Source organism: Micromonospora fulviviridis, assembly GCF_014648395.1.
GTDB classification, from domain to species: Bacteria; Actinomycetota; Actinomycetes; order Mycobacteriales; family Micromonosporaceae; genus Micromonospora; species Micromonospora fulviviridis.
In genome coordinates this window covers 186,082-232,096 of record NZ_BMRA01000008.1, presented here as the reverse complement: position 1 = coordinate 232,096, position 46,015 = coordinate 186,082, and the positions used below count along the sequence as shown (strand labels likewise).

Here is a 46,015-nt window from a genome sequence, read left to right as displayed (position 1 = left end):
CCAGGTCGGTGCCGCCGGCGGCGGCCAGCCGCGCCGCCGCCCGTACCGCGCTCGCCGCCTCCACCGCGGCCCGCACCCGCTCCACCGGTACGTCGCCGCCCACGAGCCGCCGCAGCCGCTGCCCGGCGCGGGCCCGCCGCCAGCGCCGCCACCAGCCGTCGCCCGCCGAGGTGGCGTCCGCCAGCGCCGACCGGACCGAGGTCAGGTCGGTGTCCGGGTCGAACAGGTGCGGGGCGTCCCGGCTCAGGGCGGGCAGCAGCGGCTGCCAGCCGGGCAGCGTGGCCGCCCGGCGTTCCTCGTCGAGAGCGGCGGCGACGCCGGCCGACACGGCCGCCACCCGGTCCCGGGCGGACGCCACGGCGGCCTCGTCGGCCCGCAGCGTGGCGTCGTCCGCCCCCGCCGCCGCGCCGCCGGCCAGGTCGGCGGCGATCGTCTCGCGGCGCTCCGCGTCGCCGAACAGCACCGGAGTCGGGCCGGGGTGCCGGCGCAGGAGCTCGCCCAGCACGTCCGCGGCGTGCACCGACTGGGTGGCCACCAGCACGGAGCCGCCCCGGTCCACGGTGTCCAGCGCGGCGGCGACCAGGGCGTGGCTCTTGCCGTTGCCGGGTGCGCCGGAGACGACCACGATTGGCTCGGTCCTGGTCCGCCGGACCACGTCGCGCTGGGCGGTGTTCAACGGCAGGGGCGACAGCACCTCCGCGTCGTCGGCCGGGACGTGCCCACCGTCGGCGGTCCGGTCGCCGTAGAGCCGGCTCAGCGCCGTGTCCGCCAGCCCGGGGCGGGCCGCCCAGCCGAGCAGGGTGTCGCGCAGCCGGCCGGCGAGCACGTCGCGGGTGGTGAAGAGCGCGGCGGCGGCGACCCCGGTGAGCGTGGCGTCGTCGATGCTGCGGGGCGGCCTCGCCAGCACCGCCTCCGGCTTCAGGCCGGCGGCCTCGGCTGCGGCGGTGATCCACGCCGTGGTGCCGGGTGCCCGGAGCCAGCCCGGCCCGGCGAGGCCCGGGGCGGCCTCCAGCCGGGCGGCGAGGTCCCGGTCCTCGATCAACGAGGTCAGCTCCAGGTCCCCGGCCGGCACGATCCGATAGCCGCGGCGGGTGCGGTCCAGGCGTGCCGGCTGGGCCAGCAGCGGCACGCGAACCCGCCGGCGGCCCCCGTCGAGGTCGGCCCCGCCGACGACGAAGGCCAGGCCCCGGCGCAGGATCCGCTCGTCGCGGTGCAGCGCGTCCAGGGCCGCCAGCCGGTCCAGCCGGGTGCCGCGCGGCCCCCGGTCGGGCTCGGGCAGCCAGATCAGCGGGCGGCCGGCGCCGGACACGTCGAAGGTCCGCTCGGCGCCGGCCGGGGCCAGCTCGGCGAGCGCGGTGAGGATCCTCGCCGCCTCCATCGCCCGCCGATTCTGCCGTACGCGCACGAGGGTGACCTGCCGCCCGTGGCATAACATCGATATCTGTGGTTCTCTGTCGAGTCGTACTCGACCACCACCGGCTGCGGCCACACCATGGTCATCGGGCACGGTGACGGCTGGCGCACCCCGCACCTGCACTACGAGCAGATCCACGACGGCAGCGTCGTCGTCTCGGTCGTCCACGGCGTCACCTGGTCCGACTACCTCAAGCGCAACCAGACCAGCACCAACAACTGCTGACCCGCTGGCTCAGGCGTCGGGCGGCCCCGGGTTGTCCGGGTCGCCCGAAGCCGGGGTGGGCCCGCCCGTGGACGCCGGTCGCTGCCCGGGCGCGGGACGCGGGGGAGGCGGTCCTGGCGGCGGCAGCAAGGGTTCGAGCGGGGTGAACTGCTCCACCGGGGAGCCCGGCCGGGGACCCCGCTGGCCCTGCTCGGCCGGACGTCGCCGCGCGCCGGCCACCCCGGACTCCCGCTGGTGAGTCGGGTGCTCCCCCCGGAGCGCGTCCGGCATGCCGTCCGCCGGCGCGGCGCCGTCCTCCGCCGCGTCCGCCGGGCGGCGCCCGCGCTGTTCCTCGGCGTACTCCGCGCGCCGGCGGTCGAGGTCACGCTTCCACTCCAGGGCGATGCGCTGGTCCCAGTACGGCTGGAGCAGCTTGCGGACCGGCTCGTCCAGGTACACGGCCACGTCCGGCTCACAGGTGAACGTGACCCCGCCGCGCTCGTAGGCCCAGGGAAGGGCGTCGTCGCCGGTCATCGCATCGTCCAGGGCGAGCGCGAACGCCCGGGGGCGATCCGGCGGGATCTCCGCGGCGCACCGGACCGCGATGCGCCGGAGCCGCTGCATTGCCTGGGGCTGGAACTGCTCGACGTACCAGCCGAAGAGTTCCGGCCGCGCCTCGTCGGAGGACCAGGTGAAGGTGGCGCGGACGACGAAGTGGTAGACCTGCCCCTGCGCCGGCACCAGCAGGGTCGGTGCCACCCGCCGGTCGACGATCGTCACCGGTGAGGACTCGGGCTCCGACCACCGCAACTGGTCCAGCACGGGCCGGGCGGCCGTCCACAACCGCTTCGCCCCGCGCCGCGTCGCCGCCCAGAGTTCCCGGCCACGGGTGAGCCACTGCTCCCACGGGTCCGGCGCCGGTACCCCGCCCCGGCGGCCCTCGACGCTCTGACCGCGGCCGGCGCCGGGGCTGCCGTCGTCCGTCTCGCCCGCGCGGGAGCCGCCGTCTTCGCCGGGCGTCCCGGTCATCACACCCCTCCCCGGTCGAGCAGCCGAGCATCGTACGGCCACGCCGGTACGGGGTCGGTGCAGCCGTTCGAGGGGTGTGCGGAGACGCCAGGCCGGCCCCCGCCGTCCCACGCTAACAAGCCGGCGCAGCGGTGCACGGCAGCCGCGCGGGCAAGCGCCATCGGCCCGGACCGGCGCGCGGTTGCTGGCCGCCATGATCGCTGACGGACCGGTGACAGGACACGCCGACGACACGGCACCCGACCCGCCAACGATCAGGGCGGCCCTAGCGCATGGCGGGGGCCGCGTGGGGGTTGTCCACAGTGCGAGGGCTCTGCACAGGTGGTGGTTGGGGTTGTTGGGGGAGACGGCCTTGGGGCGTCAGGGTCGGGGTGTGAATTCGGTGCTTCGGGAGCTGGTGGAGCGGGGCGGTGGGCTGGTGACCCGTGCGGTGGCCGAGCAGGTCGTGCCGGAGTGGACGCTGAGCCAGGCGTGCGGCAGTGGTGACCTGGTGCGGGTGCTGCCCGAGGTGTTCGTGGCGGCGCACCTGCTGAAGGGTCGACCGGAACCTCCCAACGGCCCCGCGACCATCGGCCGGCTCGACCCTGCCGTGGGCCTTCGCGCGGCCCACCTGTGGGCCGACGGGCGGGGCGTGCTCAGCCACCTCAGCGCGCTCGCGATCTGGGGAATACGCCGGCCGCGGGCCGGCGACCTGTTGCACCTGAGCGCCCCGGCCGGCGCGGGCATCCGCAGCCGGCCCGGGGTGGCGGTGCACCGGCGTCAGGGCCTCCTCCTCGAGCCGCCGCACGTGGTGGTCCGGCGGGGCCTCACCGTGACCCGGCTCGAACAGGCCCTCGTCGACTCCTGGCCGATGCTGCCGTCCGGCGAGCGGCGAGCACCGGTGATCAAGGCGGTCAACGACCGGCTCGCCACGGCCCAGCGGCTGGTGGAGGCCCTGGGGACCGTGCCCAAGCTGCCTGATCGGGGAGCGCTCCGCAAGCTGCTGGCGCGGCTCGGCGAGGCTGCCGCAGCCCGTTGGAGATCTGGGGACACGAGCACGTCTTCACCGGCCCGGCAATGCCGGCCTTCCGCCGCCAGGTGCGGGTACGCGTCGGGCGCCGCACCATGTACCTGGACCTGTTCGCCGAGCGGGAGCGCGTCAACATCGAACTCGACGGCGCCACCACGCACGGCGACCCGCGGCAGCGGGAGATCGACCTGCGTCGGGACGCGCTGCTGGCGACCGTGGGCATCCTGGTGGTCCGCTTCACCCACCGTCGCCTCGTTCACGACACCGACGAGGTGCGCCGGGAAACCCTGGCCATCCTCGCCCACCGGGCGGCCGCGATTGGCTGAGGGCGCAGCGTACGTGCGGCTCAAGCCCTAGCGATGCCACCGGCTGGGTCGGGAATTCCGCCCGGAGGCAAGCCCGTCCGTCAATTCGCGCCGCTTCTACCGGTTCGACGTCGCCCTTTCGGGGGTGGCCGAGAGGATCAAGGTCATGCACGCTTACCGGTGTGCGGACCTTCGTCGGAGTGACAGACGAGAAGTGGTACCGGTTTCTAGCCGCGCGGCCCACCCTGACGGAGGTCAACTTCTGGCGGCCCTCCGGCGGGGCCTTCCGCGCTCTTACACCTGGCGAACCCTTCTTCTTCAAGGCGCACCACCCACTCAACCAAATAGTCGGCGGGGGCTTCTTCAGCGGCTTCACACAGTTGCGCATCTCAGAAGCATGGGAGTTGTTCGGTGAGGCGAACGGTGTCGGCAGCCTGGACGAGATGCGCCAAAGCGTCGGCAGATACCGAAAGCAGCCGATCGGACTCGACGAAGACCCCGTCATCGGCTGTATTTTCGTCCGGGACAGTGTCTTCTTCCCCGATGGTTCGACTGCTGGCCCGCCTCCGGGTTTCGCGTCCAACGTGGTGCAGGGGAAGACGTACAACCTCGCTGATCCGTTGGTAGCCAGCTACTTCGATCTGTTGCTGCATCGACTGTTAGGCGTGACGGTCGAGCTGGATGACAGTGAGCCCTGGCACCGGCCCGGTCCGGTTTACGGCGACCCACGTCTGGTGCCTCAACGCCTCGGTCAGCAGTCCTTCAAGGCGGTGGTTCTCGGTGCCTACGGGCGACGGTGTGCAATCACCGGCAACAAGGTTCAGCCGGTGTTGCAAGCAGCTCACATTCGACCGCTCCCTCAGGGTGGGGAGCACCGGATTGACAACGGTCTGCTGCTGAAGTCGGACGTCCACATCCTGTTCGACAGGGGATACCTCGGAGTCGACCCGAAGTACCGGTTGATGGTGAGCCCTCGGCTGCGTAGCGAGTTCGGAAACGGTGACCAGTTCTATGCCAAGGCCGGCACCACCATTGCCGTGCCGGACCGGCGGAGCGACAGACCCAGCGCCGAGTACCTCGAGTGGCACCTGGACACGGTCTTCAAAGCCGCCTGACCCTGCAGAGCAGCGAGCCCACGCGTCTGCTCGTGCGTCGGCGGCAGGAAATATCATTCAGATACCTCCATCTGTGGATGTTCGGCCGGTGTTGACTGTCCTGTTGAGCTGGTCGGATGGCGGGACGGACATCGCCGTTCGACGACAGGAGGGACCGTGCGCACACCATCGCGTGCGACGACGGGGGCCACCGCGCTGCTACTCGCGGCCGGGCTGGTCCTGACCGCAGGAGCTGGCGGCCAGGCGGCACCCCGGAACGAGATTCCGACCCAGGCGCCGCCCGGCCACCTGCCGGGCGACAGCCACGACAGCAAGACCACAGACAACCGGAAGGGACGGGCCGCGCCGACCGACCGCCAGAAGGACCGGGCCGCCGCGCTCGGCGCCCGGGTCCGCTGGACCGACTTCGGTACGCCGGCCATGCTCACCGCGACGGGCCGGCCGCTCGCCACCGGCCTGCCCGCCGACCCGGCCGCCGCCGCGCGGGCGTACGTGGCCACGAACCGGGACGTGCTGGGGCTGACCGCCGAGGGCGCCGCCGCGCTGGAGCAGCTGACCGTGGCGCCGATGGGGGACGGCGCGACCGTGCTGTTCCGGCAGCGCTTCGGCGACCTGCCGGCCGCGGTCGACGGCATGCTGGCCGTCGGCGTCCGCGACGGGGTGGTCTGGCACGTCAGCTCGTCCCTGGCCCGCGACGGCGGGACGCCCGCCCCGGCCGCGATCAGCGCCGACCAGGCACGACGGGCCGCGGCGACCGACGCCGGTCTGACCGACCCGACCGTCCTGCGTACCTCGCTGGTGGCGGTGCCGACCGCGGACCGGGGGCCGCGGGCGGCGTACGAGGTGGTCCTCGGCGCGGACGTCACCGGGGCGGACCCGGCGGCCTTCGCCACCTACGTGGACGCCCGTGACGGCAGCGTGCTGGTCCGCGAGGACCTGGTCGACCACGACGTGGACAACCCGTCGTGGGAGGTCTTCCCGAATTCCCCGTCGGTCGACAAGTCCTCCACCGACACCCGGGTGCGCTGGTGCGCCGGACCGGCGGCAGGCTGCGACGAGGTGGTCGGCGTGCCCGGGCACCCTGCGTGGGACGTGGACCCGGCCACCGGGACGTCGACCACCACGACGAGGGGCAACAACGCCATCGCCGTGCAGAACTGGTTCAGCAACGACCCGTTCAGCGTGGGCACCGAGACGGCCACGCCGCGCCCCGATCGCAATTACGCGTATCCCTGGACCAACCAGTGGTACGAGCAGAAGTGCAGCCCGGACACCTTCACCTCGCCGCAGGCCAACGACATCGACGCGGCGCGGGCCAACCTGTTCGCCATGCACAACCGGATGCACGACTGGTCCTACCACCTGGGCTTCACCGAGGCGACCTGGAACATGCAGCGGGACAACCTCGGCCGCGGCGCGCTGGGCAACGACCCGGAGCAGGGCAACGCGCAGGCCGGCGGCGTCAGCGGCGGCCCGCCGACCTTCGCGGCCCGCAACAACGCCAACCAGATCACCCCGCCGGACGGCATCGCCCCGACCACCAACATGTACCTGTGGCAGCCGAGCGCGGGCTCGTTCTACGCGCCCTGCGTCGACGGCGACTTCGACATGTCGGTCATCGCCCACGAGTACGGCCACGCCGTCAGCGGCCGCATGATCGCCGGGCCGAACGCCGGGGTCAGCTCCCCGCAGGGGATGAGCGAGAGCTGGTCGGACCAGCTCGCCATGGAGTACCTGTACGAGCACGGGTACGCGGCGCCGGGCCGGAAGGGCTTCACCATCGGCGAGTACACCACCGGCGACCCGAACGCGGGCATCCGCAACTACAACATGAGCGACAGCCCGCTCAACTACAGCGCCATCGACTACGACTTCGTCGGCCTCCAGGTGCACGCCTCCGGTGAGGTCTGGAGCGCGACCAACGCCGACATCCGGGCGGCCATGATGGCCCGGTACGGCGCCGGCGACGCGGCCCTGCAGAAGTCCTGCGCCGACGGGGCGACGCCGGTGACCGCCTGCCCGGGCAACCGGCGCTGGATCCAGCTGGTCTTCGACTCGTTCCTGCTGATGGCGGTCAGCCAGGTCAGCATGGTCGACGCCCGGGACGCGATGCTCGCCGCGGACCGGATCCGCTTCGGCGGGGCCAACCAGGACCTGCTCTGGAACGCGTTCGCCGTCCGGGGCCTCGGTGAGACCGCGGCCAGCGTGGGCAACACCGACGTCAACCCGACGCCCGGCTTCACCTCCCCGCACGCGAACGAGGCGGTGCTGCGCTTCCGGCCGGTGGACGACGAGGTCGTGCCGGGGGCGCAACTGTTCGTGGGCCGCTACCAGGCGCGCGCAGTGCCGGTCGCGGACACCGACGCGGCCACCCCGCTGACCGACGAGGTGCGCCTCGTTCCGGGCACGTACGAGTTCGTGGTCCGGGCGCCGGGCTACGGGCACGTCCGGGTCGGCCCGGTGACCGTGAAGGCCGGCCAGGTCCGCGACCTGCCGGTCAGGCTGCGCCGCAACCTCGCCTCGACCGCCGCCGGCGCGACGGTCGGCGGGGACGGGGTCAACCTGGCGCGGGTCGCCGACGACGACGAGGCCACCAACTGGGCCTCGCTGGGCGCGCCGGTCGCCGGCCGGCAGGTCACCGTCGACCTGGCCGGCGGTACGCAGCAGGTCCGCCGGGTGCAGGTCAGCGCGATGCTGCGCCCGCCGGTGGCGGGCGACGCGGACGCCGGCACCCAGAGCCGGTTCTCCGCGCTGCGCCAGTTCCGGGTCCTCGCCTGCACGGCGGGGGACGGGGTGAGCTGTGCCGACGCGGCGGACTACCGGGTGGTCTACACCAGCCCGGCGGACGCCTTCCCGTCGGTGGCGCCCCGGCCCCGGGCCCCGGAGCTGATCGTCCGGTCCTTCGACATCCCGCGGACCGACGCGACCCACCTGCGGGTCGAGGTGCTGACCAACCAGTGCACCGGCGCGCCGGACTACGCCGGTGAGCAGGACGCCGACCCGCGGGCGGCGACCGACTGCGCCACCGCCAGCCCGCAGGCGCAGAACGTGCGGATCGCCGAGTTCCAGGCGTTCGCGCAGTAGGTGAGGTGGGTGCGGGCGGGGTGACGCCCGCCCGCACCCCTTGCCAGGCATCGTCAGGCATCACTGCATCTATCGGCGGGCGCCGCCCGGATCGGCTGCTGACCCGGCCGGGGTCGGGCTGCGCGGGTTGCCCCGCCACGGCCGATCATCGAGCGTTCACCCGGCATTCGGGGCACGGTCGCCGCGCGGGTCTGTACGCCGGGGAGGATCACCGCCAGACTGGGCGCGATCGGACAACGACACCGGTCGATGTTGTCGCCCAGTTCGGGGAGGATCCCTTGACCACGCTCGCGACCCCGCTCCGCTCCACCGGCGCCCGCGTACGCCGGGCCCTCGCTGCCTGCGCCCTGCTCACCGCCATTGTCGCCGCCGCGCTCGTCGGCCCGCCGGCGGTCTCCACCCGGCTCGCCGAGCCGGCCCAGGCCGCCGTCTACAGCTCCTGCACGATGACCCGCTGCGCGGACGCCCGCACCGCGCGCTCGGGCTGGTCCGCCAAGAGCTTCCCGACCAGCCGCGGCTGGTACTCCTGGAGCGGCGGCCTGTGCAACTTCGCCGGCGGCCGGTTCTACAACTACGAGGGGCAGCTCCCCACCAACGCCACCTACTACGAGTACGACGTCTACCCGCGCGCCTGCGGCGCCGCCCGGGACGCGTACCGGATCGTGGTCAACAAGAGCACCGGGGCGACCTGGTTCTCGCCCGACCACTACGCCAACTTCTACCGGCTCTGACAGGCGTCGGGGCGGGTCGGGCCGGCGGGCCCGACCCGCGTCGACCGGAAAGGATCGACCGATGGGCGCAGCGTCCCCGCACCCGCCGGCCTGGCTCGTCCTCGACGCCGGGCCGGAGCCCGAGCCGGCCGGGGTGCCGCTGGCCGGGACGGCCGGCCGGACCCGCGCCGGCCTGTACGAGGCGCTGGCCGACGCCCTGCCCCTGCCGGCGTGGTTCGGGCGCAACTGGGACGCCCTCGCCGACGTGCTGGCCGACCGGCTCGACGCCGGCCCGCTGACCCTCGTCGTCCGGGACGCGGCGGACCTGCTCGCCGACGAGCCGCCCGCCCAGCTCGGCACCCTGCTCGACGTGCTCGGCGGGGTGGCCGCCGGCGGACACCGGTCGCTGCGCGTGGTGCTGCGCGACCACCCCGACCGGCTGTCGGCGCTGCGGGACCGGATCACCGCCGCCCTGGGCGGCCGGGTCGGCGCCCCACCCGCGGACGCAGGCTGACCAGGCGGGCCGCGTCGGCGCCCGTCCCCGGGCGCGAGCTGGGCTGGCCGGTCAGTTCGGCTGGTCGAGGATCGCGCTGAACCGCTCCTCGGCCAGGTCGAGCTGGGCGAAGATGTGCCGCTTCACGGGCGCCGACAGCGGCGTGTCCGGCCGGGCGATGAGGTCACGGAAGACCGGCACCAGCGGCCGGTACTTGGCCGCCGAGCGGGCCACCTTCGGCCCGACCGTGTGGATCACACCCACCCCGTTGTCGGTGAAGTCCGACACCTTGATCACCCGGGCCCAGGGCTCCCGGTCGAGGCTCGCCGCCACGTGTTCCCGGTACTGGACGTGCCGGTCGCGCCCCGGGTCGTACGCCGGGTTGGTGACCGCCCCGACCAGCCGGGCAACCCGCGGACCGAACCGCGCGGCCAGCGCGGCCAGCGCCGCGGGTGTCGGGTCGTCGGAAGCGTCCGGGCCGGCCAGTTCCGCCGGGTGGTCCTCCACGGTGTCGTGCAGCAGGCCCGCCACGATCACGTCCACGTCCCGCACCTGATAGTGGTGCATCATCCGGATCGCCACCCGGAGCAGGTGGTTCAGGTACGGCTCGCGCACCCGCCGGTCCTCCCGGTGCAGCTCGGCGGCGAGGTCGAGGGCGGCGGTGAGCCGCTCCCGGGCGGGCTCGTCGAACGCCTCGACCTCCAGCCGGAAGCGGGCCAGCAGGCCCGGCTCGCCGTGGATCTCGGTGATCGCGTGCATCGGCATGGTCGCCAGGTACGCCGGGAACTCCATGCGTCCCTTATAGCTGATCTTCACCAGGGAGCGTGGCCCCCGGTCGGCCTCCCGACCGTATCCGGTCAGGTTCCGGTGAGCCGCTTGACCAGGCGGACCGTGGTGCCCTCCGGGGTGCCGGCGATGCTCACCTCGTCCATCACGCGGTCCATGATCGTCCGTCCCCGGCCCCGGTCGCCGGGGTCGCCGTCCGCGTCCGCCCGCCAGCCGCCGCTGTCGCGTACCTCGATCACCAGGTGGTCGTCGCGCAGTTCGGCGCGGAGCGTGGTGATCCCCTCGGGCGCGAAGCGGTAGCCGTGCTCGATGGCGTTGGCGCACGCCTCGCCGGTGGCGATCAGCACCGTCTCGATGTCGTAGTCGCCCACCCGGTGGGCGCGCAACCAGCCGCGCAGCCGCTCGCGGGTGGAGGCGAGCCGGCCCGGGTCGGCGGGCAGGTCGACGGTGAAGACCGGGGCCGTCCCGGCCGGGTCGTCGCCCGGCACCAGCCCGGCGGCTGTCCCACCCTCCACGTCCGGTCCCCCGTCCCGCGCACCTCCCGGGCCTGGGCGCCCGTCGTCACCGTCCCGTCCTGTCCGTCATTGTCCCCGGTCCGGGCCTGCGGTATTCCTCGACCCGGCGGTTGGTTTCGACCGGATGTCCGATCCCCCGGCCGGGCCCGGCGCCGGCGGCCCGCGAGTCACAATCGGCGGGTGGACCGGGTGCTGGACCTGTTGGTGGCGCTGCCGCCCGCGCTGGTGCTGGTGCTCGTGTTCCTGCTGCCGGCGCTGGAGGCGTCGACGTTTCTCGGGCTGCTCGTGCCGGGCGAGATCGCGGTGCTGGTCGGCGGGGTGCTGGCCCACGAGGGGCGGCTGCCGCTCTGGGCCGTGATCCTCGCGGCGGTCGCCGGCGCGGCCCTCGGCGACCAGGTCGGCTATCTGGTGGGCCGCCGGTACGGCCGGCGGCTGCTGGCCCGCACGCCCCGCCGGTTCGTCCGCTCCGGGGAGCTGTCGCGGGCGCTGGACCTGGTCCGCCGCCGGGGCGCCGGCGCGGTGGTGCTCGGCCGGTGGGCGGCCGCGCTGCGCGCCCTGGTGCCCGGGCTGGCCGGGATGAGCGGCCTCCCGCGCCGCGCGTTCACCGTGGCGAACCTGGCCGGGGGCGCGCTGTGGGCGGTGACCGTGGCACTGCTCGGCTACCTGGCCGGGGCGTCGTTCCGGCTGCTGGAGCGGCGGCTCGGCTGGGGCGGCGAGGCGCTGCTCGCCCTCGTGGTGCTGGTGGTGGCGGTGCGGGTGGTCCGGGCCCGGCGGGCCGCCCGCCGCGAACGGGCGCACGCCGCCGGACCCCGCTGACCGCGCCGGTGGTCCGAGCCGGCGGGAAGCGTGGTCGTGGGTCACATGGGGAAGACGGTCCAGAGCCAGTCGCGGAGCCCTGCCGTCCGATGCCGGCGGTGGTGGTTCGCCGGGCCGTTGCACAGTCCGGCGCGGTGCTGGTCCCGCTGCCGGTGCGGCGCGCTCATCGCGCCGAGGTGGTCACGCCCTCTCTTTTGATCATGGCTTCGATGGTCGCAGGGCCGCCGGCGAGCGGCAACGGGATTACCGGCCGGGCCGGCGCGAGGGCGGCGCCGTCCACCACGACGTCGTCGAAGACCGCGCTGGCGTACGCGGTGACCAGCACGATCCGGCCGGCCGCGTACGTGGTGTCGGTGCCGGCGGCGATCTGCGCGGCCGGCGCGGAGGCGGCGCCGGTGACCACGAGCGCGGCGGTGAGGAGCGCGGCGGCCGCTGCTGTTCTACGCATGACTCTTACCGTCCTGTCAGCTTTTGGTGGCCGATATCTGTGACGGTAAAGTCGTTGTTTTATATGAGTCAATGTGTATTGTGTGCAGGTTTGTTGCAGTAAAGAAATACGTGGTTAATTGCCCCGACCGGTGCCGGTCGGGAAGGCGGGCTTCTGTCCGGATCGCCCGGACCCGGCCCTGCCGGGGGTTTGCACTACCGTTGCGGCGCCTCCCCGTCGGGCAGCTCGATCCGGTACGGCGGCACCGCCCACGGCACCCCCGACTCCGACGGCAGCGCCCCGGACCCGGCGGCCCGGCGCAGCACCGCGTCGACGCCCCGGAGCACCCGTACCCGCTGTGGTCCGTCACCCTCGCCGCGCACCAGCGCGCCGCCGAGCAGGGTCGGCTTCGGCGCGTCCCGCAGCGCCGCCACGATCGCCGTGAACGGCGCGGTACGCGCCAGCGGCGCGATCAGCGGGGTGCCGGCCGCCCGGTGGTCGAGCAGGTTCTCCAGCAGCCCGCGCCGGCCGGGCACCGCGCGCAGAGCAGGGTCGCCGGGCAGCCGCAGCCGGTCGGTCGGGTACTCCAGCACGGCCCGGCCCCGGTTGCCGGTGACGTGCACCTCGCCGGCGATGTGCTCCTCGCCGGCCAGGGTGACCGCGGCCAGTACGGGCGGCCCGGTCCGCGGCGTCACCCGCAGCACGGCGGTGTCGTCCACCTCGATGGGCCGCACCCGGTAGCGCTCCACCTCGATCCGGGCCGGCCGGACCGGCGTGCCGCTCGCCGCCTCGGCGACGGCGAGGCACTGCATCACGGCGTGCGCCAGGGGGTTGGCCAGGGCCCCGTCGAGCGCGGGCCGACCGTCGACGCTCCGCCGGCCGGCCCAGGGGGAGCGGGCGTAGTAGGCGTCGGGTCGCTGCCAGGCCGCCACGGTGGCCACGGCCGCGATCGTGCCGAGCCGTCCGGCGGCCAGCGCGGCGGTCAGCTCGGCCAGGGCCGCCGAGCCGAGCGCCTGGAAGCCGACCTGCACGGCCCGGCCGGCGTCCGCCGCGGCCTCGGCGAGCCGCCGGTGTTCGGCCAGGTCGAGCACCGGTGGCTTCTCCAGCAGCAGGTCCGCCCCGGCCGCGAGGGCGTCGAGGGCGATCGGCAGGTGGGTGTGCGGCGGGGTGCAGACCACCACCACGTCGGGGCGTACGGCGGCGAGCATGGCCCGGTGGTCGGTGAAGGTCCGCGCCCCGGGCGGGACCGGGGCGGCCGGTTCGTCCTCCAACGGGCGGACGTCGACCAGGCCGACCAGGCGTACCCGGCCGGCGGCGTGCAGCGGGGCGATGGCCCGCCGGTGCCAGCGCCCGTGCCCGTTCGCGCCGACCAGCGCGACCGTGGGCGGGTGCGCCGGACCCGCCCCGGCCTCGCCGCGCCGCGCGCCGACCGGGCCGGTCACGCCGCACCGGCCAGGGTGGCCCGCACGCCGTGCCGCTCCAGGTCGGTCAGCCATCCGGTCACGTCGGCCCGGACCTCGTCGTCGGCGGCCAGGTCGGCGGGGAAGACCTCACGAAGGGCGAAGAGCGCGTCGACCACCCCGGCCGGGGTGCCCGGGGCGGTGGCGAGGGCGGCGCGGATCCGGTCGGCGAGCGGGTCGTCCAGCGGCAGCGGGCGGCCGTCGTCGGCGTGCCCGAGCAGGAAGCGCAGCCAGGCCGCGACGACCAGGGCGGCCCAGCGGGCCGGGCGGCCGGCGGCGCGCAGGTCGGCGACGGTGTGCAGCACCCGCTGCGGCAGCTTCTGCGAACCGTCCATGGCGATCTGGAGGGTGCGGTGCCGGATCGCCGGGTTGGCGAACCGGGCGAGCACCTCCTCCCCGTACGCGGGCACGGAGACGCCGGGCGGCGGGGTGAAGCTGGCCGCCACGTCCTCGGCGACCAGCCGGCGCAGCACGGCGTCCAGCCGCGGCAGCGCCAGGGTCTCGGCGACGGTCTCCGCGCCGGCCAGGGCCCCCAGGTACGCCGTGGCCGAGTGCACCCCGTTGAGGGTGCGCAGCTTCAGCCGCTCCCACGGGCCGGCGTCGCCGGTGAGCACCGCCCCGGCCTGCTCCCAGGCCGGCCGCCCGCCGGGGAAGTCGTCCTCGACCACCCACTGGGAGTACGGCTCGGCGGCCACCGCCGCCAGGTCGGTCACGCCGAGCACCCGCCGGGCCGTGGCCAGGGTGTCCGGGGTGGGGGCCGGCACGATCCGGTCGACCATGGTGCCCGGGAACGTCACCTGCCGCTCGATCCAGCCGGCCGGCCCGTCGGGCACCCGGGCCAGCGCGAGCGCCTGGGTCACCAGGCCCCGCAGCCGGCGGCCGTTGGCCGGCAGGTTGTCGCAGCTGACGAGCGCGACCGGGCCGGCGTCGGCGGCGGCCCGGGCGAGCAGCCCGCGGACCAGCAGCCCCGGCACGGTTCGCGGCGGCCGGTCGGTGGTGAGGTCGGCGACCAGGTCCGGGTCGGCGCGCAGCGCGCCGGTGACCGGGTCGAGCTGGTACGCCTTCTCGGTCACGGTCAGCGTCACCACCCGGATCGCCGGGTCGGCGAGCAGGCGCACCACGGCGGCCGGATCACCGGCCGCGTGGCGTACGCCGGCCAGGGCGCCGACCACCCGCGTGGCCGCGCCCTCGGCGGCCAGGGTGGTGACGCTGAACAGGGCGTCCTGCGCGGCGAGCGCGTCGACCACGGCGGTGCTGCGCGGGGCGACCCCGACGATGCCCCAGTCCCCGCCGGCCGCGCCGACCGCCGCCTCGGTGTGCACGGCCTGGTGGGCGCGGTGGAAGGCGCCGAGTCCGAGGTGCACGATGCCGGCCGGCACGGTGCCGGGGCGCAGCAGCGGCCGGCACTCGACGGGCAGCCGGCGCAGGGTGGCCAGCCCGAGCCGGTCGGCGCCGACGCTCATCGCCACGCCGGCCCGTCCGGGAAGCGGAACTCGGCGATGGACGCCGGCCGCATGGTGCTGCTGTAGCCGGGCGCCGTGGGCAGCAGGTAGCGCCCGCCGCGGGTGCGGACCGGGTCGACGAAGTGCTCGTGCAGGTGGTCGACGTACTCGACCATCCGGCCGTCGAGGCTGGCGCCGACCCGGAGGTAGTCGAAGATCGCCAGGTGCTGGACGTACTCGCAGAGGCCGACGCCGCCGGCGTGTGGGCAGACCGGCACGCCGAACTTGGCCGCCATGAGCAGCTCGGCGAGGACCTCGTCGACCCCGCCGACCCGGCAGGCGTCGACCTGCATGACGCCGATCGCCCCGGCCTGGAGGAGTTGCTTGAAGATCACCCGGTTGGCGGCCACCTCGCCGGTGGCGACCCGGCACCGCCCGCCGGTCAGCTCGGTGACCGCGCGGGCGATCCGGGCGTGGCCGAGCACGTCGTCGGCGTGCGTCGGCTCCTCGATCCAGTACGGGTCCACCTCGGCCAGCGCGGTCATCGCGGTGATCGCCTGGTCGACGTCCCAGACCTGGTTCGCGTCCATCATGAGCAGCGCGTCCGGGCCGATCTCGGCGCGGATGGCCCGGGCCCGGCGCAGGTCGTCGTCGAGCGGGCCGCCGACCTTCATCTTCATGGCCCGCCAGCCGTCGGCGTACGCGGCGCGGGTCAGCGCCCGCACCTTGTCGTCCGGGTAGCCGAGCCAGCCGACGGAGGTGGTGTACGAGGGGAAGCCGTCCCGCTCCAGCGTGGCGAGCCGGTCGGCGAGCCCGTCGCGTCCCTTGTCGAGGATGGCGGCGGCCTCGTCGGGGGTGAGCGCGTCGGTGATGTGGTGGAAGTCGACGGTGGCCACGAGGTCGTCGGTGGGCAGTTCGGCGAGGAACCGCCACATCGGCTTGCCGGCCAGCTTGGCGCGCAGGTCCCAGACGGCGTTGACCAGCGCGCCGGCCGCCATGTGGATGACGCCCTTCTCCGGGCCGAGCCAGCGCAGCTGCACGTCGGCGGTGAGCGAGCGCCAGAACGCCACCGGCTCGGCGGCGATCTCCGCGACGCTCCGGCCGCGTACGTGGTGGGCCAGGGCCCGCACGGCGGCGCAGGTGATCTCGTTGCCCCGGCCGTTGGTGAAGGTGAACCCGGCTCCGGTGGGACCGCCGTCGGTGGCCAGCTCCACGTAGGTGGCCGAGTAGTCGCCCCGGTTGATGGCGTCCGAACCGTCGCCGCTGGCCGCGGTGGGGAACCGGACGTCGTGCACGTGCACGTCGGTGATGGTCACGCTCACAGCTTCTCCCCGAACTTGAAGACCCGCTTGGGCAGTCGGTACGCCAGGTCGACGATGGTCTCGGCGGCCTCGTCCAGGGGCAGCCGGTGCTCGGCCACCAGGCGGGCCAGGTAGCCGGCGTCGACGCGGCGGGCCACGTCGTGGCGTACCGGGATGGAGCAGAACGCGCGGGTGTCGTCGACGAACCCGGCAGTGTTGTAGAAGCCTGCCGTCTCGGTGACCGCCTCCCGGAACCGGCGCAGCACCTCGGGCGAGTCGAGGAACCACCAGGGCGCGCCGAGGTGCAGGGCCGCGTACCCGCCGGCGAGCGGGGCGAGTTCCCGGGTGAAGGTGTCCTCGTCCAGGGTGTAGAGCACCACCCGTAGCCGCGGGTCGTTGCCGTACGCGTCGAGCAGCGGGGCCAGGCCGTGCACGTACTCGGTGGCCTGCGGCACGTCGCCGCCGACGTCCCGGCCGTGCCGGGCGTACAGCCAGCGGTTGTGGTTGCGCACGGCCCCCGGGTGCAGCTGCATGACGAGGCCGTCGTCGAGCGACATCCGGGCGAACTCCAGCAGCATGTGCGCCCGGAACGCCTCCGCGTCGGCGGCGTCGGCCCGCCCGCGCCGGCCCCGGTCGTAGAGCGCCGCCGCCTCCGCCGGGTCGAGAGCGAGGGTACGGGCGGTGGGGTGCCCGTGGTCCGTGGAGGTGGCGCCCGCCGCGATGAACGCCGCCCGGCGCCGCCGCAGCGCGGCCAGGTAGCCGGCGTACGTGCCGGTGTCCTCGCCGGAGACCTCGGCGAGCCGGTCCACGTTGGCCGACCAGTTGTCGAACTCCATGTCCACCACGTCGTCGGGGCGGAACGTGGTGACCACCCGGCCGCCCGGCCCGCCCCAGCCGTCGGCGGCGAGCTTGGCGTGCTGGCCGAGGTCGTCCAGCGGCGACTCGGTGGTGGCGAGCACCTCGATGCCGAAGCGCTCGAACAGCGCCCGGGGCCGGAACCCCGGTTCGGCGAGGCGCGCGGCCAGCTCGTCGTAGACCGCGTCGGCGGTGGCCGGGGAGAGCACGGTGGCCACCCCGAACACGTCGCGGAAGGTCTGCTCCAGCCAGAGCCGGGACGGGGTGCCGCGGAACAGGTGCCAGTGGGCGGCGAAGCGGCGCCAGATGGTGCGCCCGTCGGTCTCCACCGGGCTGCCGTCCACGCTGGGCACGCCGAGGTCGGCCGGCGGCACCCCCTGGCTGAGCAGCATCCGGGTGAGGTAGTGGTCGGGCACGATGAGCAGCCGGGCCGGATCGGGGAACGGGCGGTCCTCGGCCAGCAGGGCCGGGTCGACGTGCCCGTGCGGGGAGATGATCGGCTGCTCGGCCGCCAGGGCGTACAGCTCGCGGGCGAGGGCGCGCTGGCCGGGTTCGGCGGGCAGGAGCAGGTCGCTGCGGGAGACGGTCGGCACGGGGGCGTGACTCCTCGGTCAGGGGAGGGTGAGCAGGTCGGCGACGCGGACGGGGGCGCCGGTGTCCAGCGAGCGGTTGGCGGCCAGCCCGGTGACCAGGGCGAGCGCCCCGTCGTACGCGGTGGCCGCCCGACCGAGCGGGTCGGGCTCGCCGCCGAGCAGCACCCGGGTCATCCGGGCGTCCGCGCCGCCGTGGCCCTGCCGGGTCCAGCCGTCGACGGGTACGTCCACGGGCGGCGCCCAGAACGGCCGCAGGGTGAGCCGTGCCGCGCCGTGCTCGGCCGCCGCCTCGCCGCCGTGCAGGGCCGCGCCCTTGAGCGCGCCGGCCTCGGCGGGGGAGACGTGGTCGCTCTCGGTGACGTCGAGTTCGAGGCGGCCCCGGCTGCCGTTGACCATCACCCGGTAGCCCTCCCACGGGGCGTACGCGGTCAGGTGGTAGGTCATGGTCGCGCCGGTGGAGTAGCGGGCCAGCACGGCGAGGTCGTCCTCGATGGTGACGCCGGGGGCGAAGACGTTGCGGTCGCGCTGGTAGCCGTCCTCGGCCTCGGCGTCCAGGTAGAGCTCGCGCAGCCGGGGGTGCTCGGCCAGCCGCAGCGCGAACGGGTCGTCGGCGGCGGCGGGGGAGCCGTGCGCCCGGTCGTAGTCGCGGGCGTAGCCGTGCCGGCGGCCGGGCTCGCCGTAGAAGAACAGCCTGCCGGCCGCGTGCACCTCGACCGGGCGGGCGTCCAGCCACCAGTTGACCAGGTCGAAGTGGTGGCCGGCCTTGTGCACGAGCAGGCCGCCCGAGGTGGCCTTGTCCCGATGCCAGCGGCGGAAGTAGTCGGCGCCGTGGCGGACGTCGAGCAGCCACTCGAAGTGCACCGAGCCGATCTCGCCGACCGCCCCGTCGGCGAGCAGCCGGCGGACCTGTTCGTGCAGCGGGTTGTAGCGGTAGTTGAACGCGACGGTGACCCGGCGCCCGGTCTCGGCCACCGCGTCGAGGATCCGCCGGCAGCGGGGCGCGTCGACGGTCATCGGCTTCTCGGTGACCACGTCGCAGCCGGCCCGCAGGGCGGCCGTCACGTACTCGTCGTGGGTGAGGTCCACGCTGGTCACCAGCACCACGTCGACCCGCTCCTTGGCCAGCATGGCGGTGAAGTCGGCGGCCCGGTACGTGGGCACCGGGGGGTGGCCCAGCTCGGCCAGCCAGCGGTTGTGCGCGTCCATCCGCGCCTGGTTGACGTCGGCGAGGGCGACCAGTTCGGCGGTGTCGGCGTGGTCGAGGGCGAGCGCGCGGACGAACATCTCGGCCCTGGCCCCGGTGCCGACCAGGGCGTGCCGGACCCGTTCCCGGGCGGGTGGTGACATGGCGTCGGCCTCCCCGGAGAGCTGCAAAGGTTTGCAGTGAAGTAACCACGCCGGCCGAGACCGCGTCAACGATCGATGCCAAACCGGTTACCTATATCCGCTTCTGTGGCGCAAAGAATGGGTGATGGGAGCGGTACCGCAATCGATCCGCAACAGACTCCCGTTGACATGGGAGCAACCGTTTGCATTAATTGGCGGCACCCCCGTGACCGTCACCACATTGGACGAGGAGCCCGCCGTGCCAGCCACCATCCGGGACGTCGCGCGGGCCTCGGGCGTCCACATCTCCACCGTGTCCCGCACGTTCTCGGCCCCGCACCTGGTCAACCCGGAGACCCGGGTCCGGGTGCTGGCCTGCGCGGAGGACCTCGGCTACCGGCCGAACCGGGCCGCCCGCGCCCTCATCACGGGCCGTACGCACAACATCGGCCTGATCGTCGCCGACATCGCCAACCCGTTCTTCCCGCCCCTGATCAAGGCGGCCGAGGGGCAGGCGCGGCACCGCGACTACCACGTCTTCGTGGCCGACACCAACGAGGACCAGGCCGCCGAGGAGGAGCTGGTCCACGCCCTGGCAAAGCAGGTCGACGGGGTGCTGCTGTGCAGCCCCCGGATGAGCAACAGCCTCATCGAGCAGGTCAGCCGGGAGGTCCCGGTGGTGGTGATAAACCGTCAGGTCGCCGGCCTGCCCTGCGTGATGATGGACGTCGGCCAGGGTGCCCGGCTGGCCATCGAGCACCTGCTCGGCCTGGGCCACCGGCGGATCGCGCTGCTCGGCGGTCCGCGCGGCTCGTGGACGAACCGGGAGATCCGCCGGGCCGCCGTGGCCGCGGCCCGGGCCGGCGGCGCGGAGCTGACCGTCCTGGGCCCCAACCACCCCACCGAGACCGGTGGTGGCGCCGTGGCGGACCAGGTCCGCCGCAGCGGCGTCACCGCGGTGCTCGCCTACAACGACCTCATGGCGATCGGCCTCATCGAAGGGCTCGACGCGCTCGGGCTCCGGGTCCCGCAGGACGTGAGCGTCGTCGGCGTCGACGACATCGCGCTGAGCCGGCTGACCCGACCCAAGTTGACGACGGTGGCCACGCCGACCGCGGCCGCCGGCCGGACGGCCGTCGACATGCTGCTGCAACACGACTCCGACGCGCCCCGCGGCGCCCGGGGCCGGGGCGCATCGGCCGGCGACCATCGCACCACCGCACAGGTAATGCTCCAGACCGAACTGGTCGTCCGCGACTCGACCGGGCCCGTCCCACCGCCCGGCCGGGACGGCACCGGCGCCTGACGTGGTGGCCCGGGCCCGCATCGCCGTGCGGACCCGGGCGACCCGTGGACGGCCGCCGGTGACGTCGTCGCCTCCCACAGCCGAGGAGTGAGCGCAGATGCACCCCGCAACGTCCCCCACCGCCGGCGTGCCCGCCGGGCGGAATCACCGTACCCCCCTGACCCGACGTCGATTCGTGCGCGGCCTGGCCGCCGTCGCGCTGGCCGCGCCACTCGCCCTGGGCGCCGCCGCCTGCGGCGGCGACGAGGCCGGTGACGACGGCCCGGTCAAGCTCTCGGTCTTCTGGTGGGGCGGCGACGCCCGGGCCAAGCTCACCGAGGACGCCCTGGCCCTCTACACGAAGAAGCACCCCGAGGTGACCTTCGAGAAGACCTGGCAGGCCAACCAGGGCTACTTCGACAAGCTCGCCACGCTGACCGCCGGGGGCAACCCGCCCGACCTGTTCCAGATCGACGACAACTACCTCGCCGAGTACGCCGGCCGCAGCACCACCCTGGACCTGACCAGCTTCAAGGACTCCGGCAAGCTCGACGTGTCGAAGTTCCCCAAGAGCCTCTGGCAGTACGGCGTGGTCGACGGCAAGCTCGCGGGCGTGGCCGCCGGGGAGAACACCCAGGGACTGGTCTACAACAGGACGCTGCTGCAGAAGCACGGCCTGCCCGAGCCGACCACCGGGATGACCTGGGAGCAGCACATCGCCTGGGCCGAGCAGGTGGCGAAGAAGACGAAGGTGCCCGGCACCCAGGACCCGAGCGCCGACTACAAGGCGTTCTGGGTCTGGCTGCGCCAGCAGGGCAAGGACCTCTACAACGGCACGGAACTCGGGTTCACCGCCGACGACGTGACGAAGTGGTTCGAGCTGTGGAAGGGCGCCCGGGACCGGGGCGCCACCCCCACCCCGGACGTGATCCACGAGGGCAACGCCACCGACATCACCAAGCAGCTCGTGGTCACCGGCAAGGCGGCGACCTCCTGGGTCTGGGCCAACCAGATGCCGGACCTGAAGAAGAACACCAAGGACGAGCTGGGGGTGGTCGCGTACCCGGGCGACCCGAGCGCCCAGTGGGCCCGGGCCTCGATGTACTGGTCGGTGTTGAAGGGCAGCAAGCACAGGGACGTCGCCGTCGACGTGATCAACTTCCTGACCAACGACCCGGAAGCGGTCGCCCTGCTCGGCACCGACCGCGGCCTGCCGTCCAACCTCGACCTGCGCGCCAAGGTCAGCGAGACCGCCACCGACCCGGCCATGAAGCAGTCCATCCAGGTCGAGTCCGACCTCGCGCAGAAGTTCGGCGAGTCGCCGCAGGTGCCGATCAAGGGGCACAGCAAGGTGCGGTCCGAGCTGACCAAGGCCGCCGAGAACGCCCAGTACGGCCGGGCCACCCCCGCCCAGGCGGCCGAGCAGTTCCTGGCCGCCTGCAAGTCCGCGATCGGCTGACCGCGCCGACGGAAAGGAGCCGGCCCGTGGCCCTCACCACGGCGCCCGACCGGACCGGACGCGCCGGACCGGCCGGCCCCCGCCGCACGCGGCGCGGGGCCGGCCGGGCCCGGCTCGGCGAAGGTCTGGCGGGGTACGTCTTCCTCTCGCCCTGGCTCATCGGACTGATGGGCGTCACGGCGATCCCCATGCTGCTCTCGCTCTGGCTGAGCTTCACCGACTACGACATCCTCACCCCGCTGGCCGAGGTGCGCTGGGTGGGGCTGGCCAACTACGAGCGGATGTTCACCGGCGACCCGTCGTACTGGCACGCCGTGCGGGTGACCCTGACCTTCGCGCTGGTGGCCGTGCCCCTCAAGCTGGCCGCGGCGCTCGGCGTGGCGCTGCTGCTCAACCGGGCGTGGCGCGGCGTCGGGCTGTTCCGCGGCCTGTTCTACCTGCCGTCGCTGCTCGGCGGCAGCGTGGCGCTGGCCATCGTCTGGGTGAACATGTTCAACCGGGACGGCGCGTTCAACTCGTTCCTCGCCCTGTTCGGCATCGAGGGGCTGCCCTGGGTCAGCGACCCCGACTGGGCCCTCGAGACGCTCATGGTGCTGGCCGTCTGGCAGTTCGGCGCACCCATGGTGATCTTCCTGGCCGGGCTCAAGCAGGTCCCCGCCGAGCTGTACGAGGCGGCGGCCGTCGACGGCGCCGGCACCTGGCGGCGGTTCCGGGCGGTCACCCTGCCGATGCTCTCCCCGGTGATCTTCTTCAACCTGGTGCTGGAGACCATCCACGGCTTCCAGGGCTTCACCGCCGCCTTCGTGCTCAGCAACGGCACCGGCGGCCCGGTCGACTCCACCCTCATGTACACGCTCAAGCTCTACATCTCCGGCTTCACCGACCTGGAGATGGGCTACGCCTCCGCGATGGCCTGGGTGTTCCTGGTCGCCATCGCGCTCATCACGGCCGTCTTCTTCAGCACCGGCCGGTTCTGGGTGCACTACTCGGACGGGGAGGAGGACCGATGACGGGAGTCGCCCCCGCACGCCGGCAGGCCGTGCGCCTGCTGGTGCTGGTCGTGATCGTCGCGGTGGTGCTCTACCCGCTGGTCTGGATGGTCGGCACCTCGGTGAAGAGCCAGGCGGAGATCGTCAACAACGTCGGGCTGCTGCCCGAGCGGTTCACCCCGGGCAACTACGCCGACGGGTGGACCAACTTCGACGTCGGCTTCGGCCGGTTCTTCCTGAACAGCGCGATGGTCAGCCTGCTCACCGTGGTCGGCAACGCGCTGTCCTGCCTGCTCGCCGCGTACGCCCTGGGGCGGCTGCGGTTCCGGTTGCGCCGGGTCTGGTTCACCGTCATGATCGGCACCCTGCTGCTGCCCGGGCACGTGCTCATCGTGCCGCAGTACATCCTGTTCCGCAGCCTCGGCCTGGTCGGCGGCGACTGGCCGTACCTGCCGCTGCTCATCCCGCACTTCCTGGCCACCGAGGCGTTCTTCGTCTTCCTCATGGTGCAGTTCATGCGGGGCATCCCGCGCGAGCTGGACGAGGCCGCCAAGATCGACGGAGCGTCCCCGTACGGCGTCTTCCGGCACGTCATCCTGCCGCTGAGCCGCCCCGCGCTGGTCACCACCGCGATCTTCTCCTTCATCTGGACCTGGAACGACTTCTTCCGGCAGCTGGTCTTTCTGTCCAACCTGGACGACTACACGGTGCCCGTGGCGCTGACGCTGTTCATCGACTCCACCAGCCAGAGCGCCGTCGGCCCGATGTTCGCCATGTCGGTGCTGTCCCTGCTGCCGGTGTTCCTGTTCTTCCTCGCCTTCCAGCGGATGCTGGTCGAGGGCATCAACACCAGCGGGCTCAAGGGATGAGCGCCGAGCCGGCCCGCCGGGACTGGCGGGACACCGCGCGCGAGGCGAGCGACCTGGCACTGCTCGGCTTCGCCGTCGCCCTGGCCGCGCTGCCGCTGCTCACCCTGGCCCCGGCGGTCGCCACGGCCAGCGCCGCGCTGCACGACCGGGGCGTCACCGGCAGCTGGCCGGTGGCGCGGACCACGCTCGCCCGGTTCGGCCGGGCGCTCCCCGCCGGGCTGGCGGTCAGCGCCGTCGGGCTCGCCGTGGCCGGCGCGCTCGCCGCCGACCTGCTCGCCCTGGCCGGCGGCCGCGTCCCCGGCGGCGGGCCCGCCACGGCCCTCACCGCCGCGGTCACCGCCGCCCTGCTCGGGTACGCCGGCCTGGTCGCCGTCACCGTCGGACGCACCGGCGGCCGGGGCTGGCGGGCGGCGGCCCGGGGCGCGGCCGGCACCTGCGCGCAGCGGCCCGCCACCTGGGCCGCCGCCACCGGGGTGTGCTGCCTGGCCGGGCTGCTCGCCGTGCTGGTCACCCCGGTCGCCGTGCCGATCCTCGCCGGCTACACCCTGGCCGCCCTGCACGCGGTCGCCGCCCGCCGCGCGCTCACCCGCCCGGAGGCGCCGTGACCGCCGACAACCGCGCCGGCGCCGAGCCCGCCCCCGACGCCGCCGGGCACGCTGCCGACCACGACGAGCCGCGCCTGGTCGTGGCCGGCGTCGAGGTGGCCCGCTACGTGGTCCGGCCCGACCTGGATCCGCGTCACGGGCCGCGGCCGTACCTGCACCCGGTGCGGACCCTGGCCGGCACACCGGTCACCGACGCGCTGCCCGCCGACCACGTCTGGCACCTGGGCGCCTCCCTCGCGGTGCAGGACGTCGACGGCGCCAACCTCTGGGGCGGGCGCACCTACGTCCGGAACGCCGGCTACACCTGGCGGGACGACCACGGCGTCATCGCGCACACCGGCTGGCGGCACCGGGCCGCCGACCGGCTCGACCACGATCTGGAGTGGCGGGACCGGGCCGGCCGGCCGCTGCTGCGCGAACACCGCCGGCTCACCGCCACGCCGGCCGGCCCCGACGCCTGGTGGCTCGACGTCGACGCCACCCTCACCGCCGCCACCGGGCGGGACGTGCACCTGGGCAGCCCGGCCACCAACGGCCGCCCCGGCGGCGCCGGCTACGGCGGCTTCTTCTGGCGGGCCGTCGCGGCGGGGGAGCCCGAGGTGTTCACCGGGGACGCCGAGGGGGAGGAGGCGGTCAACGGCGCGACCGCGGAGTGGCTGGCGCTCACCGGCGTCGGGCCGGGCGGCGGGGCGTACACCCTGGTCTTCACCGGGCTCGGGCCCGGCGACCGGTGGTTCACGCGGACGGCCCTGTACCCGGGCGTCTGCGTCGCGTACGCCTTCGACCGGCCGGCCGTGGTCGCGGCCGGACACCCCCGGCGCAACCGGCACCGGGTGCTGGTCGCCGACGGCCGGCTGGACCGCGCGGAAGTGGCGGCCCGGCTCGCCCCGGCGGTGGCCGGGTGACCGGCCCGGAGGTGGCCTGCGTCGGCGAGACCATGGTGGTGCTCGCCCCGGCCGACCCGACCCCGCTGGAGCACGCCGACCGGCTCGCCGTCGGAGTCGGCGGCGCCGAGTCCAACGTGGCCATGGGGCTGGCCCGGCTCGGCCACCGGGCCGCCTGGGTGAGCCGGGTCGGCGACGACCCGTTCGGCCGCCGGGTGCTCCGCGAGGTCGCCGCCGCCGGGGTGGACACCAGCCTGGTCACCGTCGACCCGGCAGCGCCCACCGGCGTCTACGTCAAGGACCCCGGCCCGGACGGCACCCGGGTGCACTACCACCGGGCCGGCTCGGCCGCATCCCGGCTGACCGCCCGCGCCCTCGACGACCCGCGGCTGGCCGGGGTGCGGCTGCTGCACCTCACCGGGATCACCCCGGCGCTCTCCCGCGGTTGCCGCGACCTGGTGGCGCACGCGCTCACCGCCCGCCCGTTGCCCGCCGCCCGGATCAGCTTCGACGTCAACCACCGGCCCCGGCTCTGGCCGGCACGCCGGGCCGCCCCGGTGCTGCGCGACCTGGCCGACCGGGCCGACGTGGTGCTGGTCGGGCTGGACGAGGCGGCCGTCCTCTGGGGCGTCACCACGCCGGCCGCCGTCCGCGCGCTGCTGCCCGGGCCGGACCTCGTCGTGGTCAAGGACGGGCCGGTCGGCGCGACGGCGCTGCCGCGTACCGGGGCGGGGGCGTTCGTGCCGGCGCTGCCGGCGCGGGTGCGCGAGCCGGTCGGGGCGGGGGACGCCTTCGCCGCCGGCTTCCTGGCCGGGCTGCTGCGCGGCCTCGACCTGCCGGCCTGCCTACGGCTCGGGCATCTCACCGCGGTCCCGGCACTGGCCGCCGCCGGCGACACCGCGCCGCCGCCCGACCCGGCCTGGACGGCCTGGGCGCTGGCGCTGTCCGACGCGCAGTGGGCCACCCTCGTGCCCGGTTTGCGGTCGGGGCAGCCCGACGGCGCGCGCACGGTGCAGAATGCGGCCGGCAGTGGCCACGGTGGAGGGAGCACACGGTGAGCGGGCACGACTTCGCACAAATCTTCGGCCCCGCGCGGGTGATGGTGATCCTGCGCGACCTGCCGCCCGACGAGACCGTCCGGCTCGCCGAGCGCGCCTGGGACGTCGGCATCGACGTGGTGGAGGTGCCGATCCGCACCCCCGACGCGGTTCTCGCGCTGCGCGCCGCCGTGGACGCCGGCCGGCGGCGGGACCGCCTCGTGGGCGCCGGCACCGTCCGCACCCCCGCCCAGGTCCGGCAGGCCGCCGGCGCGGGAGCCGCGTTCACCGTCGCCCCCGGGCTGGACCTCGCGGTCGCCGACGCGGCGGTCAGCTACGGCATCCCGCACCTGCCCGGCGTGGCCACACCCACCGAGGCGCAGCGGGCCCTCGACCACGGCCTGGTCTGGTTGAAGGCGTTCCCGGCGGTCAGCCTCGGCCCGGCCTGGTTCCGGGCGGTCGCCGGGCCGCTGCCCGAGGCACGGTTCGTGGCCACCGGCGGGATCGACGCCGACAACGCGGGCGATTTCCTGGCCGCCGGGGCGCGGGTGGTGGCGGTCGGGTCGGCGCTGGCCGATCCCCGGCAGCTCCCGCGCCTCGCCGCCCTCGCCGCCGACCCGGGCTGACGCCGGTCGGGCGGGCCGGTCAGGCCGGGCGGGCCGGGTCGGCTCCGGCTGAGCCGGTCGGGCCCGGGCTGACGCCGGTCAGGCCGGGGCGGGGCCGAGGCTGTCCCGGCGGACCAGTTCGGCGGGGAGGCTCTCCACCCGGTCCCGTCCGGCGGCCGGCTCCAGCGCCAGGGTCATGGCCCGGGCGCCGAGTTCGGCCAGTGGCAGCCGGACCGTGGTCAGCGCCGGGGTCACGTCGGCGGCGATCGGCATGTCGTCGAAACCGACCACGGAGACCTGCGCCGGCACCCGTACCCCGCGGGCGCGCAGCAGGTTCAGCGCGCCGACGGCCATCGAGTCGTTCAGCGCCACGATCGCGGTCAGCCCCGGTGTGGCGTCGAGCAGTTCCGCCGCGGCCCGGGACCCGCCGTCGCGGGTGAAGTCCGCGTACCGGATCCGCGCCTCCGGCAGCGGCTCGCCCAGGCCGGCGCCGAGCCCGGCGATCCGGTCGCTGGTGGTGGTGAGGGAGCGCGGGCCGGCGAGCACGCCGACCGTCCGGTGCCCGAGCCGGCGCAGCTCCGCGCCGAGGAGGCGGGCGCCCTCCTCGTTGGCCGGCAGCACGGCGTCGCCCCGGTGCCGGTGCCGGCCGATCACCGCCACGCGCCCGCCGGTGGCCGCGTACGCGGCGAGCCGCTCGTCGAGCAGGGCGTTGACCGTGGGGTCGTGGTAGCCGGAGCCGGCCAGCACGATGGCGGCGACCTGCTGGGCGCGGAGCAGGTCGACGTACTCCACCTCCCGATCCGGGTCGCGGTAGCTGTTGCAGATGATGACCAGCCGACCCCGCTCGGTGGCGACCCGTTGCAACCCCCGGGTCACCTCGGCGAAGTACGGGTCGGAGACGTCGTGCACCAGCACGCCGACCACGCTGCGCTGCGGCCGGGCCAGGAGCTGGGCGTGCGCGTTCGGCACGTACCGCAGCTCGGCGACGGCCTTCAGGACCCGCTCGCGCAGCTCGTCGGCGACCGGCTTGCTGCTGCCGTTGATGACCCGCGACGCGGTCGCGGGGGAGACGCCCGCCCGACGGGCGACGTCGGCCAGCGTCGCCATGCGCACCCCCTCGCACACCCCGGTGGCCGAGAGGCTACCGCAGCGCCGCCGGGAAAGCCCTTGCCTGATCGGTGGAGGCGGCGCTCACCCGGAGCGGGGGGCGGGACGGGAGGTGGTCGCCGTGGTGCGGACGGCCTTGACGATGGCGGGGATGGAGCCGACCAGCAGGACCAGCGCCCAGATCAGCGCCACCACGGCGAAGACCACCGCGCCCAGGTCGTCGGTGATGCTGACCAGGATGCCCGGCACCAGCTGGTGCAGGAACTCCAGCACCACCGTGCACAGCAGGGTGGTCAGCGCCAGCAGCACGAGGCCCTTGTTCTGGAGGAAGCGCGGCTGGGCGGCCAGCAGCAGCGCCGCCCAGACGAGTTTGAGCAGCAGCACCAGGCCGAGCAGCACGGCCGCGTCGCCGACCGGGAAGAACCCCCACACCGCCAGGTACGCCAGCGTGCCGAACGGTGCGGCCAGGAACAGCGAGACCATCACGGTCAGCTCGACGAAGGCGATGATCAGCAGGACCAGCGACACCAGCAGCAGGACGATCGAGAAGACCAGGGTGGCCACCCCCTGCACCCGGCCCTGGATCCGGTCCGGCACCACGAGGCTCAGGCTGAACAACCCGGTGGTCCAGAGCGCCACGAGGTCGATCAGCGCCAGGTGACCGGTGCCCCGGCCGGACGGCTCGGTCACCCTGCCCACGTCGCCCAGCTCGACGCCGAGCTGCCCGGCGCTGTCCCGTAGGGCGCCGCCGGCGTCCCCGCCGCCGGTGAGCGCCGCCGCCCCCAGCTCCAGCCCCACCACCAGCGCGATGGCGAGCAGCGCCAGCAGCAGGAACGGTTTGCGCAGCTCACCCATCTCGCGCCTCCTCACCGGCCGGCGCCCGCCGGCCGGGCCCGTGTCCGCTCAGGACCGGGCGACGGTGACCACGCATCCGCCACCTCCCGGGCACCGCAGGACGACCTCGGTCTCGCCGTCCACCGCCACCTTCGCCACCGCCGTGCCGTCCTCGCCGGGTGCCACCTCGTCGGTGACCGTGACCTCGGCGTCCCCCGGCGCCGGGGCGGTCACCACGAACGGCGCCGCGCTGCGCAGCACCAGGCTGCGCAGGCCGCCCGGATCGGCCACCCGGAGCCGGCAGGCGGTGCCGAAGCCGACCACCACGCCCTCGGGGGACGGCCTCGGCCCGTCGGCCGGCGGCGCGCACGCCACGGTCACCGTCGCCGGGTCCACCGTGCCGGCGTCCCCGCCGAACCGGGCCAGCCAGCCGGGCCCGGCGGACGGGTCACCCCGGTCGTGCCGGCCGCCGCCCACCGCCACCACGTAGAGCACCACCAGCAGCCCGGCGAGGGCCGCCAGCAGCACCTTCTGCCGCCCGCTCACGGCTGGAGGAGCTGGGTGAACCGGATCTGGTCGACCCCCGCGAAGTACCGGTCGGTGCCCTGCGTCTTGCTCACCGCCACCAGGCTCAGCTTGTGCGGCCCCCGGGCCAGCTCCACGGTCCCCACGTCCACGAAGTCGGTGCGCACCACCGTCGGGGTGAAACCGAAGAAGGTGTCGCCGACCTGCCGGCCGTCGACCAGCCAGATGGTGTTCGCGTAGTCGAACGAGGTGGTGCGCACGGCGGAGAGCCGCCAGGTGCCGTCCGCGGGCAGGTCCACGGATACGGTCACCCGGTCACCCACCGCCCGGCCCAGGAAGAAGAGCTGGGCGTCCCCGGACCACACCACCTCGCAGCAGTTCGCCTGGGACACCACCTGCGCCCGCGCCGCCGTGGTCGACTGCACCGTCGCGCCGGGGACCAGGCTCTCCGCCTCCACGGTCACCACCTCGGCCCGGGGCGGGGGCGCCGGATCCCCACCCCGGGTCACCAGCCAGACCACCGTCCCGGTCACCACCAGCAGCAGCGCCGCCGCGGCCGCGAGCCACGGCCACGGCACCCGCTTCGGGGGTACGACCGCCCGCACGTCGTACGTCACCCGGCCGCTGGAGCGGGAACTCTCCTCGGGCGCGGTGTTCGCCGAGTACGCGAACCCGGTCATGTCGTAGCGCCGGGGCGGCGTGCCGGGCGGCACGGCGAGCCGGACCAGGAACGACACCGAGCCCTGCCCGGGCACCACCCGCTGCGGCTCGGCCACGGTGAACCAGCCGCGCTGGGTGCCCTCGCCGGGTGCCACGTCGAAGACCACGGTGTCCGGCGCCTCGCCCGGGTTGGAGACGGTGAAGGTCAGCTCGCCGCAGTTGCGGGCGTCCAGGGTGAACTGCTCGGCGGCGGCGACGACGGTCCATTCGGTGGTCATGACGGCTCCTCTGACGGCTGGTCACGGGGTGGGGACGACACGCGGGCCCGGCCGACGGCGGGAACGGACGCAACCCCGGTGGCCGTACCCTCCGGTCCGTCGGCGTCGGCGTCGGGGGCGGGCGGCTTCGGCTCGGTGGCGCCGGCCGCGGGCGGCTCCGGGTCGGCCGGGCCGGTTCCGGGCGGCTCCGGGTCGTCGGGGCCGGTGGGGCCCGCGCCGGGTCCGGGAGCCGGGGCGGTGGTGATCTCGACGGTGACCGCGGCGGGCTTCTCGGCCTCGACGACGCGGGTGACGAGGGCGAGCCGGTCGGCGGCGGCCGGCGGCACCCGCACCACCACGTGGAACGGCCGGTCGGCCGGCTCGTCCAGCACGAACCCGGTCACGCCGGTGGCCAGCTCCAGCGCCGTCCGCATCCCGTACGGGGTGCCCCGCCACCGGGCCAGCAGCGCGCCGTGCGCCACCAGGTCGCGCAGCCGGCCCAGCGGCAGCGGCAGCGGCGCGTCCGCGCGGGGCGCGGCGACCACGTGGTCCATGGCCACCCACCGGGTCAGGTACGCCACGAACCCGTCCGGCGTCCGGTGCGGCGCGAACAGCGCGTCGACGTCGGCGAGCACCGCCTCGTCCGGGGCGTGCAGCGCCTCCATCACGTCCAGCAGCGCGCCCAGCACGCTGCCCGGGCCGGCGGCCCGCTGGTACGCGGCCGGCAGCAGCCGCTCAATCGCCGCTCGGCGCATCCTGCCGCACCACCTCGATGTCGTGCTCGCCGGAGCAGAGCAGCCAGGTGCCGGGGACGGTGACCACGTCGGCGGTGGCCTGGTTGGCGCTGGCCGTCCAGTCCTCCGCGTCGCCGCTGCGGTACACCCCGCGCTCGCCGCCGGCCAGGATCAGCCTGCCGGCCCCACCGCCGCCGGAGGGCACGGTGGCGGCGATCGCGTCGACGGGGACGAACCGGGTCCGGTCGCGCAGCGGCAGGCCGCAGTTGACCATCACGGGCTGCCACTGCGGCTGCGCGGCCAGGGTGTCCAGCCGGACCACCCCGCCGCTCTGCGTGGCGGCCAGCGCCAGGGTGCCGCTGAACGCCAGGTCCCGGCAGGTGCCGCCGATCCAGCCGCTCGCCACCGACTGCCACTTCACGTCGGACTCGAAAAGCCGGGTGCGGTGGCAGCCCTGCCCGGGCTTCTTCGGGTCCGGCTCGCCGGCGCCGCTCCACAGCAGGGTGGCCGGGCCGTCGTACTGCACGGCGAGCACCCGGTTGTCCACGTTGGCCAGCCCGACGTGGGCGAAGCTGCCCGGGCGGCCGGCGGCGGTGGACAGGTAGACGCCGAAGCCGGCCTGCGCCGCCACCGCCACCCCGGGCGCGCCCCGCTCGGAGACGAACGACCGGACCGCGTAGAAGCCGCGGTCGGCGTCGGCCGGGTCGACCAGGATCTGCAACGGCACCGCGCCGGGCAGGAGGGACACCTCGTACAGGCCGGCGTCGGTGGCCAGCAGCAGCGCCCCCGCGCCGTCCCGGTCGATCCAGGCCAGGTCGCGTACGCCGGAGTCCAGGTCGGTCAGCAGCGTCCAGGTCTCGCCCAGGTCGGTGCTCAGCCGGACCCGGGAGCCGCCGGCGTCGCGCGCCGTCACCACGGCCACCGAACCGGCCCGGGGCACCACGCCGGGGCGGACCGGGGCGGGGGCGGGCACCACCCGGACCACGCTCTCGCCGTCGAACCGGCCGGCCGGCTCCCAGCCCGCCCCGGCGTTGGTGGAGCGGAACAGCACCGGGCCGCGCCCGGCGTACCAGGTGCCGGGCTGGTACTGGTCGACCGCCACGGCCCGCACCTGGGCGTCCGGCGCCTCGTCGACCACGAACCGCACCGACTCGACGTAGCGCACGCCCGGCTCGGCGTGCTCCAGCATCCGGTACACGTTGGAGGCCCGCAGCGGCTCGCCGAACGCCCAGCCGGCCGGGTTGAGCGGCGTGGGCAGCGGGCTCAGCGTCTGGTGCAGCCGGTCGTGGATCCGCCGGCGGACCGCGTCCACGTCCTCCTCGCGGCGGACCACCACCCGGGCCCGGATGGAGACCGCCTTGTAGCGCGCCCAGCCGGCCCGCACGGCCGTGCCGAGGGCGCGGCGCCGCTCCAGGTCGGCCTCCACCCGACGGCGGGCCTCCTCGACCTCGTGTTCGCGCAGCACCGCCACCGGCAGCCGGCCGCCGGGGCGGGCCTGCTCCGGCACGTACGGCACCAGCACCACCTCGACCTCGCCCGGACGGGCGAAGCTGTAGACCGCCGCCCGGGTGAACGCCCGCGCCCGGGCCACCGCCCCGGAGCCGGCGGCGAGGATCTCGTAGTCCCGGGCGGTCACCGCGCGCTGCTGGGCGAAGAACTCGTACGGCCCGCGCGCCAGCGCCGACTCCATCGACTCCAGGTCCCGGCCGCCGGCGGCCGGCGCCGGGTTGTCCACCCTCAGCCCGGGCAGCGGGTCGCGCAGGCTGGTCAGGGTCCCGGCCGCCACGTTCCCGGCCGGCCCGCCGCCACAGCGGTACCAGAGCCGGACCTGCCGGCCGGCCGGCGGCACCGCCGCTACCGGGCCGGGCGCCCCCTCGACACCCGGCCCGGCCCCGTCCGCCGGCCGCAGGTCCAGCGCGGGGGCGAAGGTGACCACCCCGGAGGCCCGGTCGACCAGGTAGACCTTGGCCTGCGGGCCCACGCCGGCGAAGCTGTCCACCGGCCGCCAGATCTCGTACGTGCGGCCCTCGTGCTCCCGGGCGGCCGCGCCCAGCTCCACCGACCCGGTCGGCACCTCCACCCCGAGCAGCAGGTCCAGCGCCTCGGTGGTCCGGGCCAGCGGTGCGCGGGCCGCCCGGAAGACCTGCCCGGCCTGCCCGGTGCCGGTGCCCAGCAGCTCCGCCTCGACCGGCTCGCAGTGGTGCACGCGTACCGTCACCTCGGTCTCGCCGGCGGCCAGCACGGCCGGCTCGGTGGTCACGAAGACGACCGGCCGGGGGTCCGCGCCGCGGGCCGCGGCCACCCGGGTGCCGGCCGGGACGCGGACCGCACCCCGGTCCGGGCCGGTCCGGGTGAAGCGGACGTCCGCCCAGGCGGCGGCCGGCGGGTGCCGGGTCACCCCGAGCAGGTTGAGGAAGGCCACGTACGCCTTCTCCGGCAACTGGTTCAGCCGGTAGATCATCACCTCGGTGAGGTAGGCGAACGCCTCCAGCAGCGCCATCCCCGGGTCGTGCGCGGAGAGGTCCGTCCAGTCCGGGCAGGACCGGCGGATCCGTTCCCGCGCCTCGGTGACCAGGTCCAGGAAGGCGCGGTCGTCCAGGTGCGGCACCGGCAGCGTCATGAGGTCGCCTCCTCGCCGGGTTCGTCGTCGACGGGAAGCAGGTCGACGGAGAAGACCAGCTGGCCGGGGGACAGGCTGGCCCGCACCCGGTAGTCCAGCCGGATCACCAGCCGCCACGGGTCGTCCGGGTCCGGCCCGGCGTCCACGTCGAGCACCTCGACCCTCGGTTCCCAGCGCCGGATCGCCTGCCGCACGTAGTGGATGGCCAGGCCGGCGGTGGTGTCGTCGTTGGGCGCGAAGACCAGCCGGTGCAGCCGCGAGCCGTACCCGGGGCGCATCAGCCGCTCGCCCGGCGTCGTGGACAGCAGCAGGAACAGCGCCTGGCGTACGGTCTCGTCGCCCTCGGTCATGGCCAGGCCGCCGGCGGCGGTCAGCGCGAGACCGCCGGTGCGACCCGCGTCGAAGCCGGCGCCGACGAAGCGGAAGGCCCTCATGCGTCCGCCTCCAGGAAGGTCTGTCGCGGGTCGCGGACGGTGTGGTGGACCAGCCCGGGCGGGGTGCCGTCGGTCAGCCCGTCCAGGTTCGACAGCACCACCCGGTGGCCGTCCACCCGCAGCCAGGCGCTGTAGCCGACGGTCACCTTCAGCGTCTTCGCACAGGGTTTGATGGTCGGCCCGTAGTTGGGGCACGCCGTGATGTCCCGTCCCTCCGGGTCGGCCTCGACCAGCACCGGCACGCCCCGCACGGTCACCCACCGCTGGGAGGGGCGGTTGGCCACCCGGCCGTCGTGGTCGCAGGTGATCAGCGAGTCGCGGTGGATCCAGCGCATCAGCCACCTCCGTGGGCGCGGGCGAGGGTACGGGCCTGGGCGGCGGCGGTCTCGGCGTCCTCGGCCGCCTCCGCGTGCAGGAAGTCGACGGTGCGGGCGCGCACCACCATGGCGCGGCCAGGCGCCGAGAGCACCAGGTCGCCGGCCGCGTGCACGGTGGTCAGCTCGGGACGCAGCTCGACGAAACTGCCGCCGTCGGTGGCCAGCCGCAGGGCCCGCCCGTCGTCGTCGATGACGATCGACTGCCCGGTGCCGGTCCGCATCGACCAGCGGCGGGACCGCCCCGACACGATCCCCGCGTCGTACGGCTCGACGGCGCCGAACAGCGAGCCCAGCACGACGCCCGAGGTCGGCTCGCCGCCGGGCAGCGCCACCAGCACGGTGTCCTCCGGGTCGGGCAGCGCCACGATGCCCTTGCCCCGGCCCGCCCCCGGGCAGAGCACGGCGAGCCAGCCGGCGTCCAGGTCCCCGTACGCGGGCAGGGTCACCCGGGCCCGGCCCAGCCCGTCCGGGTCGTCCACGTCGGTGACCGTGCCGAGGGTGACGGTGGCCGCCACGGGCGCGGCGGGTGGCGGTGGCGCGGGCGGGACGGTGGAGAACCGGGTCAGGTGCCCGTTCCCGTCGAGCGTGTGCACCACCTCGGTGAGCACGTACACCCCGGCGACCGGGTCGGGCACGCCGGCCAGCGTGATCCGGCGGCCCGGGCGCAGCGCCGGATCACCCTCGGCCGTGCCCTCGGTGGTGACCAGCGCGGCGACCCGGGCGTCCAGCCCGGCCTGGGCGAGGGCGGCCAGCTCGTCGTCGCTGCGGCCCGGCTGGTCGACGGCCGTGCGCACCCCGTCCGCGCCCACCCCGCCCGGGTCCGGGCACAGCGGGATGCGCCGCCCGGAGCGGGCCTCGCCGGCCTCCTGGCGCAGCGGCTCGGCGCGCTGCGGGTGCCAGCCCAGCGCGGCGCACCCGCCGCCGGCCCGGTCCAGGTTCTCCGCGATCCGCAGCGCGTGCACGTTCCCGCCGAGGGTGAGCGGGACCGGGTCGCCGTGGCCGTCGAGGGTCAGCAGGCGCAGCCGGTCGCCCTCCACCGCCAGGTGCAGGCCGGCCCGGCCGGCCACCTCACGGAGCAGCTCCAGGTCGGTGTGCCGGTGCTGGAGCAGCCGGTCCAGGCGCGGTCCGTCGGTGCCGGCGTCGACGGTGAGCCCCAGATCGGCGCAGAGCACCCCGGCAAGCTCGGCGGCGGTCACCGACTCGAACACCCGCAGCTCCTGCCGCTTGCGCAGCCGGTGCAGCGGGTCGTACGCCCTGATCCGCAACAGCGCCGCGCCGTCGCCGGCGTACTCCACCTCGACGGCGGTCACCTCGCCGGTGAACAGGGCGTCCTGCTGGTCCTCCAGGCGCAGGTCGAGGGTGGCGCCGGGGCGTACCGGGGGGTCCAGGGCGGCGGCGCCCGGGGCGGTGGCCAGGGTGAGTTCGCACTGGGTCGGCTGGTCCAGGCGGGCGGCGACCCGGACGCCGCGCAGACGGCGGGGGTCGGCCAGCGGGGTGCCGTCGATCGTCACGGCGGCGGCCCGGATCACGGCGCACCTCCCGTGCCGATCGAGTCGTCGTGTGGCGGCGGCGCGGCGGTGGTCGGCACGGCCAGGGCGGTGCCGGCCGGCACGGTCAGCGGGTCGCTGATCCGGTTGTGCTCGGCGAGCAGCCGCCAGCGCAGCGGCGAGCCGAGCGCGTCGTGGGCGAGCAGGTCGAAGCGCACCCCGGACCAGCCCGGCTCGGCCGCCCCATCCGCGGCGGCGACGACCGCCGACCCCGGCGGCACCGTCGGCGTGCTCGCCGCGGCCAGTTCCTCCTCGAAGCCCGCCCGTGCCGCCTCGGCGGTCTCGGCCACCCGGACCAGCTTGAGCCGCAGCCAGGAACGGCGCGGGGTGCCGGTAAGGGTGAACGCGTCGAAGCGTTCCGCGATCGCCACGATGACGCCCGGCACGTTCCAGGTCTTGCCCCACACCAGCCGGACCAGCGGGGGCCGGAGCCAGCCGTGCTCGACGGCGGAGTTCTCCGCCAGCATCCACAGCGGACGGGTGAGTGCGCGGACGTCCTCGGGGCGCGCCGGCGACTCCACGAAGTCGGTGTCGAAGAGCAGGTCCAGCACCAGCTCGGTACGCCCGCCGCCGGTGAAGACCAGCGGGTCGTCGGCGAGACCGGCGCCGGTGAGCTGGCCGTCCGGCGCGCCCCGGGGGCGTACGCCGGCCAGCCGGGTGACCTGCACGGTCTCGGGATTGAGCAGGCAGTCCACCCGGGTGCCGGACTCGTCCACGAGGAAGGCGATGCGTTCCATCAGTCACCCGCCTGTTCCCGGTCGAGGCGGGCCAGCCGGTCGGCGTCGCGCGCCGTGACCGCCGGCGCCCACAGCCCCCGGTCGTCGGGCAGCGCCGGCCACGGATCCCGTCGCGGCACGCCCGCGGTCCCGTGCGGCTGCGCCCCCCGAAGTCCGGTGTCGCCGGCCTCGCGTGGCAGCGCCGGCCAGGGCCCGGCCGCCGCGGCGGTCCAGTCGGGACGGTCGGGCGCCGGCCCTGGGCCCGCGGTTCCCCTCGCGGGCCGGCCCGTGCTGCCGTCTCCAATCGCGGCGGCGAGCGGGTTCGGGTGCGTCTGTTGTCGTCCCAGCGACAACAGACGCACCCGAAGCTCGTCGGATGCGCCGGTTCCTGCGCCTCCCCGGGACGCGGCCGTCCGGGCGCTGCTCAGTTCCGGTGCGCCGACGGACGGACCAGGCCGGACACGGCCCGTCGCCGTGTCGGCGAGCGGGACGACGGGCACGGGCGGGTCGCCGGCGGTTGCCGGGTGGACCCGCCCGGTGCGGCCGGCCATCCCCGGCTCGGCCGCGCTGCCCGCGACGGTGTCCCACCCCGACCAGGCGCGGCCTGCCATTCCCGGCTCGGCCGCGTTGCTCGCGACGGTGTCCCACCCCGACCGGGCGCGGCTCGCCATTCCCGGCTCGGCCGCGCTGCCCGCGACGGTGTCCCACCCCGACCGGGCGCGGCCGGGCATTCGGGGCGAGGACTCCGGCGGTGCCCCGGTCCGGCCGGGCGACGATCCCGACGGGCCGCTCGTCCGGCCGGGCGACCACCCCGGTGGCGCGTCGGTCTCGACGGGCGACCGGGACGCCCGCACGGCCGGGCGGGACGGCGGGATGACGCCGTCGTCCGACCTCCTGCCACGGCGAGCGCCGTCGGACGACGCAGCACCCGGCAGCCCGACGACGGATCCGCGCGCGGCGCCGGTCGCGGCCGATTCCCACCGCGGGGCGAGCGGGCTGCGGGGGACACGCCTGCCGCTCGACGTGGATCCGCCCCCGGCGGCGCCGCCCGACGACGGTGCGCGCGGGATGTCGTCACCGGACCTGACCGGGTACCGGGACGAGTCGCCGGCCGGTGCGCCGGGTTCGGCGAGCCCTCGCGGGTCGGCACGCGTGCCGGGGCCGAGCACCCCGATCCGGCCCGGATCGACCTCCGGGCGAGAACCGCCACCCAGCCCGGAGAGACCCCCCGCTACCGCGCCGACCGTCCCTCCAATAGATCCGGTCGCCCCACCAACCCGTCCCGCCCACCAGTCCAACCCCGGCACCGCCGGCCGCAACGGCAACCCCCGCCCGCCCCCGCCCCCGACCCCCGCCACGCCACCGTGCCCGCACTCCTCCGCCCCCTCCTCGTTGATCAAGAAGTTTGCGTCGGCGGAGCCGTCGGATCCGACGCAAACCTCTTGATCAACAGGGGAGGCGGGGGGAGTGGGGGTGGGGAGGGTTTGGAGGAGGTTGGGGGCGTGGGCGGCGACCAGGCGGAGCCAGTGTTCGGGGGGTTCACCGGGGCGGCGGGGTGCGGGCTCGGGGGGAAGGGCGCGCGGCGGGGTGGCGGCCGCCGTGGCGAGGCGGTCGGCGGTGGCCCGGAGCAGGCGGGCCAGCCGGTCACGCGGTCGTCGGGGCGGCCGCACTGCCGGACTCCAGTTCCAGCCCCTCGTACGCCAGGGTCAGCGCCTCGATGGCGATCTCCTGGGACAGGGTGTTCAGGTGGGCGCCCCGCCACCGCGTCGGCCACGCGTTGATCATGTTCCAGCGCAGCACCTCGGCGGTGCCGGCCGGGTCGAGCAGCACCACCGAGACGTTGCGCCGGTTGACCGTGCCCTTCGCGGCCGCGTTCACCCAGTCCCACAGCTCGCGGGACGAGGTCAGGCCGAAGTGGAGGGTGACGGGGGCGTACTCGACCTGGCCGGGGACCGCCCGGATCCGCTCATTGCCGGCCTCCCGGTACGCCAGCGCCGGAATGGCCACCTCGAAGCCGCTGACCTCGGTGAAGTGCCCGTTGGTGATGCCGTTGATGAGCAGCTTGAAGTGGTACGCCCGGTAGGGGTCGACGGGCGCGCCCGGCTGCGGGGTGGCCGTGGTGGGCATGTCAGCCTCCGATCGTCTCGGTCTCGGTGCCGCCGGCCCACTGGCTCAGCTTGAACACCACGAACTCCGCGGGCTTGACCACCGCGATGCCGATGTGTGCCACCACCATCCCGGCGTCGCGCACGTCGGCCGGGTTGGTCTCCTCGTCGCACTTGACGAAGAACGCCTCCTCGGGCGTGCGGCCGAGCAGCGCGCCGTCGCGCCACACCCGGGTGAGGAACGCCCCGATGTCCCGCCGGATCGAGCGCCAGAGGGTGTGGTCGTTCGGCTCGAACACCATCCACCGGGTGCCGTTGGCGATGGCCTGCTCGATGGCGATGGAGAGCCGCCGTACGTTCAGGTAGCGCCACTCGCTGGCCTCGGCGGCGAGCGTACGGGCGCCCCAGAGCCGGATGCCCTCGCCGGCGAAGAACCGGATCACGTTGACGCCCTTGGGGTTGAGCACGTCGTGCTCCGGGCGGGTGACCAGGTACGCGAGGTCGACCGCGCCGCGCACCGGCTCGTTGGCCGGCGCCTTGTGCACCCCGCGCAGCGCGTCGGTGCGGGCCCAGATGCCGGCCACGTGCCCGCTCGGCGGGGTGAGGACGAGGTCGCCGCTGAGCGGGTCGCGGACCCGGATCCAGGGGAAGTAGTAGGTGGCGAAGTCCGACTGCCGGGGCCGGTCGCCGCCGGGCGGGTCGTCGTCCGGCTTCGGCGTACCCTCGGCGGGTTTGCCGGACGCCTTGCCTGGCGTGGCGACCCGGGTGAGCCGGGAGATGTCGTCCACCTCGGGCGGCGGGTCGCAGATGGCGACCATGGTGCGCAGCCGCTCGGCCATGCTGATCAGCGCCTCGTGCGAGACCGGGTCGTGGTAGCCGGGCGCGGCCAGGATGGAGATCTCGTCGATGGCCTCCAGCAGTTGCAGGCCGCTGCGCTTGCCGCCGGTGCCGGTGAGCTGGCCGCCCTCGCCGACGTTGACCACCCAGCAGCGGGTGCCGCCGTTGTCGAGGAAGCCGAAGACCGCGCGGGCCAGCGGCGTGCTCTCCAGGTGCTCGCCGTCGGCGTAGAGCCGGAGGAACTCCGACCAGCTGTTCACGGCGAGGGCCTGGCCGACGTGGGCGGTGCGGTTGGGCGCGAGCCCGACGAAGGCGGCGGTGCTCGTGCCCACCGGGCCGATCGGGCGGGCGCCGCTGGGCACCTCCTCGACATAGATGCCGGGGGAGAAGTAGGTGGGCATCGGTCCTCCTCGAGGAGTCAGTCGGGGGCGCAGACGACGACGGGATCGGGGTCGGCGGGGTCCAGCTCGGCGGTGTGGGTGCGGCCCCGGCCGACCAGCCGGATCCGCACCGGCCGGTCCGGGGCCTCGGGGTCGTGCGGGACGCCGACGAGCCGGAACCGCCCGCCGACGTCGGTCTCGGTGGACTGGGCCGTGCCGACCAGCTCCACCCGCATGGCGGCGAGCGGCTGCCGCTCCGGCCCGACCACCCGGCCGTTCAGGGTGCGCAGGTCGAGCTGCCGCAGCCGCAGCGGCTGCCGCACCGGCGGCGCGGCCGGCGCCGGCCGGTCGATCCGCGCCGGCACGTCGAGCAGCAGCGCGGGCCGGGGCGCCACGCCGAGCGCCCGCCAGAGCGCGGGATCCCCGGCGGCCAGCACCACCTCGGGCTGGCCGGCCGCGGTGGCGGCAGCGAGGACCCGGTCCAGCGCCGGCAGCGCCGCCGGCCCGCCGCCGCTGACCAGCAGCCGGACCACGAACCGGTACGGCTCGCGCGCCCCGCCGCTGCCCGCGGTCTGCCGGGCCGGCCGCAGCTCCAGCGGCCAGACGGTGAGGCCGCCGTCGGGGTCGTCGCGGGGCGGGCCGACCGGGACGGGTTCACCCGCCGCCCCGGTCAGCCAGGCCGCGAGGTCCGCGACGGCCGCCTCGATCGCGCCGGTCATCGCGGCGGGGTCCCCTGGATCCGGTACGCGATGGCCTCGTTCCAGACGTGCGGGTAGACGCCGATCTCGAAGTAGCGGGTGAACCGGTTGATCGGCGCGTTGCTGTGGTCGTGCCAGAGCAGCCACACCGGGGCGATGGTGAACAGCACGTAGTTGAGCGCGACCAGCGGCAGGTAGAGCGGGCCGAGCAGGCGCGCCTGGAGGATGTGCACGTCCTCGTGCCGCTGGATGCCGGGGCTGGACCCGGCGCAGACGGTGCCGATGGTGGTGGCGTAGCGGGGCGAGACGCCCTCGACCACGTTGACCCGCCCGCTGCCCTGCGAGACCACCCGGTCGAGCTGGTGCCCGAAGACCAGGTGCAGGGCCAGGTAGAGCGCGCCGGCGACGGTGTTGAGCAGGCTCCAGGTGTGGTCGACCACGAAGAGGAAGATGCCCTTGAGGTCGGTGCCGTACGTGCCGGCGGAGGCGACCGCCCAGCCGAACGGCGCGCCGACGAGCAGCCCGACGACCGCGCCGATCAGCAGGCCGATGGTGCCGCCGGCCGCCCCGCCGAGCACGGCGCCGAGGACGATGTGGACGGCGGCGCTGATGATGCCGAGGACCATGGGGTCACCTCTCTCAGACCCAGGAGCGGATGTAGCGGGGCTCGCGGCCCTGGGCGAGCTGGGTCGGCGACGCGTTCGTCGCCTGCCGGTTGCCCGGGGGCAGCTGGTTGATGCCGAGGGCGGCGGAGAAGATGACCAGCCCGTTGAAGAACGCGATGATCCACTTCTCCGGTCCCGCGTCGTCGGCGAAGGCGGCCGTCAGGTACGACAGGACGAGCGCGAAGCCCAGTGCGATCCACTTGCGCGCCTTGTCGCCGCTCGGGCCGATGAGGCCGCCGATGACGTTGGTGGCCAGGAGGGTGGCGGCGCTGGCGCCGGTGAGGCTGCCGAGGGCGGCCCAGGTGAAGAGATCGTTCACGGCGATCCCCCTCTTCGGTTGTTGCGGTGGTGCGATCGGGGTGGGGTGGTGCGGCGGCCCCGGCTGATGCGGTGCCGGGTACCGCCCGGGTGGCGGCGTCGCGTCCGCTCAGGCCGGCCGGTCGGCCGGGGGAGTGGGCGCGGGGGTGGGTGCGGCCGGTGCGGCGGCCACCGGGCCGCGCGGCCGGCGGAGCAGGAGGACGACGACCACGGCGACCAGCAGCAGCACGACCAGCCCGCCGACCACCAGCAGCCAGGGGAACCCGCCGCCGGTGGCCGCGGCGGCGGCCGAGGTGACCGAGGCGGAGGGCTGCGCCGGCGCCTCGGCGACGGCTCGCAGTTCGGCCGGCTTGGGCTGGTTGGCGACCACCTTCCAGCTCACCGACCGGCCGTTGATCGTGCCGTTGGTGTCCAGCACCCGGCCGGGGAAGGTCACCGAGATCTCGAACGACATCAAGGTCATGAAAGCCTGCTGGTTCCGCGGATCCTGTTCGGCGACCTTTCCGCCGTATTTCCTCGGATCGAACGGGAGCGAGAAGCGGTAGAGATCGCCGTCCCGGGAAAGATTCACACTCTCGCTGGTGAATTGCGACAGGGGCGTTTTCCGGTACGCGATCTGAATGCCGTAGTAGTTGGCGTCCTCGTAGCGGGTCTCGGCGCCGGCGGGGAGGGAGGGGATGTTCTGCCGCAGCTCGGCGAAGGCCGCCGCGACGTCCGGGTTCCGCCGCTTGAGCAGGGACTTCTCGGCGGTGAGCAGGAGTTGGCCGGTGACCGTGTCGTCGGTGTTGACGGTCAACCCCAGGTTGAGCTGCATGCAGCCGCTCAGTGCCGCCACGAGGGCGAGACACACCGCGAGGCGCAATGCCCGGCTGCGGCGGAGTCTCGTATTCATGGGCACAGTGTGTGTGATCGCCATCACGTCCAGCAGTCAGCGATCAGTCACACGCTTGTCGCCGATCTTACCGGCCCGTTCTCCCATTCGGGCGAGCCCGGAAAACGCGTGCGGTCGATATTCTGAAGGGTTGTGCGTCGCGCAATTCGGCTCAGCCCTGCGGCGGCTGCCAGTCGGCGTACCGGGCCATGCCGCGCAGCGCCGCCCGGGACGGGGTCAGCCGGAGCAGGCCGTCGCGCAGGGCGACCGCCGCCGGGTGGCGGAGCTGCTGGCCGTACCGGGCGGTGCGGGCGGAGGCCCGGGCGACGGCCTGGCTGCGGGGTCGCCGCTGCCGGTCGTACTCGGCCAGCGCGCCGGCCAGGTCGGCCGGCCCGCCGGCGCAGACGGCGCCGAGCACCACGGCGTCCTCGATCGCCTGCCCCGCGCCCTGCCCCAGGTGCGGGGTCATGGCGTGCGCCGCGTCGCCGAGCAGCGCCACCCGGCCCCGCACGTACGACGGCAGCGGGGTGGCCAGGTGGAACAGGTCGGTGCGGAGCACCGCCTCGGGCGGGGTGGCGGCCAGCAGCGCGGGTATCGGCTCGTGCCAGTCGCCGAAGCGGGCCCGGACGGCCGCCAGCTCGTCCGGCTCGCGCCCGCCCGGCGGGGCGGTCTCGGCCGCGTACCAGTAGAGCCGGCCGTCGCCGAGCGGGACGGTGCCGAACTCCCGGCCCGGCGCCCAGGTGACGGCCGTGGACACCGGCGCGGTCCACCGGATCGCCGCCCGCCAGGCCGTCGAGCCGGAGTACGCCGGCGCCGGCAGGTCCGGCCAGAGCCGCCGGCGCAGCGCGCTGTGCAGCCCGTCGGCCCCGACCACGAGGTCCGCCCGCAGCGTGGCCGGCGCGCCGTCCCGCCGGTAGGTCACCGCGGGGAGGTCGGCGTCGACGTCGACCACCTCGGCCGCGGTGACCAGGGTCGAGGCCGGCAGGGCGGTGCGGAGCAGCCGGTGCAGCGCGGTCCGGTGGATGCCGAGCGCGGCCGTGCCGAGCGCCCGTTCCAGCTGGGCCCCCTCGATCCGGGACAGCCACCGGCCGTCGCTGGTCCGCAGCCCACCCGGCGAGTCCGGCGCGCCGTGCCGGCGGACCGCGTCGCCCACGCCGAGCGCGTCGAGCCCGCGCAGCGCGTTCGCCATCAGGGTCAGGCCGGCGCCCAGCTCGCGCGGCTCGGCGGCGCGTTCCAGCACGGTGACCCGCCAGCGCCGGCGGTGCAGGGCCAGCGCCGCCGCGAGCCCGCCGATGCCGGCGCCGACCACGATCGCGTGCGGCTCGCCCATGCCGACCACTTTCTACGCCTGTAGAAGGGCATACTACATCCGTAGAACGAAACCGAGGAGGGGCCACAGTGAGCGGACGGGCGGCCCGGGTGGCCCGGCTGGCCGACGCGGCGGTGGAGCTGCTGGCCGAGGGCGGCATGCGGGCGCTGACCCACCGCGCCGTCGACGCGCGCGCCGGGATGCCGCCCGGCACCACCTCGGCGTACCTGCGGACCCGGCAGGCGCTGATCGAGGCCGTGGTCCAGCGCCTGGCCGACCTCGACCGCGCCGACCTGGCGGCCCACGAGCTGCCCACCGAAGCGCCCCGCGTCGCCCCGCCGCTCGGGCCGGAGGGGCTCGACCAGCTCGCCACCGGGGTGGCCGAGGTGCTCGACCGCTGGCTGACCACCGGACGCACCCGGTCCCTCGCCCGGTACGCCTGCCTGCTGGAGGCCGTGCACCGGCCCGAGCTGCGACGGATCCTGGACCACGGCACCGTGCTCCGCGTCCAGGCCCGGGACCTGCTGGCCCGCGCCGGGGCGCCGGACCCGCGCCGGCAGGGCGACCAGTTCGTCGCCTTCGTCGACGGGCTGCTCTTCGACCGCCTGGTCGGCGCCGGGGCGCTCAGCGCGCCGCCACCCGGCACCCCGGCCAGCCGCGAGGACCTCCGGACCGGGGTGCGTACCCTGCTGCGGGCGTTCACCGGGGCGTGACCGCCGCCACCGGGCCGGGGTGGCCCCCACCGCTGCCGCCCGCCGGGCCAGGCCGCAGGATGGGTGGGCGGGCGCGACGGGAGGCGGGCGATGGCCGGGTGGGGCAGGGTGCGGCTATTCCGCCTCGGCGTGTCTGACGCCACGCCGCGACCCGGAGCAGCCGTGCGGGAGGCGGCCGGGCGGCTGCGGCGCGGCTGGCTGCCGGTCGTGGAGGCGACCCTGGCCGCCACCGTCGCGTGGATCCTCGCCACCCGGCTGGTCGGCCACCCGCAGCCGTTCTTCGCCCCGGCCGCCGCGCTGATCGTGCTCGGCCAGGCCCGCGGCCAGCGGATGCGCCGGGCGGTCGAGGTGGTGCTCGGCGTCGCGGCCGGTGTGCTGGTCGCCGACCTGGTGGTGCAGGCGCTCGGCCCCCGGACCACCTGGACGGTGCTCACCGTCATCCTGCTCACCGTCGCCCTGGCCGTGGCCATCGGCGCCAGTTCGGTGACCGTGGTGCAGGCCGCCGTCTCGGCGCTCTACCTGGTGGTGGTCTCCCCGCCGACCGAGTCGCTGGTGCCGTTCCGGTTCGTCGACGCGCTGATCGGCGGCGCGGTGGCCGTGGTGGCCAGCCAGCTCGTCGACGCCCGCCGGCCGCTCGCCCCGCTGGTCAGCGAGTTCCGGCACACCTTCGAGGAGCTGGCCGGGGTGCTCGGTGAGATCGCGGAGGCGCTCGACCGGGCCGACGACGCGGCGGCGCTGGCCGCGCTGGAGCGGGCCCGGCACGCCGACGCCGGGGTGGAGCGGCTGCGCGGCGCGGTGCAGGCCGCCGGCGAGGCGCTGCGGCTCAACGTACGCCGCCGCCGGCACCTGGGTCGGCTGCGCTCGGTGGAGGGCTCCATCCGGCAGATCGACTACGCGGTCCGCAACGTCCGGGTGCTCGCCCGCGCCGCGGTCACCCTGACCCGGGGCCCCGCCCCGATCCCGGCCGAGCTGGGCGGCGCCGTGCGGACACTCGCCGAGGCCGTGCGCTCGGCCGGCGACGCGCTCGCCGCGGACCTGAGCGGGCAGGACGCCGTCGCCGACACCCACGCCGAGCGGGTCGAGGTCGCCGCGCTGGCGGCGGTCCGGGTGGCGGGGCGGCTCTTCACCCCCGGCCAGACCCTGCCGCTCGCCATGATCATCGGGCAGATCCGGGCCACGGCCATCGACCTGCTGCGCGGCGTGCGGGGCGACGACGACGCGACCGTGCTCACGCGGGTCGACGCGGCGGTCGCCGGGCCGGGGCACTGACCCGGCTCAGCCCACCAGCCAGTCCACCGCCCGCCGCCGGATCTCCGTCGGCACCTCGTGCCCGCCGGTGAACTCGGCGTACTCGGCCGGGTAGCCGAGGGAGTGCAGGCGGGGCACCAGCCGCCGGCTGCACACGTCGATCGGCAGCACCCGGTCGTCGGTGCCGTGCGAGACGAACAGCCGGGGCCGGCCGTGGGTGACCAGGGGCGCCGCGAAACCGGGGGAGAAGGCCAGGACCGCGTCGACCAGGTCGCCGTTGGTCAGGCCCAGGGAGAGGGCGTACGAGGCCCCGTCGGAGAAGCCGCCGACCGTCACCCCGGCCACCGGGTACGCGCCGAGCGTCGCGGCCAGCAGCGCGTCGATCCGGGCCACGTCCGGGCCGTACCCCTCGGCGATCAGGTCCCAGCTGCTCGCCACGGCCT

General features: G+C 75.3%; 44 protein-coding genes and 1 pseudogene (1 of these 45 cut by a window edge). 17 read left to right on the top strand and 28 right to left on the bottom strand.

Annotated features, from left to right (window positions below):
* Positions 1 to 1,378: pseudogene (locus IEY96_RS32810) on the bottom strand (AAA family ATPase); the annotation flags it as partial.
* 114 nt (positions 1,379 to 1,492) lie between these two features.
* Here IEY96_RS32810 and IEY96_RS22180 point away from each other — a divergent pair.
* Positions 1,493 to 1,639, top strand: a complete 147-nt coding sequence (locus IEY96_RS22180; RefSeq protein WP_229791789.1) for a hypothetical protein — start codon at positions 1,493 to 1,495, stop codon at positions 1,637 to 1,639.
* A gap of 9 nt (positions 1,640 to 1,648) precedes the next feature.
* Here IEY96_RS22180 and IEY96_RS22175 read toward each other — a convergent pair whose 3' ends face one another.
* Positions 1,649 to 2,647, bottom strand: coding sequence for a hypothetical protein (locus tag IEY96_RS22175; protein ID WP_189196725.1), 999 nt, complete (start codon positions 2,645 to 2,647; stop codon positions 1,649 to 1,651).
* 1,014 nt (positions 2,648 to 3,661) lie between these two features.
* Here IEY96_RS22175 and IEY96_RS32805 point away from each other — a divergent pair.
* From IEY96_RS32805 to IEY96_RS22150, 5 genes are all read left to right on the top strand, one after another.
* Entirely contained in the window at positions 3,662 to 3,982 is a 321-nt protein-coding gene (locus IEY96_RS32805; RefSeq protein ID WP_229791788.1) for a DUF559 domain-containing protein, read from the top strand.
* 161 nt (positions 3,983 to 4,143) lie between these two features.
* The gene (locus tag IEY96_RS22165) at positions 4,144 to 5,076 is read left to right on the top strand and encodes an HNH endonuclease (protein ID WP_189196724.1); all 933 of its coding nucleotides are present in this window, start codon (positions 4,144 to 4,146) and stop codon (positions 5,074 to 5,076) included.
* A gap of 156 nt (positions 5,077 to 5,232) precedes the next feature.
* Complete coding sequence (locus IEY96_RS22160; RefSeq protein ID WP_189196723.1) at positions 5,233 to 8,160, top strand: M36 family metallopeptidase; 2,928 nt, start codon at positions 5,233 to 5,235, stop codon at positions 8,158 to 8,160.
* A 278-nt stretch (positions 8,161 to 8,438) separates the two neighbouring features.
* On the top strand, positions 8,439 to 8,891 hold the full coding sequence (locus tag IEY96_RS22155) for a ribonuclease domain-containing protein (RefSeq protein WP_189196722.1): 453 nt from the start codon (positions 8,439 to 8,441) through the stop codon (positions 8,889 to 8,891).
* Between the two features lie 61 nt (positions 8,892 to 8,952).
* Positions 8,953 to 9,384, top strand: coding sequence for a barstar family protein (locus IEY96_RS22150; protein ID WP_189196721.1), 432 nt, complete (start codon positions 8,953 to 8,955; stop codon positions 9,382 to 9,384).
* A gap of 51 nt (positions 9,385 to 9,435) precedes the next feature.
* On the opposite strand, the gene IEY96_RS22145 is transcribed toward IEY96_RS22150, so the two are convergent.
* On the bottom strand, positions 9,436 to 10,155 hold the full coding sequence (locus tag IEY96_RS22145; RefSeq protein ID WP_189196720.1) for an HD domain-containing protein: 720 nt from the start codon (positions 10,153 to 10,155) through the stop codon (positions 9,436 to 9,438).
* Between the two features lie 65 nt (positions 10,156 to 10,220).
* Positions 10,221 to 10,664 carry an ATP-binding protein gene (locus IEY96_RS22140; RefSeq protein ID WP_229791787.1) on the bottom strand — a complete coding sequence of 148 codons (444 nt, stop codon included), beginning with the start codon at positions 10,662 to 10,664 and terminating at the stop codon, positions 10,221 to 10,223.
* Positions 10,665 to 10,844: 180 nt separating this feature from the next.
* On the opposite strand from IEY96_RS22140, the gene IEY96_RS22135 reads away from it, so the two are divergent.
* A complete protein-coding gene (locus tag IEY96_RS22135) occupies positions 10,845 to 11,480 on the top strand; it encodes a DedA family protein (protein WP_229791786.1) in 636 nt (211 codons plus the stop codon).
* A gap of 163 nt (positions 11,481 to 11,643) precedes the next feature.
* Here the strand turns inward: IEY96_RS22135 and IEY96_RS22130 are convergent, their stop codons facing one another.
* From IEY96_RS22130 to IEY96_RS22105, 6 genes are all read right to left on the bottom strand, one after another.
* Positions 11,644 to 11,928, bottom strand: coding sequence for a hypothetical protein (locus IEY96_RS22130; RefSeq protein ID WP_189196719.1), 285 nt, complete (start codon positions 11,926 to 11,928; stop codon positions 11,644 to 11,646).
* Positions 11,929 to 12,122: 194 nt separating this feature from the next.
* The gene (locus IEY96_RS22125; protein WP_229791785.1) at positions 12,123 to 13,349 is read right to left on the bottom strand and encodes a Gfo/Idh/MocA family protein; all 1,227 of its coding nucleotides are present in this window, start codon (positions 13,347 to 13,349) and stop codon (positions 12,123 to 12,125) included.
* Positions 13,346 to 14,830, bottom strand: coding sequence for a mannitol dehydrogenase family protein (locus tag IEY96_RS22120; protein ID WP_189196820.1), 1,485 nt, complete (start codon positions 14,828 to 14,830; stop codon positions 13,346 to 13,348). The genes IEY96_RS22125 and IEY96_RS22120 overlap by 4 nt, the downstream gene beginning before the upstream one ends.
* Positions 14,827 to 16,131: an enolase C-terminal domain-like protein gene (locus IEY96_RS22115; protein ID WP_189196717.1), complete on the bottom strand. Its 1,305-nt coding sequence runs from the start codon at positions 16,129 to 16,131 to the stop codon at positions 14,827 to 14,829. The genes IEY96_RS22120 and IEY96_RS22115 overlap by 4 nt, the downstream gene beginning before the upstream one ends.
* A complete protein-coding gene (gene uxaC / locus IEY96_RS22110) occupies positions 16,128 to 17,558 on the bottom strand; it encodes a glucuronate isomerase (protein WP_189196716.1) in 1,431 nt (476 codons plus the stop codon). The genes IEY96_RS22115 and uxaC overlap by 4 nt, the downstream gene beginning before the upstream one ends.
* Positions 17,559 to 17,576: 18 nt before the next feature.
* On the bottom strand, positions 17,577 to 18,905 hold the full coding sequence (locus tag IEY96_RS22105; RefSeq protein ID WP_189196715.1) for a Gfo/Idh/MocA family protein: 1,329 nt from the start codon (positions 18,903 to 18,905) through the stop codon (positions 17,577 to 17,579).
* Positions 18,906 to 19,143: 238 nt separating this feature from the next.
* Here IEY96_RS22105 and IEY96_RS22100 point away from each other — a divergent pair, with 238 nt between their 5' ends.
* From IEY96_RS22100 to IEY96_RS22065, 8 genes are all read left to right on the top strand, one after another.
* Positions 19,144 to 20,190: a LacI family DNA-binding transcriptional regulator gene (locus tag IEY96_RS22100; protein ID WP_189196714.1), complete on the top strand. Its 1,047-nt coding sequence runs from the start codon at positions 19,144 to 19,146 to the stop codon at positions 20,188 to 20,190.
* A 97-nt stretch (positions 20,191 to 20,287) separates the two neighbouring features.
* Complete coding sequence (locus IEY96_RS22095; protein WP_189196713.1) at positions 20,288 to 21,628, top strand: ABC transporter substrate-binding protein; 1,341 nt, start codon at positions 20,288 to 20,290, stop codon at positions 21,626 to 21,628.
* Between the two features lie 26 nt (positions 21,629 to 21,654).
* Positions 21,655 to 22,638, top strand: a complete 984-nt coding sequence (locus IEY96_RS22090) for a carbohydrate ABC transporter permease (RefSeq protein ID WP_189196712.1) — start codon at positions 21,655 to 21,657, stop codon at positions 22,636 to 22,638.
* Positions 22,635 to 23,486, top strand: coding sequence for a carbohydrate ABC transporter permease (locus tag IEY96_RS22085; RefSeq protein ID WP_189196711.1), 852 nt, complete (start codon positions 22,635 to 22,637; stop codon positions 23,484 to 23,486). The genes IEY96_RS22090 and IEY96_RS22085 overlap by 4 nt, the downstream gene beginning before the upstream one ends.
* A complete protein-coding gene (locus IEY96_RS22080) occupies positions 23,483 to 24,091 on the top strand; it encodes a hypothetical protein (RefSeq protein WP_189196710.1) in 609 nt (202 codons plus the stop codon). The genes IEY96_RS22085 and IEY96_RS22080 overlap by 4 nt, the downstream gene beginning before the upstream one ends.
* Positions 24,088 to 24,996: a DUF6807 domain-containing protein gene (locus IEY96_RS22075; RefSeq protein ID WP_189196709.1), complete on the top strand. Its 909-nt coding sequence runs from the start codon at positions 24,088 to 24,090 to the stop codon at positions 24,994 to 24,996. The genes IEY96_RS22080 and IEY96_RS22075 overlap by 4 nt, the downstream gene beginning before the upstream one ends.
* On the top strand, positions 24,993 to 26,033 hold the full coding sequence (locus tag IEY96_RS22070; protein WP_229791784.1) for a sugar kinase: 1,041 nt from the start codon (positions 24,993 to 24,995) through the stop codon (positions 26,031 to 26,033). The genes IEY96_RS22075 and IEY96_RS22070 overlap by 4 nt, the downstream gene beginning before the upstream one ends.
* On the top strand, positions 26,030 to 26,638 hold the full coding sequence (locus IEY96_RS22065) for a bifunctional 4-hydroxy-2-oxoglutarate aldolase/2-dehydro-3-deoxy-phosphogluconate aldolase (RefSeq protein ID WP_229791783.1): 609 nt from the start codon (positions 26,030 to 26,032) through the stop codon (positions 26,636 to 26,638). Before IEY96_RS22070 ends, IEY96_RS22065 begins: the two co-directional genes overlap by 4 nt.
* A gap of 78 nt (positions 26,639 to 26,716) precedes the next feature.
* On the opposite strand, the gene IEY96_RS22060 is transcribed toward IEY96_RS22065, so the two are convergent.
* The 17 genes from IEY96_RS22060 to IEY96_RS21980 form a co-directional block, all read right to left on the bottom strand.
* Positions 26,717 to 27,724 (bottom strand): LacI family DNA-binding transcriptional regulator, encoded by a 1,008-nt coding sequence (locus IEY96_RS22060; RefSeq protein WP_189196708.1) that lies wholly within the window; start codon positions 27,722 to 27,724, stop codon positions 26,717 to 26,719.
* 84 nt (positions 27,725 to 27,808) lie between these two features.
* Positions 27,809 to 28,579 (bottom strand): hypothetical protein, encoded by a 771-nt coding sequence (locus IEY96_RS22055; RefSeq protein ID WP_189196707.1) that lies wholly within the window; start codon positions 28,577 to 28,579, stop codon positions 27,809 to 27,811.
* Between the two features lie 48 nt (positions 28,580 to 28,627).
* On the bottom strand, positions 28,628 to 29,104 hold the full coding sequence (locus tag IEY96_RS22050) for a hypothetical protein (RefSeq protein WP_189196706.1): 477 nt from the start codon (positions 29,102 to 29,104) through the stop codon (positions 28,628 to 28,630).
* Entirely contained in the window at positions 29,101 to 30,021 is a 921-nt protein-coding gene (locus IEY96_RS22045) for a hypothetical protein (RefSeq protein WP_189196705.1), read from the bottom strand. Before IEY96_RS22045 ends, IEY96_RS22050 begins: the two co-directional genes overlap by 4 nt.
* Positions 30,018 to 30,755: a phage tail protein gene (locus tag IEY96_RS22040; protein WP_189196704.1), complete on the bottom strand. Its 738-nt coding sequence runs from the start codon at positions 30,753 to 30,755 to the stop codon at positions 30,018 to 30,020. Before IEY96_RS22040 ends, IEY96_RS22045 begins: the two co-directional genes overlap by 4 nt.
* Positions 30,736 to 33,354: a putative baseplate assembly protein gene (locus IEY96_RS22035; RefSeq protein WP_189196703.1), complete on the bottom strand. Its 2,619-nt coding sequence runs from the start codon at positions 33,352 to 33,354 to the stop codon at positions 30,736 to 30,738. The genes IEY96_RS22040 and IEY96_RS22035 overlap by 20 nt, the downstream gene beginning before the upstream one ends.
* Entirely contained in the window at positions 33,351 to 33,788 is a 438-nt protein-coding gene (locus IEY96_RS22030; RefSeq protein ID WP_189196702.1) for a GPW/gp25 family protein, read from the bottom strand. The genes IEY96_RS22035 and IEY96_RS22030 overlap by 4 nt, the downstream gene beginning before the upstream one ends.
* The gene (locus IEY96_RS22025) at positions 33,785 to 34,123 is read right to left on the bottom strand and encodes a hypothetical protein (RefSeq protein ID WP_189196701.1); all 339 of its coding nucleotides are present in this window, start codon (positions 34,121 to 34,123) and stop codon (positions 33,785 to 33,787) included. Before IEY96_RS22025 ends, IEY96_RS22030 begins: the two co-directional genes overlap by 4 nt.
* Positions 34,123 to 35,694, bottom strand: coding sequence for a phage baseplate assembly protein V (locus IEY96_RS22020; protein WP_189196700.1), 1,572 nt, complete (start codon positions 35,692 to 35,694; stop codon positions 34,123 to 34,125). Before IEY96_RS22020 ends, IEY96_RS22025 begins: the two co-directional genes overlap by 1 nt.
* A complete protein-coding gene (locus IEY96_RS22015; RefSeq protein ID WP_189196699.1) occupies positions 35,691 to 36,449 on the bottom strand; it encodes a CIS tube protein in 759 nt (252 codons plus the stop codon). The genes IEY96_RS22020 and IEY96_RS22015 overlap by 4 nt, the downstream gene beginning before the upstream one ends.
* A gap of 1,623 nt (positions 36,450 to 38,072) precedes the next feature.
* Entirely contained in the window at positions 38,073 to 38,555 is a 483-nt protein-coding gene (locus IEY96_RS22010; protein ID WP_091305749.1) for a phage tail protein, read from the bottom strand.
* Position 38,556: 1 nt separating this feature from the next.
* A complete protein-coding gene (locus IEY96_RS22005; RefSeq protein ID WP_189196698.1) occupies positions 38,557 to 39,771 on the bottom strand; it encodes a phage tail sheath family protein in 1,215 nt (404 codons plus the stop codon).
* A 17-nt stretch (positions 39,772 to 39,788) separates the two neighbouring features.
* Positions 39,789 to 40,469, bottom strand: coding sequence for a carboxypeptidase-like regulatory domain-containing protein (locus IEY96_RS22000; protein WP_189196697.1), 681 nt, complete (start codon positions 40,467 to 40,469; stop codon positions 39,789 to 39,791).
* Positions 40,466 to 41,074 (bottom strand): glycine zipper family protein, encoded by a 609-nt coding sequence (locus IEY96_RS21995; protein WP_189196696.1) that lies wholly within the window; start codon positions 41,072 to 41,074, stop codon positions 40,466 to 40,468. The genes IEY96_RS22000 and IEY96_RS21995 overlap by 4 nt, the downstream gene beginning before the upstream one ends.
* 13 nt (positions 41,075 to 41,087) lie before the next feature.
* Positions 41,088 to 41,432: a hypothetical protein gene (locus tag IEY96_RS21990; RefSeq protein WP_091258907.1), complete on the bottom strand. Its 345-nt coding sequence runs from the start codon at positions 41,430 to 41,432 to the stop codon at positions 41,088 to 41,090.
* Between the two features lie 108 nt (positions 41,433 to 41,540).
* A complete protein-coding gene (locus IEY96_RS21985; RefSeq protein ID WP_229791782.1) occupies positions 41,541 to 42,323 on the bottom strand; it encodes an LppM family (lipo)protein in 783 nt (260 codons plus the stop codon).
* 151 nt (positions 42,324 to 42,474) lie between these two features.
* Positions 42,475 to 43,632, bottom strand: coding sequence for an FAD-dependent monooxygenase (locus IEY96_RS21980; protein ID WP_189196695.1), 1,158 nt, complete (start codon positions 43,630 to 43,632; stop codon positions 42,475 to 42,477).
* A gap of 68 nt (positions 43,633 to 43,700) precedes the next feature.
* Between IEY96_RS21980 and IEY96_RS21975 the strand changes: the two genes are divergently transcribed.
* Positions 43,701 to 44,324 carry a TetR/AcrR family transcriptional regulator gene (locus tag IEY96_RS21975; RefSeq protein ID WP_229791781.1) on the top strand — a complete coding sequence of 208 codons (624 nt, stop codon included), beginning with the start codon at positions 43,701 to 43,703 and terminating at the stop codon, positions 44,322 to 44,324.
* A 162-nt stretch (positions 44,325 to 44,486) separates the two neighbouring features.
* Positions 44,487 to 45,593, top strand: a complete 1,107-nt coding sequence (locus IEY96_RS21970; RefSeq protein WP_229791780.1) for an FUSC family protein — start codon at positions 44,487 to 44,489, stop codon at positions 45,591 to 45,593.
* A 6-nt stretch (positions 45,594 to 45,599) separates the two neighbouring features.
* Here the strand turns inward: IEY96_RS21970 and IEY96_RS21965 are convergent, their stop codons facing one another.
* On the bottom strand, positions 45,600 to 46,015 hold the 3' portion of the coding sequence (locus tag IEY96_RS21965) for an alpha/beta hydrolase (protein WP_189196693.1). 280 nt of this gene lie beyond the right edge of the window; the window shows 416 of its 696 coding nt (coding positions 281-696); its start codon lies off the right edge, out of view; it ends in the stop codon at positions 45,600 to 45,602.

Coding starts and splice junctions, on each gene's coding strand:
- IEY96_RS22095 (WP_189196713.1), top strand. CDS start 20,288: ATGCACCCCGCAACGTCCCCCACCGCCGGCGTGCCCGCCGGGCGGAAT.
- IEY96_RS22035 (WP_189196703.1), bottom strand. CDS start 33,354: ATGACGCTGCCGGTGCCGCACCTGGACGACCGCGCCTTCCTGGACCTG.
- IEY96_RS22145 (WP_189196720.1), bottom strand. CDS start 10,155: ATGGAGTTCCCGGCGTACCTGGCGACCATGCCGATGCACGCGATCACC.
- IEY96_RS21980 (WP_189196695.1), bottom strand. CDS start 43,632: ATGGGCGAGCCGCACGCGATCGTGGTCGGCGCCGGCATCGGCGGGCTC.
- IEY96_RS22015 (WP_189196699.1), bottom strand. CDS start 36,449: ATGGAACGCATCGCCTTCCTCGTGGACGAGTCCGGCACCCGGGTGGAC.
- IEY96_RS22080 (WP_189196710.1), top strand. CDS start 23,483: ATGAGCGCCGAGCCGGCCCGCCGGGACTGGCGGGACACCGCGCGCGAG.
- IEY96_RS22025 (WP_189196701.1), bottom strand. CDS start 34,123: ATGCGCTGGATCCACCGCGACTCGCTGATCACCTGCGACCACGACGGC.
- IEY96_RS22120 (WP_189196820.1), bottom strand. CDS start 14,830: ATGAGCGTCGGCGCCGACCGGCTCGGGCTGGCCACCCTGCGCCGGCTG.
- IEY96_RS22055 (WP_189196707.1), bottom strand. CDS start 28,579: ATGGGTGAGCTGCGCAAACCGTTCCTGCTGCTGGCGCTGCTCGCCATC.
- IEY96_RS22085 (WP_189196711.1), top strand. CDS start 22,635: ATGACGGGAGTCGCCCCCGCACGCCGGCAGGCCGTGCGCCTGCTGGTG.
- IEY96_RS22150 (WP_189196721.1), top strand. CDS start 8,953: ATGGGCGCAGCGTCCCCGCACCCGCCGGCCTGGCTCGTCCTCGACGCC.
- IEY96_RS22060 (WP_189196708.1), bottom strand. CDS start 27,724: ATGGCGACGCTGGCCGACGTCGCCCGTCGGGCGGGCGTCTCCCCCGCG.
- IEY96_RS22105 (WP_189196715.1), bottom strand. CDS start 18,905: ATGTCACCACCCGCCCGGGAACGGGTCCGGCACGCCCTGGTCGGCACC.
- IEY96_RS22180 (WP_229791789.1), top strand. CDS start 1,493: ATGGTCATCGGGCACGGTGACGGCTGGCGCACCCCGCACCTGCACTAC.
- IEY96_RS22045 (WP_189196705.1), bottom strand. CDS start 30,021: ATGACCACCGAATGGACCGTCGTCGCCGCCGCCGAGCAGTTCACCCTG.
- IEY96_RS22030 (WP_189196702.1), bottom strand. CDS start 33,788: ATGAGGGCCTTCCGCTTCGTCGGCGCCGGCTTCGACGCGGGTCGCACC.
- IEY96_RS22040 (WP_189196704.1), bottom strand. CDS start 30,755: ATGCGCCGAGCGGCGATTGAGCGGCTGCTGCCGGCCGCGTACCAGCGG.
- IEY96_RS21995 (WP_189196696.1), bottom strand. CDS start 41,074: ATGGTCCTCGGCATCATCAGCGCCGCCGTCCACATCGTCCTCGGCGCC.
- IEY96_RS22000 (WP_189196697.1), bottom strand. CDS start 40,469: ATGACCGGCGCGATCGAGGCGGCCGTCGCGGACCTCGCGGCCTGGCTG.
- IEY96_RS22005 (WP_189196698.1), bottom strand. CDS start 39,771: ATGCCCACCTACTTCTCCCCCGGCATCTATGTCGAGGAGGTGCCCAGC.
- IEY96_RS22130 (WP_189196719.1), bottom strand. CDS start 11,928: ATGCGTAGAACAGCAGCGGCCGCCGCGCTCCTCACCGCCGCGCTCGTG.
- IEY96_RS22010 (WP_091305749.1), bottom strand. CDS start 38,555: ATGCCCACCACGGCCACCCCGCAGCCGGGCGCGCCCGTCGACCCCTAC.
- IEY96_RS21985 (WP_229791782.1), bottom strand. CDS start 42,323: ATGAATACGAGACTCCGCCGCAGCCGGGCATTGCGCCTCGCGGTGTGT.
- IEY96_RS22175 (WP_189196725.1), bottom strand. CDS start 2,647: ATGACCGGGACGCCCGGCGAAGACGGCGGCTCCCGCGCGGGCGAGACG.